Genomic DNA, 57,671 nt, shown 5'->3' on the forward strand with positions numbered 1-57,671 from the left:
ACATTCCTGCGGCACAAGCGAGAATGATTCGTTTCATATCCCAACACTCCTATCGATAGTTGACTTCTGTTTGGGCCTTCAGTTCCCTTGTTTTAATTAATGTCTGGTACCAATACGCTGATGCCTTCAACTGACGATTCCGTTCATTTTCCAGCTGGATTTCGACTAATCCGTAGCGATTTTTAAAGGCATTCATCGGCGATACATTATCCGTAAAAGCCCACAGCATATAGCCCTTGCAATTTGAGCCTTCTGCTTTCGCTTGAAGTGCCCGTTTCAAATGCTGGCTGATAAATGAAATGCGATACTGGTCATCAATGATACCGTCTTCTTTTTTAAACCGTTCTTCCTTTTCTACACCCATGCCGTTTTCGGCCACAAACCACTCAATATTTCCGTATTCTTCTTTAATTCTCATGCCCATATCATAGACAATGTCCGGGTAGATTTCCCACCCTCTGAATGGATTCATTTTTCTTCCTGGAAGCTCAAACATATCGTAATAATAAGACGGATGAAATGGCGTCATCTCATTCCACGCCTTACTCGGTGCTTTGACACGATGCGGATAGTATAAGTTGAGCCCAACGACATCAACCGTATGATTCTTGATGACCTGAAGCTCTTCCTCTGTCGCATCGAAAAGAATCTCATGCTTTTTTAACACATCAAGCAGTTCTTCTGGATACTCTCCTTTGATGGAGGGATCTAAGAACATTCGATTGAAAAACAAATCATATATCCGTGCCGCTTCTTGATCATGTGGGGCAGAGGATCTTGCATACGTCACTTCTGGATTGAGAATCACCCCAATTTTTGCACCTGTCGATTCCTTCAATCCCATCTCCCGAAACAGCTTCACTACTTTTGCTGTTGCCAGCGCTTTATGATAGTTCCACTGCATCCATTTCTTCGTATTTTGCTCAAAGGGATAACGTATAGCATCTAGGTACACGCGTGTTTGGACAACAATCGGTTCATTAAAGCTAAACCAATGCTTGACCCTGTCTCCATATCGCTCAAACACCTTTTCCGCATAGAGAACAAACAGCTCGACGACATGCTTTGATGACCATCCGTCGTACTTTTCAAGCAGCACGGCTGGAAGCTCATAATGCTCTAAGCAAAACATCGGCTCTACACCTGCTGCGATTAACTCATTGATTAAATCATCAATGTAACGGGCATATGCTTCATCCACAATCCCCTTCTCGTAATCGATGAGAAACCTCGACCAATTGATCGATGTCCTATAATGAGTCAGACCGATTTCTTTCATAAGGGCTACATCTTCTGGATAGCGCTCGTAAAAGTTCGTCGCACCAGCCGGGCCATATCCTTCGTGCCAAACGTGATACCCGTTCTTATACCATAAATCGATGTACGAGTCCTGATGCGCTTGCTTTCCCTTCCATCCCTCCGTTTGCCAAGCAGAGGCCGCAGCACCTAGGATAAAATCTCTTGGAATCTCGATTCTGTTCATGTCGCCACCTTCCCTTTCCTCGTTTGAACGTGAAGTCCTTCCCAAATTCCTTGCAAATACATAGCCTTCACAATTGCCCCCATATCGAGACTTCCTGCCCTTTTTTCGTATATTTACGGTCAAGTGAAATGGGATCATTCTCTCCGAACCACCTACATTGCATATTCATTCATGCCTCTCCTTTTATTCTGAATCTGGTGCCGCTTCTGGTTTGCGGTTAGACAAGAGGACAAATGGCAAATAGATGAAGACTGCGACCACAATACAGATGAGCTGTGTGATGACAGCCCCCATGCTGCCAGCGGTGGACAGCCATGCATTCACAATCGGTGGTGTCGTCCACGGCACCATCACGACGGCTTTTCCAGCAAACCCTGTAGCTGTCGCAATGTAACCAATCGTTCCTGTCACAAGTGGTGTGACGATAAATGGAATTGCCATCACAGGGTTTAACATGACAGGTAAGCCAAAAATAACGGGTTCATTGATGTTGAAGAGGCCCGGCCCAGATGAGAGCTTGGCAATACTTCGCATCTCTTCCCTTCTTCCAGCAATAAAAATCGCAATCAAAAGCCCAATGGTCACACCTGAACCACCGATGCTCATATACACATCCCAAAATGGCATCGTGATGATATTCGGAATCTCTTTTCCTTCTTGAAATGCTGTCATATTCACTGCAATTGATCCTAATAAGAGCGGCTCCCGGATCGGTTTGATCATCTGGTTGCCATGGATGCCGATCACCCAGAAGAATTGCGCCACAAACATCAACGTTAAAATCCCCGGTAGACCCTGTACAACACTTTCTAGCGGGCGTTGCACCACGTTATACACTGCTTCATGCAAATAAATACCTGTCAAACGGTGAAATGCAAAGCCGAATGAACTAATGATCGTAATCGTAATGATCGAAGGAAAAAGTGATGAAAAAGATGTTGCCACATTCGATGGAACTGAATCTGGCATCTTGATTTGCAGCCATTTCACCTCGGTCAGCTTACAAAAAATTTCCACAGATACGATCGCAATGATCATCCCTAAAAATAAGCTTTTTGGATCGGAAAATTGCCTTGCCAGTACATCTACAACCTCACGCATCGATCCATCCACTTCAAGAAGAAGTGTCGTTGGAATAACAGATATAAATGAAATCAATGCCATCAGCCCTGGGAACAGGGACTTGTGCCCGTTGATTTTCCCAAGCTCTATCCCGATGAGGAACACAGCCCCAATCGTTAAAAAGTTCAGCGTGGCATAATTGATTGCCTTCATAATTGGCTGAAGCTCCGCTAAAAATCTGAACATCTCAAAATGAGCAAGCCCTGTTTCCGGGCTCATGATCATATTTGCCACCAATACAGCAAAAGCCCCTGTAATGATGATTGGCATCAGTGTGACAAATGCCTGTTTAATCGCCATAATATACTTCTGATTCGTGATGCGATAAGCCACATTCCCCATGACGTCTGCCGCTTTCTCCTTGAAGCTCATGATCTGTCTCCCCCTTTGCAAAAACTCGTGATCATCCTCCTTTTTGATGTTATTTTAAAAGCGCTTTCATTAACATCTAATCTTTTTCCTCACAGATGCGGAAATGGGTGTCCCGTTTTTTCATTCGGATGCTCCAATACTTGAAGCGCCGTCGTCAGTTCCTCAAATGAAGCGGCCTTGATGAGTTGCTCCACCACTTCCTTGCGCTCTGTCAGCCGTACAAGAAATTGATAAAGTGATTGCAATTCTTTTTGATACGTCTTCTGGATACTTAACAAACAAACGACTTGTACCCGATTTTCACCCCACAGCACCGGTTTTTTCAACGTACAGATCGCACAAAACGTGTCATCTGTTGCCGGCTTCATCGGATGAGGAATCGCAACCAAATGACCGAACGATGTCGGTGACACTTGCTCTCTTTCCAGCAATAATTGTTCAAACTCTTCCGGGATGCGATCCTGTTCCTTGAGCACGTTTACGAAAAATTGCAGTACCTCTTCCCTTGATTGAAGGTCTTGCTGAAAAAATGTCAGCGCCGGACTCACATACCGCAAAACCCCTGTATCCTGCGCGCCCTGAACAAACCGTTTCAGCCGCACAATATCATCGTCACTTAGAATGGTATGTACATCAATCACTGGTACCGGCAACGTGTTCTGAAGCGGAATGGTACTAATAATAAAATCAATGCTTCTCAAATCATACGAAGGAATTTCCCTAACACTTGCAGTGCCAGCGATCTCTAGCCCTCCGCTAAAAGCCGCTGTCAGTTTATGAAGAAGGAGCTGACTGCTGGCGACACCCGTCGCACATACAATCAGACATCTCTTTCTCACATGCTGTGATTTTGTCCGCTCGATTGCAGCACCGATATGAAGCGCCAAATACCCAATCTCATCCTCATGAATCTCAATTCCCTCTTTTTCTCTCAGCCACCTACCCATATAGACGCCAGCTTCAAATGCAATGGGATAATGCCTTTTAATGTCCGTTAAATAAGGGTTACGAATGTTCATACCGTACCTAAAACGATGAATAGCGGAACGTAAATGAAGACTTAATCCAACGATTAATTCTTTATCAAATTGAATATCAAGTGACATGTGCTCCTCTACATAAGCAAGCAGTTGGTGGATGAAGCGAAAGTGATCTTCGTCTAGAAGATGACATAGCGTATGACCGGTATCTCCGTATGCCATCATTTTCGCTCCCATCAAGTGAATCGCAATATACGCCCTTTCAGATAATGGAAAATCAATCGCTAGGACATGCCGAATATCCTCTGCCATTTTTTGAGCTACTTGGAAAACAGGCTGCACTTGAATCTCTTTTAATTCCGTTTCTGGCATCATGACCAGTTTTTTCTCTTCAATTCGTTTGCATGCAATGGCGATGTGGGTGACTAAATTACTTAAACCGATTTCTGACAGATGAAGTCCGCTTACTTTTGTACGTGAACGCACGATATCCTGAATCAATTGATACGTTTCTTCAGGTAACAGCGCCGGGTTCGCATGCGCTTGCTGAAACACATGCTCAGCCATACAATATCTTAATTTCATCTCATCCCCTGTCAGCTGCAGTCCATATTTAGGACGATGTGACACAGAAAGTCCATGTAATGAAAACAAATGTCTGACCGCTTTCAAATCATTTTTCACTGTCGATTCACTCACAAATAATTCCTCTGCGAGCGCGTCTAACTTAATATAGTCTTCTGACAGAAGCATCCTTTTCAATAGATGGGCTACACGGTCCTCAGGCTGATTGGGTATGGTTTGCTCCTTTTTTTCGTTTCTTTCTCCCAATGACTTTTTCAAAAATGTACGAAAAGACCCATAATCCTCTACGGTCAATGTATACCCTGCCCCGCGTTTGATATGAAGTACGGCTCCATGTTCATCCAAAACAGATTTAAGCGCTTTCATATCTGTTCGGATCGTTCTTGATGTGACGCCAATCATACGGGCAATTTCTTCACTAGTCAGTTCCTGTTCCGCTTGCATCAGTCGTTTCAGCAGCTCCTCCTGACGTAGAGATAGCATAGGCTCTCCTCCCTTGGCATTTACTTTTGCCTATCATCATAAACGAAAGTAGAACTCTTTGCCCAGTTTTTCTTTCAAATCGGGAACCACGATATGGCTCATTCGTATGAATAGGAAACAAGAGTAGGGATGCATCATGGGTTCTTTTATGTTTGTTGTTATTATGATATTGGCTTCTTTAGGGACAATCATCGCCCATTTATTCACATCAAAGGATCAACGTACGTCTGCGAAGCGTTCTTCACATCACAGTTCAACAACAAGTACCTATACTGATTCTTATACTCATCACGCTTCTGATGCCTCCTGCGGGGGAGATTCCGGGGATAGTGGTGGTGGATGTGACTAAACAAAAAACAGCCGCTCGCTGATGAGATGGCTGTTTTTATTATTTTAAAGAGCCTTCCAGCCCCGTTCAATCAGATGTTTAACATCGAGTGCAAAATCCTCACCCTTTTCCATCACGTCCTGGGCTCTTCCGGCAAAGTTACTGGCAACAGCCAGCTCCATTTTTTTTAATTCAAAGTGCAATATTTTTTGATCAATCTCGGCGATATATTTTTCATACTCATTGTTCACGATGTCATGCATGACATGATAGGCATCTTTTCGGTGGCGATGAAAGTCGGTTCCTCTCTCACCTTTCCATGACGAATCTAGAGCAGGTTTCTTGATTTCCTTTATGTCTGACTGCGCAAGATCTTGTTCTGTTCGAATATTGCTTTTGGCTGTCTTTAACCGAGAGATCATGTCATCAAATTCTGCACGTCTGTTTTCAATTCCCATATGCAGATGGTGTAGCATCTCGGATAAACTCATGTCATCCACCTCTATCGGACCTCATACGAAAGCACAGCATCAGAGCCTTGGAAACGATCGACTCACTTGATTTTTCCAAACCTGACATTTCTATCGTTTTGCTTTCATTAAGTATAGTATAAGGTGAAAAGCCTCAGTCTTAAATAGGGAAAAGGTGTCCTTTTAGTGACGTGTTTGGAAGAAAAACGGAATAACACAAGGTCGTAATTCCCGAATTATATATGATCCCTTAGAACTATATTTCTTATCATCCCATGAAACCCATTAGAAAAATGATTGCCATTATTTTGCCGCAATCGCTTCGTCCTGTTCTTTTAAAGTTTTCACATTAGAGCGCGTGTCCTGAACATTTTTGATTAAGGCTTCTTTAAAACTTGAAACCATTTCGTTCACCTCTGCTTCGCGCGCCGTCCACTTGGTCACAAATTCAAGGCTGTTTTCACCTGCTTTATCTGCTGCTTTTTTCATCGTTAATGCTTCGATTGCTTGGGAGACTTCATCTAGTTGATCCATAACTGTTTGGTAGTTTAACTTAATTTGTCCCATCGTGATATCCTCCAGATTTGTTCAGCATGAAGGTAGCTTATAAGCTGCTCCATGCTTTTGAGATCAAGCGTTTGGCGTCCTCTACTGCGTCTTCTCCTTTTTCAGCAAGACGTGCGGCGTCTCCTGCTAAGGAACTGGCAAAGGATAACGCAGCTTGTTCGGCTTCTAACGTACTGATTTTGAATTCGATGCGGCTCACGTAGCGTGGGTACTTGTCGTTCACAATCGTTTGCAGCGCATCATGTGCTTCATTCCGCTCTGATTTGAAATCCTGGCTTCGCTCACCTTTCCAAGAGGTCCCAAGCTTTGGCTGCTTGATTTGCTTCAGGTCTGTCTCTGCCGCATCTTGTTCACGTTCGACCTTACTTTTCGCCTTTTTCAGTCGAGCGATTTTCTCTTCGATTTCTGCTTTTTTACTTGTAATGCCACCGTTTAGGGCAGACAGCATATTTGATAAGCTCATTATGGGTTCCTCCTCCTGACAAAAAATAAAAACGCTGCTTAGAGATCCTCTAAACGAGCGTAAGGTGAATAGCACTTTTTCCAATATTGTTATTATAAGGTTCAAAGACTCATGTTTGAATAGGGATTTGTGCCCTTTTTATGGGATAAATATGCTTTCATTCTGCTTCTCATTACCCCTTAAGACCTCTTTTATAGGGGGTCTTAAATCCTGATTATTTGTTATATGTCACATATAGTCATGCAGACCTAGGACAAACAAAAGCCGCTCGGTTGAGGAGCGGCTTTTGTAAACGGCTTATGAAGCTGATTCTTCTGATTCTTGTGGATTCTTAACGTACCAGATGAATTTCCCTGTATATCCGTAAATAATAGCAAGAGCAATGGCAACAAAGCTCAACCACATAAATGGTAAATAAGAGAATGTCGATACGCCTAGAATTCCCGCCATGTAAATCCCGTTATCTGACCAAGGAACCATTCCTGACGTCAGCGTACCACCGACCTCTGAGTTTCTGGATAAAACTCGTCTGTCTAACTTTAATTTATCATAGCTCTTTTCCATAATTTTCGGTGTAAGAATTAATGATACATACATCGCACAGCCAAAGATATTGGCGAAGAATGCAACAACAAGTGTTGATAGAGTCACATTTCCTGCATTATGCAATTTCTTCTCGAATGTAGCGACGATGACTTTTAATACGCCCAAGTATTCAAGTACTCCACCGAAACCAAGTCCGAGAATAATCACCACTAGAGATCCTAACATATTGACAATACCGCCACGATTTAACAGCGTATTTAAGAAATCAACATCTGAATTAATAGAGAAACCATTATAAGCTGTACCAAGTGCATCGGCTGGATTCATTCCCTGGAATGCCATTGCCCAGACAGCACCAAGAAGTGCGCCAATAGCAATAACAGGCATTGAAGGTTTTTTCAAGACAAGTAATAGTACAACAATCAACGCCGGAATAATCATCCAAATATTAATGGTGAATGTGTCCTGCAGTGCTTGTTTCAAAAACTCTACTTTGCCTTGATCAATATTTTTTCCGCCATACATAAATCCGGTGATTGTAAACATAATGGCTGTAATAACAAAGGCAGGAATGGATAAGACCATCATCGCTCTAACATGTGCGAGCACGTCCACTTTTGAAAGTGAGGAAGCGAGCACCGTACTATCAGATAAAGGAGATAACTTATCACCAAAATAGGCTCCAGATAAAACGGCTCCAGCCACGATAGGTAATGGAATTCCCAATCCTTCACCAATTGCAATCATGGCAATACCTGCAGTTCCAACTGTCCCCCATGATGTACCTGTAGCAACAGACATAATGGAACAGATGATCAGCGTAGCTAGTAAGAAAATATTAGGATGAATAAATTCCAGTCCGTAATAAATTAATGTTGGTACCACTCCGCCGGCAATCCATGTTCCAACAAGTGCACCTACTGCAATTAAAATCAAAACAGCCTCTAAACCATTCGATATCCCTTTTGTAATGGCGTTTTGAAGGTCTTTGTATGAATGTCCTAATCGAATACCTAAAGCAATGACCATAAACCATGAGATAAACAATGCCAGTTGAATATCCAATTTGAAATAAAGAGTAAAAGATAAAACAATTGCTAAAAATAAGCCAAGTACAAACACGACTTCTAAAATAGACGGCAGACGTGGTGATTTCATTGTGTTTCCTCCCTTTGTGCGTGCGTTAAGCGTTTTCAAAATATTGTGAAAAAAGTGTGTCAATTCGAAAGAAAGTGAATTGCCTGTTTTTCTCTATTTCACAGGCAATTCTACATATTAATAAAATAAAATTTTTGATATTATTATCGCTCTAGGAGCTCTGCACCCGCAATGCCAGGCTTTGTCATCTCGAATGGATTCAAAATAATATCAAGTTCTTCTTCTGTTAACACATCATTTTGCAAGCAAAGATCTCTGATCGATTGTCCTGTTAAAATGGCTTCCCTTGCGATTCTAGCCGCGGCTTCATAGCCTAAGTGAGGGTTCACAGCAGTGATCACGCCTGCACTTTTTTCGACATATTCTTTCAAACGTATTTCATTTGCTTCAATGTCCACTAAGCAATGATCTGTGAATGAACGGAATCCGTTATTCATTATACTAATAGATTGAAGCAAGTTAAAGACCAAAACAGGCTCCATCACATTTAACTCAAGCTGACCTGCTTCAGAGGCAAGACAGATGGTGTGGTCATTCCCAATGACCTGGAATGCGATTTGGTTAATGAGCTCTGCCATGACTGGATTGACTTTCCCAGGCATAATGGATGATCCTGGCTGACGAGCTGGCAATGCAATTTCAGCAAGACCTGCACGCGGACCAGAAGCCATTAGGCGAAGGTCATTGGCAATCTTAGACATGTTCATCATGCATACTTTTAATGCAGCAGACACTTCTGTGTAAGCATCTGTATTTTGCGTTGCATCCACAAGATGCTCTGCGCCTACAAGCGGAAGACCAGAAATATCGGCTAGCTTCTTCACGACGATCTCAATATAACGAGGATCTGCATTTAGGCCTGTCCCAACAGCTGTTGCACCCATATTGACTTCATATAAATGCTGCTTTGATTGGTTGATCCGCTTAATATCACGGCTGAGCACGCGGCTGTAAGCCTCAAATTCCTGTCCTAAACGAATTGGAACAGCATCCTGTAGGTGCGTACGTCCCATTTTGATCACATGATCAAATTCTTTCGCTTTCTTTTTGAATACGTCCTGCATCGTTTGCATTGTCTCAAGCAGAATGTCTAACTGCTTCAATACAGCAATATGGATAGCTGTTGGAAACGAGTCATTCGTTGATTGTGACATGTTTACATGTGTGTTTGGGCTTAAATGGATGTATTCACCCTTTTGATGTCCCATGATTTCTAGCGCTCTGTTTCCAATCACTTCATTGGCATTCATATTCATCGACGTTCCTGCGCCGCCTTGAATTGGGTCTACAATAAAGTACTCATGCAGCTTGCCTTCAATGACTTCATCAGAGGCTTGTACGATGGCATTTCCAATTCCTTCATATAAACGTCCAACTTCCATATTGGCTTGAGCTGCTGCTTTTTTCACGATGGCAAAGGCTCTAATTAGTTCCTCGTGCATGCGATATCCAGTAATCGGGAAGTTTTCTTTTGCACGAAGGGTTTGAACCCCATAATACACGTCTGCCGGAATTTCTTTTTCTCCAAGAAAATCCTTCTCATGGCGATAAGTTGCTTGAACCATCTGATATGACCTGCTTTCTATAGAATAGTTAAATCACTAAATCTTCTGCGATTGGCGTTTCCATAATCTTTTTCACTTCTCTTGGGTCTGTTGTTTTACCTAGTGCCCACATGAGTTTCGGCACGATGGCCTCTGTGTTCATGTTTCGTGAACGTGCCACTAGTTCTTGATTGATTTTACGTCCTACTTCATACACGCTCATGTCTTCTCCTTCTTCAAGACACTGAGTTGTGATGACAACAGAAATGCCTTCTTCGAGCAATTCGTTGATTTTCTCTAAAAGGTTTCTTCCTTCGAAAGGAATTCCGCCACTGCCGTAGCTTTCGATGACGACTCCTTTGTAAACACCTTTGATTGCATCTAAGAACTCAGGCTTTAGACCTGGGTGCAATTTCAAGAGACAAACGTCAGTGTTTAACGATGCATCTAATTTAAGCGGTTTCATTGACGATCTTTTTACTTTGCTATTGTATTCAATTTGATGGTTTTCAATCGATGCAATATATGGATAGTTAATACTTTCAAATGCATCATAGCTTTTCGTTCTTAGTTTGATTGCGCGTGTCCCTTGAATGACTCTGCCATCAAAGACAACATACACGCCGCCTACGCCGTCACATGCAAAGCGAATCGCATCGGTGATGTTTTTCTTCGCATCTGTTTTCTTGAACGTAATCGGGATTTGTGAGCCTGTAATGACAATTGGCTTATCCGGATTTTGCAGCATATAAGATAGTGCTGCTGATGTATAGGCCATTGTATCGGTTCCATGCGTGACGACAAAGCCGTCATATTGATCATAATTTTCATAAATGGCTGTTGCGATATCCACCCAGTATTCAGGCTGCATATTTGTACTATCTATACTCATTAGGGACTTTGTGTCCATTGTGTACTCTGCATTAATTTCGTTTAAATAGCTTAAAAGGTCCTCAGCTTTAACACCTGGAGCCAAACCATTTTCACTCTCTACAGATGCAATCGTCCCACCAGTGGTTAAAAGCAATAATTTCTTCAACAGGTCCACCTCTTTCAGTAAAATTACTTCGTTTGTCACACATATTATAAGCTAGCTTGTGCTATTCTATAATATACGCTTTACGCGTACCTTCATTGCCATTATAGTCACATAACGCGAATTAATCAAGAAATTATTACGCATAACGCGTACATTCTATCACAAAATATGATATACTGTTGTTGTATATAAAGGAGCGTTCATGTAATGATACTCGATCGTTTAACCACTCTTAGAAAAAAGAAAAAATGGTCTCTCCAGCATACGGCAGATCGCCTAGGTATCGCCAAAAGCACCTATGCCGGTTACGAATCTGGGTACCGACGACCTTCGCTTGAAGCAGTGAAGCGCCTGGCTGATTTGTATGATACGTCCATTGATTTTTTACTTGGTAGAACGGACGAGCCAGAGATACAACGTAAAATCTCTGACATCAAAATTGAACTGACGGAAGCAAAAGAAGGAACCATTCTTGTAGACGGCGTTCCCCTAAATGATGAAGAAATCAAACAGCTTGTTGCCTTTATTCGGGCGAAAAACACCCTAAAAGTATAAAAAACATAGAAAAGAGAGGCCCCTATTAATCGGGTGCCTCTCTTTCCTTTTTCAGCTGCTTAAGAATAAGGAGAAGACAGCTGACTTAATTCCTCTAACCGCCGCTTCGCTTCTTCTTTATTAAATGAACTATAATAGCGATAATTCTCATCATCTAAGATGCGGTAATGCTGACTGAGCACATTTTGCTGAAGACGAAATGTGCCTTTTTTGATAGAAGTCCGCCACCAAACCTTTCCGCCGATTGTCCGTTCCACCGATAGATGCAATTCATCATGTGCCACGACTTCCAGAATCTCAAGCGGATCATCCCCTAGTGTCCCTTTTAAAATGTCACTATCTCTGAATAATGCACATACGGCCGCCGTTTGCGTCCAGTTGAGGCGCAGCCTATTTTTTTCAACCTGATGCAAATGCCGTTTCGATAAACCAAGTACCTCAGCCATGCGGTCCTGCGTATAATTCTTTTCTTTTCGAATCCGTGTCATTTGTTCTGTGACGAGGTCGATTACCATCTCTTTATCCATCTCTCATCACCTCTCCGAGTATTCAGTCTTTACTGACATCATACACGATTTCTTCGAAAAAGTGGCGCCTCATCCTTTAGAATATTGGCAAATACTATCTAATTGATCTGCTCTTCGACCTGACCATGCTGCTGTCTCCAATTCTCTTGGGCTGCCTGATTTAAATATGGATAGATCTCTTGTTTGACGGTTTGCTCGAATACTTCTTCATCTAAAATACTGTACGCTGGAATCTTGATCAATTTCCCATCCATTTTCCGAATGAGCACATCCATGAAGAGAAATCCCCTTACACTGTACCGATGCCTGCGCATATCAATGGATTGAATGTCATGAAAAGGGATCGTCCGCTCTCGATACAGTACAGCACCATTTTTTCCGCGCTGAATGCGAAAAATCACATTTCCCCTCTTCGTAAAAGCCGGCAGAATCATCAAAAAAGAGATCAAGCCATAGACAATGCCTAATAGTCCGCCTAAAAATAAAAACAATGTATAATTCGATTCAAATGTAAGAGCTTCTGAAAACAACCAAATACCAATGATACCGAAGCCGCCCGTTGCTAAGAATGCCCATACCCTTAAAAAGGTCCTGCTTCTCACTTCTATTACTTCACTTGGATTCAAGCGTCATTCTCCTTTTCTCCATTAGAATATAGAACGTAATCCGTCTCTATGAGCCGTCTCCACGCGAAATTCACTTTCTTTTATTCCCGACACAAGCCACGACTGTTTCTCACCTGGAATGACAAATAACATGGATTCCACATCAGGCGTATTATTTTTGTCGTAGACGACCTTCATGAGGGAGTCCATCTTTCCTTTTCTCTTCTGTACATCAGAAACAAATGCCTGCACGAGTTCTTCGTTCTCTGCTCGATGAAGGAAGGAGGGCCACTCATTCTTCGCCTCACTTGCTTGCTCTAATAGCTTTTCAAATTCCTCTGCTTGCAGGGTGACGACAGGTGCAGGGTGATCACTCATCTGTATATTGAAAAAGGCAGTCACTTGCTCCTCTGCCTGCTGGTCATCTTTCAGTTTTTGAATCTGATGGACTTGTTGATCATAAAGCGTATGGTGCGCATATACGCCCATCTGTGTCGTGTGAAAGGAGGTACTGACTTCTTCATCTTCATCCCCAAATCGAGATGCCTTGACGGTGTGAGATGCATCATTCATCGCCTGGATGAAATGACGGTATTCCGCTTTATAACGATATTGTCTGTTTCGAAATTCAAGTACACCTTTTGCGAGCAAAGAGCGGCATGCAATTTCAAATAAAAACCCTAGGCGCTCGTCCTCTACATCAGGATAATAGGCTTCCTTTAAGGACATGCCCTGTTCAAAATAGCCTTCACTGTAAAAACTAAAGATGAGTTCCTCAATACTTAGACTTAGCTGATCCAACTTGATCTCTCCTTATCCAAAAGAAAATGCACCCTTAAAGAAATCGCCTGCACCTTTTATGAGCGAATCTGCGGTTTCTTTTGTTTTTTCTATCCCTTTATGTATCACCTGATTTGCCTGATCAATGGTGTCATTAACTGCCTTCACACCTTTACCCGCCAGCTCGAATGCTTGTTTCCCTTTATCCACGACCGCATGAATTGGGTCCTTTAATTTCACTGCAACCTGCTCAGCAAAGCCTGATGTCAGCTTGGCGACTTTTTCTCCTATAAATCCACCGACTGCGGAACCAATGGCTCCTCCAACGACGGTTCCAATTGGTCCTGCAAAGCTTCCAAGAGCTCCTCCGACAACGGCACCTGCGACAGACCCGCCAGCGATAAAGACCGTATTGTTCACTGCATTTCCAACAGCCTTAGCATTTTCACGCTTAAGGACTTCTGGCTGATCACCGAATTCTGCATAGTTCTCGGCAATTTTCAATCCACAGCCGACTGTTTCCGTTGCACCAGTGACTACCGTTGCAATGATGGCATTTCCTTTCGCGAATCTTGATCCATTTTTCAAAACAGACTTGATCGCAGCCGTGTCCTTCCAATTGATACTTCCTTTTGTAAAGTCACGGACACTGTTCGTGAATGCAACTGTATCGTCAGGATAAAATTTTGTGAATTTCTTATGGACCAAATCAGCCATCGACCAGTTTGATCGTTTTAATAATTCTTTATTACTCAGCCAAATCCTTGCTAGCCGGTCAAATCTCGTTCCTTCTACCCGGCTGGTCAGATCAAGCAGCAGCTTTGAATGCTGCGCTGCATAACGGCCATTGTCTTTAATGAAAGTCGTCATCCCAAGCCCGTAGTATTTCGCCTGCATCATCACAATACCAGCTAAGCTCGTGAGTGTACCATATTGATCATAGATACTGTACAATTTCCGTAAAATATCGTCTGCTTCGACCATTTTATCTTTTGCATGACGAATCGTAATATCATCACTGCTCAATTTACTGATCAATGCTTGTCCTGCTCCCCATGCATCCCCGACGCCTGAAAAACAGCTTCTATACCGAGGATCACAGCCTAAAATGAGACCATCCAGTTCACTATGTAAATCGCGGTGCTTCGTTTCAATGGCAGAAAGTTCGCCTACAACATCATTCGCAAGCCCTGTCAGCTGATCTGGATCAACCACTATGTCAAGTGCCATCACATCATCTCCCTTCTCGGTTTCTTTCTCTCCGTTCTTCTCGTCTCTTTCGCTCAAGCTCTTCCATTCTGGCTATTTCAGCTTTCCGTTCCTCGATTTTGACCGCTGCATCGCGCAGTTCCTGACTTGTTTCAAGCAAGTCCTTTTCGAATTGATCATAGCGTGCGGTTGTTTCCTCAAAGCTTTGATCAAATTTATTCCTTGCTTCTCCCTGCCAGCCTGATCCTACTGCCTTGAGCCGATTCTCCAGCAGCTGCTTTGACTGCCGAATCTCATCAGCTGCTTCCTGAAACTTTTGAGCGAGTGCCAGCGTTTGACTAGAATCCAACTTTCGCACCCCTTTCTCCCAATTTAACGTACAAATGGATGATTTTATATGTCCTCATTATAAATAAAAAGACACCCAAAAAAATCACCCTAAAGAACCATTCAACACATCACCAAATGAAAGTAGGTCTTTTTCCTCTCTAATTTCCAGAGAAAGCCTTTCTTGTTATGAAGCGCATTCAAGACATGATAAAATGAACGTATTCTACAAAAGGAGTGACGTATACATGAAAGAGGAAATGATTCAGCGTTTCACAAGTTATGTGAAGGTAGATACGCAGTCGGATGCAGATAAGGAAAGTTGCCCATCGACTGAAGGACAGTTGAACTTAGCGAGACAACTAGTTGAAGAAATGAAATCCATCGGGATTCAAGAAGTGACAATGGATGAAAACGGCTATGTCATGGGAACGATCCCATCTAACACAGACAAAGACGTGCCGACCATTGGCTTCCTGGCTCACATCGACACAGCTACTGACTTCACCGGCAAGAATGTGAAACCGCAGCTTCATGAAAACTATCAAGGCGGCGACATCACCTTAAATGAAGAACTACATATCGTTTTATCACCATCACAGTTTCCAAATTTACAAAAGTATCAAGGACATACGCTGATCACAACAGATGGCACAACCTTGCTTGGTGCAGATAACAAAGCTGGTATCGCAGAAATTATGACCGCCATGCATTACTTAATTGAAAATCCAGAAATCAAGCATGGAAAAATTCGCGTCGCCTTTACACCCGATGAAGAGATTGGCAGAGGGCCGCACAAATTTGATGTTGATGCCTTTGGCGCTTCCTATGCGTATACAATTGACGGAGGACCGCTCGGGGAGCTGCAATATGAAAGCTTCAACGCAGCAGGTGCGAAAGTATCCATTAAAGGAAACAACGTCCACCCTGGGACAGCGAAAGACAAAATGGTCAGCGCTGCGAAGATTGGGATGCTCTTCCATAACAAGCTTCCTTCTGATGAATCTCCGGAATACACAGAAGGCTACGAGGGATTTTTCCATCTCACGAAGTTTGTAGGAGAAGTCGAAGAAGCAGAGCTGCAATATATTATTCGTGATTTTGATAAAGACAAATTTAACGAACGCAAAGCACTATTTGAAAAAATAGCAAATGACTTAAAAGCCATTTACGGAGAAAACAGCATCAATCTAAAAATTCAAGATCAATATTATAATATGAGAGAAAAAATTGAGCCGGTGAAACATATTGTGGATATTGCCCATGAAGCAATGGAAAACCGCTCAGTGACACCTGTGATCGAACCGATCCGCGGCGGTACAGATGGCTCCCAGCTTTCATATAAAGGTCTTCCAACGCCAAACATCTTTACTGGCGGGGAAAACTTCCACGGTAAATATGAATTTATTTCTGTCGAGAACATGGTGAAAGCAACAGAAGTCATCGTTGAAATCGCCCGTCTATTTGAAGAAAAAGCATAAATATGTTTACAACCGTTCCTGTTCGGGAACGGTTTTTTAATAAAAGTTTACAATTTTCTGAAACTTTTATGACATTTATTCGTACTAATAGAGACAACCCCAGAAAAATTCTTCTTGACGAGTGCAATAACTGGAAATATAATAGTTAAAAACAACCAGTATTTTAGACCTAAATTAGCAGATCACCTAAACCTTAAGAACTAAACCGATTCTGCTGCATATTTTCAGTTATAAACATCACTCACCCTGTCTACACTTAAAGAATAGGATGAATTGGAGGAATGTCATATGATGATTTTATTGATTATCGCTTCACTTTGCTGCTACTTACTATTCTCTTTCAAAAAAGATAACCGCACACCAAAACGAAAAAGCGCAGAGCTTTCGGAGTTTGAAATCTTTCGTATGCGCCGCCACTACAACGGAAAACGCCGTCACCCACTAAACGATGCACCTAAACAAGTATAAATCTGAAAAAGAGCCTCATATGGGGCTCTTTTGTGTGAGTACATAAAAAAACGACCAGATTCATTGGTCGTTTCAGATTGTTGACAAAGGGCTAAAATGATCTTGATTTTAGCCCTTTGTCTTCTTTTCAGCGTGATAGAAAACCTTTGAAGTCTAGGAAGGGCAAGCACTGGAGCGGAGCGAATTGAACATTCGTGAGCACCAGCGCGCAGACCTGACAACGAATGCGAGGGTTTGTCTACACGCTGAAACGACCAGATTCATTGGTCGTTTTTCCTTTTATTTATACACCTTCGCAGGAACTTGAATCACAGGAATTCCTACATAGTAAGGTGAAATTTCATATGGCTGGAAGACAACAGCAATTCCCTTTTTCGTGAAGTAATACTGCGTGTTGTAGTTGATTTCAATGTCTCTTTTTTTCAGGTTCGCATAGAATTTACTTTTATGTTTCTTTGTATAGTTATAGACATAATCTCTCACTTTCGTACGCTTTTTCTTTGTTTTCACAACGTCTGTCAAGAACAGCTGCTTTGTCTTTTTCTTTGTTAAAACATAGTTCATGCTGGAAACCATCGTATCTCCATGCATTCCACCATCATTCATGTAATCATAGTTTAAGATACTGAGCTTCTTCCCATTGTTAAATTTCGTTTTAAACGATCTCTCGTAAGTGATCTTCCCAAAGCCTTCCTTTTTCGCTTCGTCCTTTAAGAACAAGTACGTAGAATAAGAGAATGCGATATCTTCTTTTAAATCACGATTGATGGTTTTCATATGCGCCTTGCTTAGGTTTTTCACCTGTGCATATTTGAATGTTTTTTTCTTTTTATAATAGTGTGTGCTTACTTTTGCTTTTTTTGCTTGTTTGGCATCCGCAGATCCAACTGGCGCAAACAACGAAACAATCAGTGAAAAAATGATCAGACTGATCGTTAGGCCTTTTTTCATTGTCATAGTAAAAACCCCCATTTTTGTCTATTACCAATTGAGTATACCATGACAAAAGAACCAAAAAAAGCAGTATTTACATTTTATTCTTTCTTTTCCCACTTCGGGTTTGTTTACCGTTTTCATAAGTTCCTGTATGCTTAATGTAGAATGCTAGATGAAGTGTGGTGTTTATCATAGAAGAGAATATTTTTAGTCACATTCGGACGACGTTTCATAGTTTGTCTCCGACCCAAAAAAAGATTGCCAATTACATTTTAGAAAATCCTCAGAAAGTTGTGCTTCATTCCATTAGTGCACTCGCTGCTGAATGCAATACTAGTGAAACGACGATCTTTCGGTTTCTACGAAAAATTGGCTATGAATCGTACCAAGTGTTTCGTGTCCATGTCGCACAGGATATTGCGACCAATACGCCTCAATCCATATACGGCGAGATCGAGGCATCCGATAGTGTAGCTGACATTAAACATAAGGTCATAGAGTTAACAACAAACTCTATTCAAGATATGAAGCATATATTAGAAGACCAAGCCGTCACACAATTCATTGAACAAATGAAGCAGGCACATAAAACCGTCTTCTTTGGAGCCGGTGCATCCAGCTTTATTGCTGGAGATGCTTATCATAAGTTCCTCCAGCTTGGTTTTGAAGTGAGTCTATGCAGTGATCCGCATATGATGAACATGATTGCTACTCACGCCACGGAACACGATTTTATCGTTGCGATCTCCCATTCAGGAGAGAGTAGAGAAATTCTTGATGCCGTGCAATTTGCTAAAGAAAAGGGAGCAAAGGTTGCCTCTATCACCAGCTATCCGAAATCAGAGCTCGCAAAGCGATCTGACTTTCATCTGCTCAGTTCTTCCAGGGAGACAACCTATCGCTCTGACTCTATGATCTCCCGTATTAACCAGCTTGTAATCATTGATGTACTATACGTTGCCGCTGTTTTAGAACTAGGATCAGATGCCATTGAGAACGTGAAACAATCTCGATTAGCCGTAGCTAAAAATAAAACATGAACGCAAAAGGCCGGAGCTGATTCCGGTCTTTTTTTGTGACTTTTCTCATATTTTCCGTTGACACGTTCCTATCACGTCATGTACATTAAATGAACAATAGTTTATTTCCTACTATTAAAACAAAAAGATAGTATATATACTAACAAAAGAAAAAGAAAGCGCTTTTTATAAGGGTTTTCTATATAGGAGGCGTTCAATGTGACAAAGAAAATTGGATTCATTGGATTAGGTATTATGGGAAAGCCTATGGCACTCAATCTATTAAAAGCCGGTCATACTGTGACTGTTTTCGATCTAAATGAGGAAGCGATTCGAGCGTTACAAGAAGCCGGAGCAAAAGGTGCTGTTTCAGCAGCTGATGCCGCTTCTGAAAGCGATATCATCATCACAATGCTTCCTAAAGGAGAGCATGTAGAGGCAGTTGTTTCAGGTGATCATGGCATTTTAACTACAGCTAAACCTGGCACTGTTATCGTAGATATGAGCTCAATTTCCCCTGTTACTTCTAGAGCTTTAGCTGCTCTTACAAAACAGCATCAGGTGGAATTTATCGACGCACCTGTCAGCGGCGGAGAACCGAAGGCAATAGACGGAACACTTGCCATCATGGCTGGCGGCGAAGAAGTCATCTTTGAGCAAGTGAAGGATGTCCTGCTTGCGATGGGCACAGAGGTTGTATTAGTTGGGACAAATGGAAGCGGAACAACAGCGAAGCTCGCCAATCAAATCATCGTCAACTTAAATATTGCAGCTATGTCCGAGGCGCTCGTTCTTGCAGCTAAATCAGGCATTGCCATTGACAAAATGTATGAAGCCATTCGCGGCGGGCTGGCAGGAAGTGCTGTTCTCGATGCAAAGGTCCCTCTCATCTTAGAACGAAACTTTGAACCAGGCGGACGTATCGACATCAACTTAAAAGATTTAACCAATGTGATGGAAACTGCTCATGATATCGGCGTTCCTCTCCCGCTCTCTAGCCAACTGCTCGAAATCTTCCACGCTCTCAAAGCGGACGGAAAATCTGGGCTTGACCATGGCGGCATCGTTCAATATTACGAAAAAATGGCTCATGTCGAAGTGAAGAAAGGATGAGATGGTCATGAAGAAAAGCACTGACATACTGAATGCCCTTCCGAAAGCGGATTCAAAGATCATTCAATCAGCATACGAACAAGCACTGAACAGCTTTCATCATAAAGTCATTGTATTAGATGATGATCCAACAGGGATTCAAACCGTACATGGCGTCTCTGTTTTCACCGATTGGTCAGAAGAAAGCATTGAAGCCGGTTTTCTTGAAGACAGCCGAATGTTCTTTATTTTGACCAATTCTCGCAGTATGACAGAGAAGGAAACGGCTGCTGTGCATGAAACAATCGCTTCAATAATTGTGAAGATAGCGGAACGGGTTGATCAGGATTTCATTATTGTCAGCCGAGGAGATTCCACTCTTCGTGGACACTTCCCGTTGGAAACTGAAGTACTCAAAACCACGATTGAACAGCAAAGATCCCGCCAATTCAATGGAGAAATCCTTCTTCCTTTTTTCCAAGAAGGTGGACGCTTGACGATCAACAATATTCATTACGTCCAAGATGGACACGAATTAATTCCTGCTGGTGACACAGAATTTGCACGAGATCGCACATTCGGCTTTCAGTCATCTCATCTCGGAGAATGGATTGAAGAAAAGTCAAACGGATCGTTCACGAAAGAGAACACCACCTACATTTCGTTAGATGATCTACGGGCTTTACGGATTGATCAAATAAAAAAACAGCTCATGAGTGTGACCGATTTTAAAAAGGTGGTTGTAAACGCTGTGGACTATGACGATGTCAAAGTCTTTGTCACCGCTCTCATTGAGGCCATTCAAGCAGGAAAGCAACTCATGTTCAGAAGTGCGGCGGCACTTACAAAAGTTCTTGGCGGTATAGGGGATCGTGCCTTATTAACAAGACATGACTTGATACAAGAACAAAGCCCGCACGGTGGTCTCATTATGATTGGTTCTCATGTGAAGAAGACAACAGATCAATTAAAAGCGCTTCAACAAAATAAAGAGGTAGCTTTTATTGAGTTTAATACACATCTCGTGCTGGAGCCTGAACTATTTCATCAAGAAATTGACCGCGTGATTCAGCAAACTGAGGCATTATTAGCATCTGGTCAATCTGTGGCGGTTTATACAAGAAGAGAACGGCTTGATCTTGGGGATGATCGTCAGGAGGAAGAATTAAAGCTCTCTGTAAAGATTAGTGATGCTGTGACAAGCATTGTCCAGCGTCTCACAATTCGCCCTAAGTATCTCATTGCCAAAGGTGGCATTACCTCCAGTGATATTGGAACTAGAGGACTTCACGTGAAACGCGCAACTGTGGCAGGGCAGATCAGACCAGGCATTCCCGTTTGGCAAACAGGCGAAGATAGTAAATTCCCTTTCATGTCTTATGTGATTTTCCCGGGAAATGTTGGTTCAAGGGATACGTTAAAAGAAGCTGTAGACATACTTGAAGGATAAAGCATAGGGGGCGTTTTCGCGCTCCCTTATGCACCACAAAGGAGGAAAGATCATGTCGTTAGTGTTTATCGGACTTGGCGTTTTATTATTGCTTTTACTCATGGTTGTCTTTAAGTTAAACGCTTTCATATCTTTGATTATTGTTTCTTTAATTGTTGCTGTTTTAGAAGGAATGTCTCCGCTTGAAGCGATTGCTTCCGTCGAAAAAGGACTCGGCAGTACGCTCGGGCACCTCGCACTTGTTCTCGGTTTTGGGGCGATGCTTGGTAAATTGATGGCTGATTCTGGCGGAGCTCAGCGTATTGCGATGACACTCATTGACCGATTCGGTATTGGAAAAATTCAATGGGCAACGATGCTGACGGGATTTGTGATCGGAATTGCTCTATTTTATGAAACCGGATTCATTATCTTAATTCCACTAGTCTTTACGATCGCACAAGCTGCAAGACTACCTGTGCTTTATGTGGGTATGCCGCTCGTCGCTGCACTCATCACCACACATGGCTTCCTCCCTCCTCACCCAGGGCCGACTGCCATTGCAAATGTATTTCAAGCAAACATGGGACAAACCTTATTAGTTGGGATTATTTTAGCGATTCCTGCTGTTTTAATAGGCGGACTTCTCTTTACGAAACTATTTAAAAAAGATCAGTTGCACGCACATATTCCAAAGAACTTATTTAATCCAAAGGAATTTACAGAAGAAGAAATGCCAAGCTTCGGCATTAGCATTTTCACCGCTGTTTTGCCTGTATTGCTCATGACATTCAGAGCAGTTTTAGAAATTTTCTTCCCGTCCTCCCCATTACTGCCAACCGCTGAGTTTTTAGGTGAACCGGCGATTGCACTGTTAATCTCCGTGCTCCTTGCTATCTACACGTTTGGACTTGGCAGAGGCAAGAGCATGCAGGATGTGATGAAATCGATCACAGATTCTATCGGTTCTATTGCCATGATTTTATTAATTATTGCAGGTGGCGGCGCCTTTAAACAGGTGCTCATTGATAGCGGGGTTGATCAATACATTGCAGGAATCATGCAAGGAAGCACGCTTTCTCCACTGCTTCTCACATGGCTGATTGCTGCGGTCCTTCGTGTATCTTTAGGATCAGCCACCGTCGCCGGTCTCACAGCGGCTGGCATTTCTGCTCCTTTGATTGGATTGACAGGTGTGAGCCCAGAATTAATGGTGATCGCAACAGGTGCCGGCAGTATTACGTTCTCTCACGTGAATGATGCGGGTTTCTGGATTTACAAAGAATACTTTAACCTGTCCATGGCCCAAACCTTTAAAACGTGGACATTGATGGTGACCGTTCTTTCACTTGTCGGACTAGCGGGTGTTCTCGTCGCTGATTTGTTCATGTAGAAAATTAACTGTAAAAACCATTGACTTTCTCTCGGAAAAGTTGAATAATTATGTTTATTAAGAAAATTGAATCAAAGGTAACCTTATTAAGAGTGGTGGAGGGACTGGCCCTGTGAAACCCGGCAACCGCTGTTCCTCGGAACAGAATGGTGCTAATTCCTTAAGCAAGCAGATGCTTGTTTGAAGATAAGGCAGAGTTCTCTCAGTATATGATGCTCTTCCTTATCCAAGGAAGAGCTTTTTTATTTGATTTTTAACCTTTAGAAAGAAGGGATTCAGCATGACACAAGTACAAACCATTGGAAAGAAAACAACGAAACCGCCATTTCGCGCAGATCAAGTAGGCAGTTTACTTCGTTCAGAACGTATCAAGGAAGCACGCAAGCAAAAAGCAGACGGCACACTGACAGCAGAGCAGCTCCGACAAATTGAAAATGAAGAAATCACTCGTATTGTTGAGAAGCAAAAGGAAATTGGATTAGAGGTTGTCACAGATGGCGAATTCAGACGTGCTTGGTGGCATTTTGACTTTCTTGAGGGGCTCGATGGGGTCGAAGGATTTGAAGCGGATCAAGGTATTCAATTCCACAATACGACGACAAAAGCACGGGGCATCAAAGTAACGGGCAAAATTGATTTTACAGATCATCCAATGCTGGAGGATTATCGATTCCTTCACAGCATCGCTGGGGATCATACGGCTAAAATGACGATTCCAAGTCCGAATATGCTCTTTTTCCGTGGAAAGCTTGAAGAAGGAGTATACGACAGCCTAGAGGCATTCCACCATGATGTGGCACAGGCGTATAAGAAGGCCATCCGTGCTTTTTATGATGCAGGCTGCCGCTACTTGCAGCTGGATGATACAGCATGGGCCGTGTTCTTTTCTGAAAAAGGGCATGAACAAATCAAAGCCTTTGGCCGAGAAGAAGATGAACTGCGTGAGTCATTTGCGAAAACAATCAATGAAGCAGTTGCCGATCGTCCAGAGGATTTGGTGATCACTATGCACATTTGCCGTGGTAACTTTAAATCGACGTGGGCAGCTGAAGGCGGTTATGAAGCAGCGGCAGAAACGATTTTTGACGGCTTAGATCTGGATGGTCTCTTTTTAGAATTCGACGACGATCGTTCTGGCGGTTTTGAACCCCTTCGCTATGTGAAGAACCCAAACCTCCAAATCGTACTAGGGCTTGTCACTTCAAAATATGGTGAGCTTGAGCCTGCTGAACAGATTAAAAAACGAATCAAGGAAGCAGCTCAATACGTTGACATTAACCAGATTTGCTTGAGTCCGCAATGCGGGTTCGCCTCAACGGAGGAAGGCAATTTGTTAACAGAAGAGCAGCAATGGGAAAAGCTTCGTCATGTGATTGAGATTGCAGATCAAGTGTGGACTTCATAGTCCCCTTGACGAAAAAAAGACAAACCGCAGTATGAACGGTTTGTCTTTTTTCTTTTATGCATCTAAATGATTACCATTTGTCGCAATCACTTGTTTATACCAATCGAAGCTTTTCTTTTTCTTTCTATCTAATGTACCTTTTCCTTCGTTATCACGGTCGACATAAATGAAGCCGTAGCGTTTTTTCATTTCAGCTGTTGATGCGCTGACAAGGTCAATTGGGCCCCAGCTTGTATAACCCATCAAGTCTACTCCGTCTGCAATGGCTTCTCTCGCCTCTAGCAAATGGCTTCTGAGGTAATCAATTCGGTAATCGTCTTGAATGGAACCGTCTTCTTCTACTTGATCGACAGCTCCCAATCCATTTTCTACGATAAACAATGGTTTTTGGTAGCGGTCATATAGTTGGTTTAGTGTTGTACGAAGTCCTTTTGGATCAATTTGCCAGCCCCAATCACTTGCTTCTAGATAAGGGTTTTTCACGCCTTCAAATAGGTTACCACCAGTCACTTGTCCAAGAATCTCTGGATCTGTACTTGTCACAAAGCTCATGTAATAGCTGAAGCCAATATAGTCCACTGTATGGTTTCTTAGGATGTCTTCATCACCATCTTGGATCTCAATATGAATTCCATTTTCGCGGAAGTATCGTTTCATGTAACCTGGGTAGTAGCCTCTTGCCTGTACATCTGAGAAGAACAATGTTTTACGATCTTGATCAATCGCTGCAAACATATCTTCTGGTCTTGAGCTGTACGGATAAGTTGTCATCGCTGCGATCATACAGCCGATTTTCGCATCAGGAATGATTTCGTGTCCTGCTTTGACAGCTAAAGCACTTGCAACAAATTGGTGATGCGCTGCTTGATATTGAATGCTTTTCTCGTCTTCGCCCTCTTCAAATACAAGTCCGCCACCAGTGAAAGGCGCATGTAACACGACGTTGATTTCATTAAAGGTCATCCAATATTTCACTTTGTCTTTATAGCGAGTAAACAACGTTTTCGCGTATGTTTCATAAAGATCGACAAGCTTACGGTTTCTCCAACCACCGTAGTTTTTCACAAGTGCAAGCGGCATTTCATAATGAGAAATCGTGACAACTGGTTCAATTCCATACTTATGCAGTTCATCAAATACTCTGTCATAAAAAGCAAGACCTGCTTCATTTGGTTCAGCATCGTCGCCATTTGGGAAAATACGTGGCCAAGAAATGGATAGTCTGAAGCATTTGAATCCCATTTCTGCAAAGAGTGCAATATCTTCTTTATAACGATGGTAGAAGTCAATCGCATCATGATATAAGTTCAAGTCTTTCATTGATTCATCGAATGGATGCATAATACCGTGCGGTGATACATCAGCTGTCGATAAGCCTTTTCCATCTTTATTATAAGCACCTTCAATTTGGTTGCCTGCAACAGCGCCGCCCCATAAGAAACCTTTAGGAAATGTTTTTTCTAACTTGTTCATGTTGAATGCCCTCCTCGTTTTCTTCTACACTGACTGTGAGCAGTGTCTCTTGTACTGAAATCGTGCCTTCTGTTTTCGCATCAACTTGTGCAAAATCGTTTGTGTTGGTCACAATAATTGGTGTGGTGACATCATAGCCTTCTTGCTGAATGCCCTCGATATCAAATTCAACGAGCACATCTCCTGCTTGAACAAGATCACCTGACTCTACATGACTTGTGAAATGCTTTCCGCCAAGCTTCACCGTATCAATTCCAACATGTATGAGAAGCTCTGTGCCTTGGTCACTCTTTAAGCCAATGGCATGCTTCGTTTGAAAAATGGTTTCAACCTTGCCATTGAATGGTGCTACTACACGTCCAACTGTTGGGACAATGGCTGTACCTTTACCCATGATTTCATTTGAGAATGTTGCATCATTTACTTGATTTAGCGGCTTTAGTTGACCTTCAAGCGGGCTTTGTACCACTTCATTTTGAAGTGCTGCTGTGTCTTTCTTTTCTTCTGGTTTGTCTGCTTTTGTATCATCTTTCACTGGTACATCTTTGAACCCTAGAACAAGTGTCATGATGGTTGCTACAACAAAACCGATGACTAATCCAATGATGGAGTAGACAAATGTTGGGCCAATGAATGTTGGGAGACCCGGGAGACCTGCTGATCCAGATATCACATATGATTTTACTTTAAAGATCGACATGAACACGCCGCCTGCTGCTGCACCAATAAGGGCTGCAAGGAACGGTTTTTTCAATCGCATGTTCACACCATACATAGCAGGTTCAGTAATACCCATTAATGCAGTGATACTTGTAGACATCGCCAATGATTTGAATGTTTTGTTTTTTGATCTTAAGAAGACACCGAATGCTGCGCCTGCTTGTGCCATATTCGCTACAAACATCATTGGAAGAATGAAGTCAAAACCGTTTAACGTAATGTTGTTGATCATGATTGGAAGTAGTGCATAGTGCATACCCGTAATGATCAATGGTGACATGAAGCCGCCGATCAAGAATCCAGCCAAAATACCTGCATGTTTGAACAATAAATCAATTCCACCTGAAAGGCCATTTCCGATAATCCCACCAAGCGGTCCTACTGCGATAAGCATAATTGGTACAACGACGAGAAGTGTGACCGTTGGAACAAGGATGATCTTTAATGATTTCGGGCTGTATTTTTCTGCGAATTTTTCAACATATGAGCCGAGCCAGATGGTAAGTAGAATTGGAATCACCGATGAAGAGTACACAACGGCAACCACTGGCAAGCCTAGAAATTCTGTATTTCCTGCGCCTAGTAAAGCCGTTAACTGCGGGTGCAGTGCGGCGGCTGCAATGGCAGCGGCGATATACTGATTTGTGCCAATTTTTTTGGCGACGCTTACAGCAAGCAGAATCGGTAAGAAGTAAAAGGCTCCGTCGCCGATAGCTGTTAAAATGGCATATGTGCTGCTTTTATCCGATATCCACTGGAATGTAAGCATGAGTGCCAATATCCCTTTGATCATACCGGCTCCAGCGATGGCTGGAAGAATCGGTGTGAAGACACCAGAGATAAAATCGAAAAGCTTAGATATCACATTTTGTTTTGTTGCTTCTTCTGTACCGCCTGACTTTACATCTGTTGACAGGCCTGAGTCAGCAATCATCGCTTGATAGACATTCGAAACATCATTGCCGATAATGACATGATATTGACCCCCGCTTTGATTCACACCCATGACACCATCTGTTGATTGCAGCTTCTCTTTATCCGCTTTGCTTTCATCGTATAAGTTGAAGCGAAGTCTTGTCATACAATGCGTGACTTGCTTAACATTCTTTTCACCGCCGACAAGCTCTAAAACTTCTTTTGCTGTTTGTTTGTGGTTCATTGTGTTACCCTCCAATCGTTAATTACATCTTGATATAGAAAAAACCTAAACATCCATTAATGTCCGAAAAATAGCGATTCAGACATTAATCGATATTTAGGTTTTGCCTGCTTAACCAGTAACAATCCTTCATAGCGATTGATCGTTATTTAATTTTTATAAGTCTTTGGATATAAAAAAACCTAAATCATGCCTTATCAAAGATAGGGACAATGATTTAGGTTTTGCCTGCTTGACCAGTAACAATCCTAAAAGATTGTGGGTTATTTCGTTTATAGTTATAAATTATCATGTTAATTTTATGATGTCAACGCTTTCTTTTTAAATTTATTTTCTTTTTATCACTCTGTCGATATGCAAAGTTAAATATAGCATCTCATCTTCTATGAGACTTCGGTTGTGTTCTTTTTGAACATAATCGTTAATTTTCTCAGCACATTGGAAAGCTGCAGTGTTTTTCTCTTTTACGACCTCATACAGGAATTCATTTTGATTTTCCATTTGTGTTTCGTTAAACAGACGCTGTCCAAAAAACTTCAAATGCGTGACAAAACGGAAATAGTTTAATGATTCCTCGTCTAAATCAATTTGAAAGTGATACTTGACGATATTTAAAATATCTTGAATGAGTTTGGTAATTTGAATCACGTTCGGCATTTCTTCATTGAGCTCTGCATTGACAATGTGCATCGCAATAAAACCGGCTTCATCCTCAGGAAGATGAATGTTGAGCTTGTCCTGAATAATCCGAATCGCTTCTAAACCACACATAAACTCATCTTTATACAACCGCTTAATTTCCCAGAGCAAGGCATTTTTGATGTCCATTCCTTTTTGATGACGTTCAATAGCAAAGGTGATATGATCTGTCAGTGTCACATAGATGCTGTCATTCAAATTTTTATTAAGGGTTGTTCTCGCATGATCAATAATCGCCTCACACACTTGCATATACTCGATTGGAATATCATAAAGCAGGGTTTTGAATTTTTCTGATATATCTTTATTTTGAATGGAAAATACTTTCTCAATACGTTCTTCGTCAATCGGGTCTCCACTTTTCTTTTGAAAAGCGATCCCTCTGCCCATAATGACCAGCTCATGCTGCTCGTCATCATACGCACTGACCACATTATTATTGATTACTTTCGAAATGATCAATTGATACCCCCCAGTACATTCCGCTTTTTCGAGCATCTCATTGTTGATTGATATGTCATGTTATTATTATTTTCAAAAAAGAGGACTTTAAGATGATTTTACATTTTTTTTTGATACGGTCAACTAGAAAGAATGACATATTACCTCTCAAAAATGACGAAATAGGGGCAAAAAAGTCTAAAAACATACACAAAAACACTCTATAAAGAGTGTTTTTTACAAAATTAGGAGCAATCCCAATTATAGACGACATTCTCGAAATTTTTTCGTTTGAGGTCTTCTGGTTTGATAAAAAAGTTGGCGATTCCGCAATCTCCCCACAACATGTCCACTTCATCATCTGAGTCGATTTGTAATAACAGAACGGTATGTTCCTGGTCTTCGTAGGTACGCGGGTCCTCTTGTGTAAAGCCTGGATATCCACCCAATTTGTGACCAAAGCCACTCTCTGTCTCATAAAATTCATCTAACAAGGCATCTGCTTCATCTCCATCAATACCTTCTATATCTTCGAATAGGTCCCAGCTTCGCTTACCTGTGATTTTCTCAAAGCGGAAATCTTCTACACTAATCGTTTCACTTGATCGTTCACCTGTAATGGCGCCTTCCTTCGTTACAGGAAAATAAAAATCATCAGGAATTTTCACAAAAGAAAAATCAGTCAACAACTCTTCTTCTGCCAAGAAAGGTTCCTCAATAAATTTGATCCGAAAATCTTTTTGCTCTGTTTTTTGGTCAATATTCATCCCATAAAGATCATCATGCACAGAAATAAAAATTTGCAGAAGTCCTGTTTCTGGATAATCCTTCAGCTTCGGCAGCTGGCCAAAATTAATTTGTGCCAAAAGCTTCATAGGGTGTCCTTCACCATCAACTGGATATTCATCGTTTTTAGGGAAGTAAGGATCACCTGCAATTTTGCTGTCGTATGGTCCTGTTTTTCCTTGTTTCATCTTTAGTTGAATCGTTGGCTGTTCCGTTTGATCTAACATTTTACGGTAAGGTGCTATGATTTCTTGCAGCTTCGCTGATTGTGTCACGATGGTCTTCCTCCTTATGAATAGGTCTACTGACCAGGGTAGTATCTCTTTTTCTATCATACAGAAGTGTACACTGCCTGTCAGCGATCAATCGGTCAATATCCTAACAAGTTCCTTACCTTAAAACGAAAAAAACCTCCGATTGATCTGGAGGTTGTGGTCGATCTATTTTTTATTTCACTTGATAATTCACTAAGTCTTCTGCGAGTGATTTCATCGTTTCATTTGTTTCATGGAGACCTTCAATAATTTTTGTGAACGTGCCTACAAGCTCTGCTTGATGCTCAGAAGAAGCGACAATTTGTGCTATTTCTTCTTCCATTCCTTTAATCGACCCCTGTACATCTTTTAGCGCTGTTTCAATATCAGTCGTCGCTTGTTTGGCGTGAGTTGACAGCTTTCTCACTTCCGTTGCGACCACTCCGAAGCCTGCTCCTGCTTCACCTACTCTTGCAGCCTCAATTGATGCGTTGAGTCCAAGTAAGTTCGTTTGATCAGAGATACCTTTGATAAGATTGGACACTTGATTGATTTTAGAGGAGTTTTCTACAGTGGTTTTCGTGTTTTGTAGAATTTGTTCACTTGTCGCTTGTAGTTCCTCTGAATGTGCAGCAACTTGCTGTACCATTGCGACTAGTTTTTCGGAAGCTTCGTTGCTCTCCGTCATAATGTCATCTAATCGTTGTTGATTGGTCTGATCATAGGCCACGCAGAAAGCAGCGACTACCTGACCCGTCTCATCTTTAATTGGAACGGCTACAATATCCATTGGAATTCCGTATACTTCTTTCGGAATTTGGATAAACGATGGCTCTCTCCCATTTTTCAACATAGAAAAGTTTTCGAACCCTGGAGCTACGATATCCCCAGCTTTAAACCCTAGGTCAATGTTTCCATGTTGCTGATAATAAAGAACCTTCTCTTTCCCTAAAACAGAAAAGGTTAGTTGCTCTCTCATAGCTAGTCCAATGATTGGTAAAGCGTCTATTATGTTATCAATTCTCTGTGACATTCGCTCACGTTCATCCTCTCTTTTTCTCAGTACATCCTCTTTATCGGTTCGTTATAAGGTCTATTACAGCCTGTAATGTGCACTAATATCAATCAAATGACCTAAGACATATAAAAAGCCCACATTCTATCAAGAGAATGTGGGTGTTTTTAAAAAAAGGACATGCATATCAAAATACTGATACCGATGAGCAAAAGATACATATAGTCGATCCACGAAGTGCTGATGACATGATAATACGTCCGCTCTCTCTCACCCGTGAAGCCTCTTGCTTCCATCGCAATGGCCAACCGTTCTGATTTTCGTACGCCCTGTGTAAAAAGAGGAAGTGCATAACGCATAAAGGCTTTCCAGCTGTTTTTTTGCTTATAGCCTCTAATTTTATGCGCCGCCTTCATTTGCTTTAATTCACTTTGAAATAACGGAATAAACCGGAAGCCAGCAAGCATCCCATATGCCCATTTTGGCGACATTTTGCACTGATGAATGAGACTCATCATAAATGCTGTCAAATCTGTTGTGGACGTAAACAGGAGACCGAATGTCACAAAGCCAAGCATTCTGAGAGCGATGGTGAGTCCATTTCTTAAACTCTCCTCTGTCATATGAAACCATGCCCATTTCCAAACAGTATGATCCCCCTTGCCAAAGGCTGCCATCATCCAGAACACGAGAATAAAAAAGAGCAGATAAGGGACAAGTCTTGTGAAAAGATACTTCAAATTCCATCCGCCTAAGATAAGTCCAATACCAAGTGCAAACAGCCAGATGATGAAGGTTGTTTTAGGATCAGATATCGCCATGAGACAACACATCGCAAGTAGATGAGTGAGTAATTTGATGACTGGATTCACAGTGGAAAGAAAGGAATGATTACTTTGCAATCGTCAGCACGTCCTTTCTTTCAGCCACATAGCGATAATGCAACGGGGTTCTCAGCTGATAAGCATTGACAAGTTCCCGATTTGAAAACAAATCATAAGGCGTGCCATCATACACATGCTTTTCTTGATGAAAAAGAAGCACTTGATCGGCACACTCATCGACAAGGTCCATATCATGTGTGACCATTAAAATAGTGGTGCCTTGGCGTTGACGATCTTTCAAGCGCCTGATTAATTCCTTCGCTGTTCTTTCATCCTGCCCGAAAGTCGGCTCGTCTAACAATAGGACATCCTGATCAAAAAGGAGCATTGTAGCCACACTCAATCTTCTTTTTTGACCTAGGCTTAAAGTGAAAGGATGAGCTTTTGCATGCTTTTCTAAACCGAACTCTTTCAATAGCTGAACTGTTTTTTCTTGCACAACGGATTCTTGCCAATTACGCTGCCTTCCACCAAATGCAATTTCATCGAACACTGTATCTTGTATGAATTGAAGCTCCGGATTTTGAAACACAAAGCCTGCCTTTTCATATAGTTCTCGGTCTGACCACTTTTTAAGGAGTGTCTCTTTTAAAAAAATGTGGCCTTTTTTCGTTGGCTCTAAACGAACCAAATGTTTAAGACATGTGCTTTTTCCGCTTCCATTTTCCCCAATGATCGCCACCCATTCCCCTGCTTTGATATCAAGCTGAAGATCACTCATAATCCTCTTTTTCCCGTAGCTTAATTGAAGATCTTCTGAACGAATGATGGTCTCCCGCTTAGTCGACGGCACTTTTTCATTCTGCTTCTTTCTTGCTTCAAAGGTTTGCATAAGCTTGTGACTCATTGGATGAAATGGATCTTGAAGGATCGTAGACCATTTCTCGGGAAATAATTTCGGCCTCCAAATTCCTGCCTCTTTCATTTCTTTTTCATATGTCGTCAATACATCTTTTGGAGACCCATCTGCTAAGATGCTGCCTTGATCGTCTAATAAAATCACCCGGTCCATCCATTCAATGACCCCATCTAGCACATGCTCTACAAAAATCATGGTTTGTCGCTGATCAGCTGCAAGCTGCTGTAGAAGCTGAAATATCTCCATTCTTCCTGCTGGATCAAGCTGTGCGGTCGGTTCATCAAAGAACAGCACATCTGGCTCTAACGCTAGTAAACAAGCAAGCGCCAATCGCTGCTTCATGCCGCCAGATAATGTGTGGATGTCTGTATTGGGATCGACATCAAGTTGGACTTTTTGCATGAGCTGCTGAATGATGCCAGCCATCTCGTCACGAGGGACAGAACGGTTCTCTAAGCTAAAGGCAATTTCTTCATTGACGCGATGCATACAAAACTGGGAATCAGGGTCCTGAAACATGACGCCTGTATGTCTTTGCAATATCACTTCGCCCTGCATGTCCGCTTCTAAATGTTCTGGAATGATGCCAGCCAGAACGGAGATGAGCGTGGATTTACCGCTGCCGCTTGGTCCTAAAATAAGCACCTTTTCACCTTTTTGAATGGAAAGAGAGATTTGATGCAACACGGGCTGAGGCTGTTCATAAAAACGGACAGTGAGATTATTGCACGCGAGAAATGAATCCATGCTGTTCACCTTTGTTTCGTTTTTCTTTCATGATGGCATATTGATTCAATACACCGGTTTTAGATAATGCGTCCACCACTACTTTTGCTAAACATCCGCCCAGTATCATTCCGCTGATGATTTGAGTCATCAGTGTGATGAGTAAAACTTGAGGCGTGTAATAACCAAAGCCATTCGCAACGAGGCTGTAAGTCATTGCTCCAACAGCTGCAAAGGCACCTGACAGCATCAGTGTCCACATGCGATATCGTTTATAACCAAAAAGAGCAAAAGCAATTTCTGCCCCAAGCCCTTGGCATACACCAATCAGCAGGGCTGCAAGACCGAAGTGGCTGCCTGTTAGTAATTCCACTGCGGCAGCGGCTGTTTCTGCAATCAGGGCAGCTCCCGGCTTTTGGATGATATACGCGACGATTGGACTGGCAATCACCCAAATGCCAAACATGATGTTGCCTCCTGCTGGGCCAACAAGTGCTGTAATGGGTAAGTAAAGTGTGGACCACCCTAAATAGATGACACCACATGCTACGGATAAAATGACAGCAAGGACAACTTCCTTCATCTTCCATGTCATGATGAATGCACCTCCAATGGAACTGGCCAATCTTCCACCGTAAACGCCATATCCCAAAACTTGTACTCAAGCTGACAGCTTAGGATAAAGTGCTGTTTCATTTTTTCCTTTTCCTTCTCACTTGCTGCTTCCGCCAGCTGATCGAGCCGCTTGCAAAGCTCTACTGTAATAGAGTCGGTTAACCCTCCATAAAATGTGATCCACTCATAAAAAGGATGTGATGGGTCAGGCTGCACATCTGTGAGCATTCGTTTCCCAATTTCCCAATATGTCCAAGGGCATGGAAGCAGGACAGCGATGATTTCTCCAAGCGTGCCTTCCTTGGCAACTTGCAGCATATAATGAATATAGTGATGAGCACTCGGAGCAAGCGGGGCACCTTGGAGCTCATCATATGATACACCTGCCACTCGGCAAAGATTTTGATGAGGGTGTGTCTCACTATCTAGTACAAACGCAATCTGCTGATGGAAAAAGGCAATATCTCCTTTGTCTGTACATCTGCTAAGAGCCGCTGCATAAATTTTAATAAAAGCATGTAAATATTCTGCATCTTGTTTGACGTAATGAATGATCTGTTCCTTTTCCAGCTTTCCTGCTGCCAGCCCTCTGACAAACGGATGCTGATAAATGGCTTCAAATAATGGTTCTGTTTCTTCTCTTAATTGCGCTGAAAACGTCATAAAAAAAGCCTCCTCTTCTTCAGTTGAATAAATGAAAAAGCCACCCCAAATGGAGCGGCCTTCTTATCGATTCAATCATGAATAAGACGAGGTCCAGCTCCACTTCCCTCCGCTAGTACAAACTAGATCAGGTTCAAAGGGTCCAAGATTTTCTCTTGTCTCAGTCATACATGACTCCCCTAGTGGACTTTTGTCATTTAATTATCTTTACTCTACACATGTAGAGATTTGCTGTCAACCGCCTTTCTTAATTCAACGTTCTGATCGTAGGCAGCTTTTCGATCCCTGCAGCATAGTAAAAATTAAGGACACTGAAGAAATCAATTGGTTTTCCCGTTTTCAAATCAACAGCTAAAATATGATCGCCGTAATTTGTCATATCATCAATATCTAAACGCCTTGGCGTTGTCTTTCCAAGTGTATCAACAAAGCTACTATGGTAGTATTGCCCGCTAGCAAACGATGATTCATGATACATAAATAACGTCTCCACATCTAAGTAGACGAGAATGGCCTCAGATGAACTCGCATAAGGAGAAGAGTACGATACTGGTGCCGAAATACTTTTCACTTTCACACTTTCAACAGAATGGGTTCTCTGATCATATTTTCCGTCATAGGAGAAATAAAATACACGCTCCCATTTATAATCGGCGGTCTTAGATTGTTTGTTATACACTTTTGTACCATTAGCGAAAACATCCCCATTCGCATACTCAGCTACAAAGTATTGCAAGGTTGAGGAGAGGGAAACAGCCCCAGTGAAATTGGGTGGGTTTTTTGCATTCACTTGTAACGTGTAAGAGTCTCCGAAATTTCCACCGCTTGTGATACCGAATGCGTAGTCACCTGCTGGTAAATTGGTCAAACCAAGGAGACTGCCTGCTGGCTGAATCAAGTCCGTCGGATAAGCTTGTCCAGTTTCATAATCAACAACAAATAATTGTACGAAATAATCGGGATTTGAAGAGGTAATTCGGCTGATGAGTGCCTGAGGTGAAGTCGTACTTAACAACCATAAATCGACTGGGTCATCCTCTGATAAGACAACCGATTGGTTGATGGCTAGTCCATCAATGGAGCGAACGGAAGATGTACGCATCTTACCATCTTTAGCGGCTTTTCGTTTGATACTGATTCCATTTTTCTTATCTACTTTAAAAGATTTTTTTAGCTGCTTCTTTTGGATAGCGGTTCCTTCATCCTGTTTCAAAAACGAGTCTTGCACTTGCTGAATGGCTTTTTCCGTCAGTGGTGACAATTTCCCATCTGATTTCGGTGCTTCTTCTGCTTTTAATACTGGTGAAAATAAACCTGTTGTGACGAGTAGAATGGATAATAAAGCTACAGTGATTTTTCCATATAATGCTCTCACAGGAACATCCCCTTTTTCCTCAATTGGGTTTTTTACCCTGTGAATATTTTACCATTATTTCATTCATTGTTATGGTCTTTTTTAGGAAATCTTTATGACAAAAAACCAGCCGTATTTGCTACGACTGGTTTTTTGATCACTTTATGAAATGGTTTTAACAAACAGGCGTGCTGTTTCTGCACTAGAACCTGGGTTTTGTCCAGTAATGATTTGTCCGTCAACTACAGCGTATGGTGCAAAGGCATCTCCTTTTTCAAACGCTGCCCCTTGCTCACGAAGTTTTGTTTCCAATAAAAATGGAACTTTTGATGTCAGCTGAACAGCTTCCTCTTCTTCGTTTGTGAAGCCTGTGATTTTTTTACCTTCGATAAATGATTTGCCATCTTGATCCTTCACATCAATGAATGCTGAAACGCCGTGACAAACAGCTCCGACTGCACCATTTTTGTTTGAAATAGCTAAGATTGCATCGGCTACCAGTTGATTAGACGCAAAATCGATCATTGGGCCGTGTCCTCCCGCAAAGAAAATGCCATCATAATCAGCTGGGTTCACATCTGTAAGCGCCTTTGTGTCTTGAAGTAATTCATATACATCTTCATATTGCGCTGGAACACCTTCTGGAATTGAATTTTTATCAATAGGGACAGTTCCACCTTGAATAGAGACAATTTGAACGTCTAGTTCATTTTCTTTAAAAATATGAAATGGCTCTGCCAACTCTTCTAGCCATAAGCCTGTTGGATGTCCGTTCATTTCTGAACTGCTTGTCGATACTAATAACACTTTCTTACTCATCTTGATCATCCTTTCGATTTATCATGTTTTCATTTTACATTTTGCACAATTAAATATCAAACAATTGAACTTCGTTGCAACTCTTTATGGTATACCCGATTTTCTAAAAAATATGGCATGTCATCAAATCTAATCAATATGTCACATTCTATTGGTAGGGAATTTCATGTAAAATTGTCATTGAGTGATATCATATGAGGGTAAGATGGATAGACCTCACGGATGTGAGGGGACTTTTAAAGGAGTGGAAAAGAGATGAAAACCTATTCGATTGTGATGATCATCATCACGCTCTGTATCATATTGGCCGTCTTTTTGATGAACTTAACAGGGGTCATGTATGGGAAAATTATTTTGGCTGTTGCCGTTGCACTATGTCTGACATCTATTATTCGTCTAATGGGTCTTCGAAAAAGATAAAAGCCGCCCTTTACTCGGGCGACTTTATTTACGGTTAAATTGCCAGGATAAGCGCAATTAATGCAAGAAGCGCTGGTACTCCTTGCTTGACGATGATTGATTTATTAGAGGTCACACCGCCAAATACCGCAGCGATGATCACGCAAAGAATGAAAAATAGCTGAATCATATATCCAACAGTATTCGATCCGAGAATGAGCCCCCAAATCAGTCCTGCAGCTAAAAACCCGTTATAAAGCCCTTGATTGGCAAACATCACTTTTACATTTGGATCCTTTTGCAAGTGTTCTGGCAGCTTAAAGGATCTCTTTGCCATCTTTGATTCCATAAAAAACATTTCTAATAACATAATGACAAGGTGTTCTAATGCGACAATTCCTACTAGTATTATTGCTAAAATATTCAATTTAGTTAATTCCTTTCTGATAGACGATCACGAATCTCTATTTTATCCGTGTATAAATCAAAGTCTTGTATTAATTCAAGCGCTTCAGTAAAGCGGCTTTGTGGAATGTCTTTCATTTTTCTCACACCAAACTCCTTTTTAATAAAAGCCATGATGGTATTGATATGAAGCTTACCGTGACCATCATACTCGAAATGGCTGCAAAAAGTCTGCATCGTCCCTCTTATCACCTTTAATTGCTTAGCAGTGACACAACTCATTGGTAACGCTCATCCTTTCCTTAGTTTTAACAGCTAAAAAGAACCATGTATGAAAGAAAAACCTTCCAATCTCTATTATATAATGATTTCATTCGGATATCAAAATAAAAAAGAACAGACATTCGACCAAAAAGCCGTCCTTTTCATCAAAAACAGTTTATTACCATATCAAAAAGCCGGATTCAATGGTAGAATCCGGCTTTCTGTTTAGTTACTTTTAGAAATTAATACCTTTCCAACAGAACGATCCTTACTTTGTCCAACAACTTTAAAGGATAGACCGTATGTTGGGACATCACGCCCTGCATCTGGATTATTTGGATTCACATAATTCTTTTTATCACTAAATGTACGAGTCGGGCGAATATAGCGATCTACCAACGTTAAGCCAGTTGTCGTTGTATAATCAATATCGAGCTTCGTACTTGGATTCAAAGAAAATGCTGCATCATGTACTTGGAAACCTGTGGCTGCAATGGAGCCGTCACTCCACTTCAATACTTGCTGATCCGCATCTACTACCCCAAGGAAACCGTTCCCTGGGTGTTTTCCTACCCAGTTATCACTGTAGGATTGATCGACATACCACACGACCAAACCGTTATTATAGCTCATGAGGCTTGCCCCGCGTTTGATATGCTTTAACCCTTTATCGACGTCAGCATATGAGCGCCACTCTAGTAAATAGTATTGAGCTGCATATTGTTTTCCATTCGATTTCGAGAATCCGTTAAAGGTGAAAGTAGATGTGCCCTCGGCATCATCTGACCACACTTTCGTCCCACCTGCAGTGATGTTTAAATCATCTACAAATAACCCTGGCAGTGAATAGCCTGCATCGGTTGTATAGCGGAATTGCAGGTCAATTTTCTTCCCTGCATAAGCAGAAAGATCAAAGGCTGCATCCACCCATCCACCTGATTTTCCGTCAATTCCATTGCCTTCGTTCGCTCCAGCTTCATTTCGATCATTCGTGATGTTACCAGCAATGGTCTTCCACTGATCAGTTCCTGTTTCACGAACTTCTACATACGCATAATCATAATCTTCTTCGATATCGTACCATGCTTTAAATGTCAGCTCTGCTTTGCTCCCTTTCGACAAATCGATACCTGCTGTCGTCATGGTCGCATTTAAATTGTCACCCGTTCCGCTGAAGTACGAATTTTGTCCTTGAGCAGGTTTTGTGACAACAATCTCTTTATCTGGTAAATCTACCCGAACCGCATCATGGTTCGTTCCTTTTGTTGCTGCTTCATCAATCAGCACTGTTTTGCTTTTCTTTAATGTTTTACCATCGATGGTTTGTCCAGTAAGCCAGTTACCGCCATGCAAGTTTTGAAGCATTTCTTTCGCATATGGACTAAAGCCTGTTGGTTCCGTTCCAGGGACTTTACCTGCCCAGCTTCCGCTTGACATGATCGACCAGTAGGAAACGGGCTCGCCTCCGCCTGTGTACTGTGTATCGTACTCATCGGGAAGACCAAGATCATGTCCGAATTCATGTGTGAACACGCCTGCCGCGCCATCTTCAGGCTCAATGGTGTAATCTAACGCGCCTAATTTCCCACCTTGTCCAACTTCAGATTCAGTGTTTGGAATTTCAAATACATCACCAAGTGACCAGCGGTGCGACCAAATCGCATTAGAGCCAAGTTGTCCGCCGCCAGCTTCTTCACCTACGCCAGCATGAACGACCATCAGATGGTCAATGATGCCGTCTGGTTCGTTATAAACGCCGTCGCCATCCATATCATAGCGGTCCCATTGATCATATTCACCGAGATCAATGTTCGGGTCCTTTGCTGCTGCTTCGAGTGCTTCTTTCACCAATTCACGCGGTCTGCCGTCACTGCCTGATTCATCAGGTACGTTCCCGCCATAATAGGCTGCTTCATACTTCGCTGTATACCAGCCAGCAACCGTTCCACTGATCGTGTAACTGCCGCCAGACTGTTTCTCATAATATTGCTTCATGGATACTTTTCGTTTCCCATCTGGACCGATGTAGCCATTTTTTCCGAAAAGCATGTCTTGATAGTGCTGCTGATCGTACTTGTCATAGTACATATCAGTCTCTTCTTTTTTAATACTATTATGCTTATAATCTTTAAAATCTACTAATAAAACCAATACCTTATCATTGCGAACTTCGCCTTTATACTTTTCCTTTTTGACCGGTTTTACATGATTGCTTTCTTTTCCATTATGCTTCTTTAACTTTTTCTTTTTGGCTAATTTGTTATGTACCTTTTGTTTGTATTCTTTCAGAAATTCAGGCTCTTCTGTTAAGGTGCTTGCACTTTGTTTCATAGCGGATTCTTCTTTTTTCTTTAGATAGTTCTTTAGTGCTTTTTGGGTTTCTGCTTCATTGGCATTCTTTTTGATCTTTCCTTGTTTTTTCAAGGCTTTGATGAGACGGTCTTCATTCACGACACTTGCGTCAAATGGAACACCTGAATAATGACCGCCATCTGAGGATGTTGATTTCTCTGTGGTGTGGGCAGATAGAGGGGTGCTGAAAGCTGTCAATGTGCCTAAACTGAGGACAGCCGTTAGTGCAATGCTCGTCCATTTCCCTTTTTTCATTTTGGTTCCTCCCTAATTTGGTAATAAATAATATCTAATTCTAGCATATTCCAATATACTTAAGTCGAAAAACATTTTATTTTCAGAAATTTTGTGGAAAATGCACAATACGGGAATGAAATGGGTGGAACAAGGTGTCGAAAATAAAAGAACCCTAGACGATAACCGCCTAGGGTGTTTGTTGTTTTACTATGAAAGTTGCTGGCCTTGAAAGGCAACAACGTCAAGTGGAGCGGCTAAGAATTCTTTTGCCTTCGCTACGAAAGCTTGGAAATGTGCACTCGCATTATGGCTCTGAACCGCAGCGTCATCTTTCCACACTTCTACCATTAAGAAGGTATGTTCCTTATCTGTATCCTTGAACAGCTTGTAGGATACATTGCCTTCTTCGGCTTGTGAAGCTTTCATTAATGCATTAATTTCTTCTAGAAATACGTTTTCTTTTTCTGGATGAATGGTCATCCCTGCATGAATAATAATCATCTAATCGTCTCCTTTTTAAAAGATATTATTTCCACTCTGTAATGCGTTCAATCGGTAAGCGGTAAGAAGCATAACCTTCGTCAGCAGCTTTCCCAATTGATAACAGCATCACTGGTACATAACGTTCTTTATCCCAGCCAAATGTTTCAGCGATGACTTCTTTATCAAAACCGCCAATTGGATTTGTATCATAGCCGTGTGCACGTGCTGCAAGCATAAGCTGCATAGACACAATTCCACCGTCAATTAAGATTGTTTCGCGGTTGACTTGCTCTGGAAGTACCTCAAAGTGTGCAGTTAGTGCAGCAATTTGTCTTTCTTTCACTTCTTGCGGCATGTAGCCATGCTCTACTGCTTTTGAATAAATTTCATCTAAGTATTCATTGCTTTTCATATCTGCAAATACTGCAATGACAGCTGCTGATGTTGACACTTGAGTTTGGTTGAATTTTGCAAGTGGTGCAAGCTTTTCTTTTCCTTCTGGGCTGTCAATGACCATAAAGCGCCAAGGCTGTGCATTCACTGATGATGGTGCAGTTGTTGCTTCTTCTAAAATCTCTGCCATTTCTTCTTTGCTGATTTTCACAGCTGGGTCATAGTTACGAATAGAACGGCGTCCTTTCAAAATTTCCATAAAATCGTTAGTTTTTAATGTTGTAGCCATGTTGAAACACTCCTTTAGGTTGTTTGAATCTTTTCGATGTTTTGTTGTATTCGGCTGAGCACATCAGTGAGAAGCTTTCGTTCTTCGTCACTTACGTTTTCAAGCATTTCTGAGATAAATCGTTCTTTTTCTTTTTTAGAAGCTTCGATTCTTGTTCTGCCTTCTTCTGTCAGACGAACAAGTGTGACTCGATTATCTTCTGGCTTTCTTCTGCGCGTGACCATTCCTTTTGCTTCTAACTGTTTTAAGTGACGCGTCACAGCCGCACTATCAATATTTACTTTTTTCTGCAAATCTGACTGGCTGATTTCGTCTGCTTGGAATAACAGTGATAGCAACTCTAGTCTTGATTGGCTGATGCCCGTGCATGCTTCGAACTTCACGCCCATCATACGGTTCACACACTGCAAACGGTATAATACCTCTGCTTCTTCAGAGCAAAATGCAGTCAATGCCATCCCCTCTTTTCTATTCAGATCAATTAGTTGATATATCAATCATTGACTCGTCAACTAATATACACCCATTATTTAATGAATGCAAGAGGTTTGTTTCATAAAGTGAAATTTTTTATCTCAATAGAAAAAGAAATGAACAAAAAAAGGACAAAAGCGGCGAAGCACTTTTGTCCTTTTTTCTTTATTCTGTGATCACAGTGTGAATGAGAGTTGGTGCATCAGCATGATCTGCGATGCGGATGTTGTCATAAATTTTCTCCACGACATTCGCAACATCTTCACGATTTGCATGAAGTGTCACGAGTGAATCTCCTTTTTCAACACGATCGCCGACTTTTTTGTTCAGCATGATGCCGACAGATAGGTCGATCTCGTCCTCTTTTGTCGCACGTCCTGCTCCAAGAATCATCGCTGCAACACCGATCTCGTCTGCGACGATTTCAGCAACCACACCTGATTCCTTTGCAGGAACGTCGATTTGGTAAGGGGCTTGCGGCAGTTTTTCCGGCTGATCTACAATCGAGCCGTCCCCACCTTGATTTTCTAAGAATTCCTTGAATTTCTCAAGTGCTTTGCCGTTTTTCATGACTTCAATTAGCTTTTCTCTTGCTTCATCAAGCGTTTCTGCTTTTTTCGCAAGAACGACCATTTGACTTCCTAAAGTGAGCACAAGCTCGTTTAAGTCTTCAGGGCCTTCGCCTTTAAGCGTATCAATCGCTTCTTTCACTTCAAGGGAATTTCCAATCGCTAATCCTAGCGGCTGAGACATATCAGAGATGACAGCCATCGTTTGTCTGCCAACGTTGTTTCCGATGCGGACCATGGCTTTTGCAAGCTTCTCAGAGTCTTCAGGTGTTTTCATGAAAGCACCTGCACCTGTTTTCACATCTAATACGATCGCATCTGCGCCAGCAGCAATTTTCTTACTCATAATAGAGCTTGCAATGAGCGGGATGGAGTTAACGGTTCCTGTCACATCACGAAGGGCATAAAGCTTTTTATCCGCTGGTGTCAGGTTGCCTGATTGACCAATGACCGCTACTTTATGACGGTTCACAAGCTCGATGAATTCGTCTTTTGTAATTTCTACGTGGAAGCCTTTTACCGCTTCAAGCTTGTCCACTGTACCGCCTGTATGTCCAAGGCCGCGGCCAGACATTTTCGCAACAGGTACATCAAGTGCAGCCACAAGAGGAGCAAGTACAAGCGTTGTTGTATCGCCTACACCGCCTGTTGAGTGCTTGTCTACTTTAATACCCTCAATGGCAGAGAGGTCAATCGTGTCTCCTGAGTTCGCCATAGCGAGCGTTAAGTCTGCACGTTCTTGATCCGTCATATCTTGGAAGAAAATCGCCATAGCCAAGGCACTTGCTTGGTAGTCAGGAATTGTTCCGTCCGTATATTCTTTGACAAAGAAAGAAATTTCCTCTGAAGATAATTCTTTTCCGTCACGTTTTTTTGCAATGATATCTACCATTCTCATTGTTTTCACCATTCCTTTTCTTAAATTAGTAAATCAAACCGACAACGCCTGCTGTTAAGAAGCTGACAAGTGTTGCACCAAATAGAAGCTTTAATCCAAAGCGTGCGACAACGTTCCCTTGTTTTTCGTTTAAGCCTTTGACTGCTCCAGCAATGATACCGATAGAAGAGAAGTTCGCAAATGATACAAGGAATACAGAAATGATCGCTTCTGTACGAGCAGTGAAATGGAAAGCATCACCGGACAGGATTTGCATTGCCACAAATTCGTTGGAAACCATTTTCGTTGCCATAATGCTTCCTGCTTGTACTGCTTCGCTCCAAGGTACACCAACAATAAAAGCAAATGGGGCAAATACATAACCAAGTACATCTTGGAAAGAAACACCGATGACAGCTGTAAAGATTCCATTAATCATCGCAATTAATGCAACGAATCCAATCAACATCGCAGCGACAACAATCGCTACTTTGAAACCATCCATAATATATTCGCCAAGCATTTCAAAGAAGGATTGCTTTTCTTCTTCTACAATTTCAATCATGTCTTCGTCCTTAGCCACTTCATAAGGATTGATGATAGACGCAATAATAAATCCACCAAATAGGTTCAGCACGAGTGCTGTTACAACATACTCTGGTTTAATCATTTGCATGTATGCACCGACAATGGACATTGATACTGTCGACATCGCAGATGCACACAATGTATAAAGACGTTGCTTAGGTAGTAATCCGAGCTGTTTCTTAATGGAAATAAAGACTTCTGATTGACCTAAAATCGCAGACGCTACTGCGTTGTAGGATTCTAGTTTCCCCATTCCATTTACTTTACTAAGCAAATACCCGATTCCGCGTACGATAAGCGGGAGGATACGCCAATGCTGCAGGATACCGATCAATGCCGAAATAAAGACGATCGGCAGTAAGACATTGATGAAGAAAGTTGACGCCTTATCATTCATTAATCCGCCAAATACGAAGTTGATTCCTTCACCGGCATAGCCTAGAAGCATTTGGAATCCCCTTGCAAAGCCCCCGACTAGAAAGTTTCCAACACCTGTATTGAGCAGAATATAACCTAAAATAAATTGCAGTACAATCATGACAATTACTGGACGGAATTTTACTCGTTTTTTGCCGTTACTAGCCAGCCATGCAATGGCGAGAATCACCAGCAAACCGATGATACCAATCACGTATTTCATGTTTTTCCTCCTCGAATGAATTCGTTTACATTAATGCGCTTGTATGGAACAAACCCTATTTCGCAAACAAAGTGCGGAAGAAATTCCCAGAAGTGAGATCCTTCCGCATATGACTTTTTCATCATTTATGAGTCACGAATGTTATCCTACCATAGGATCGTATGAATTAATAGTCTTTCGAAGGAGCTGATTGATCCCCTTTGATAATAGAAACGCCTGCACTCGCACCAATTCGGGTAGCGCCTGCAACTAGCATTGCCTCAACATCTTCTTTTGTTCTCACGCCGCCTGATGCTTTCACACCGATATCAGGTCCTACTGTTTTACGCATTAATGCGATGTCCTCAGCAGTTGCACCGCCTGTACTAAATCCAGTCGATGTTTTCACAAAATCAGCGCCAGCTTTCACTGAAAGCTCACAAGCTTTGACTTTCTCTTCATCTGTGAGTAAGCACGCTTCAATAATGACTTTCACAAGTGCCTTCCCTTTTGCTGCGTCTACAACTGCACGAATATCTTGCTCAACTGCATCATATTCGCCGTCTTTCAATGCCGCGATATTGATGACCATGTCCACTTCGGTTGCACCGTTCTCAATTGCATCCTTTGTTTCGAATGCTTTTACTGCTGTTGTGTTTGCACCTAGCGGGAAACCTATGACTGTACAAATATCAACGCCTGTTCCTGCTAGTTCTTTCGCCGCAAGAGACACCCATGTTGGATTCACACAAACAGATGCGAACTGATGAGTCTTTGCTTCTTCAAGTAACTGCATGATTGCAGCTTTCGATGTATCTGGTTTTAGTGCTGTATGATCAATAAGATTTGCTATCGTCATGCTTACACTTCCTTTTAATTATGATACTTTCATCATATATGACCGATGAACATTTGTAAACATAGTTATGAAATTTTGTTCATCTATTTTGTGACATTTAAAAGAGCCTTTGCTGTATGCTGATCAATCATCAATACGTTCGCATATTTTCCTCTTAGTGCCCCGTGGATAGAAGCAACCTTGCGATGTCCGCCAGCAACAAGAATAGAGCGTTCTTTTGTCCTTAAATCATCAAGCTCCACGCCAATCGTACGGTTGTTAATCGCTTCACTGCAAATGCGTCCTTCTTGATCATAAAAGCGCGAACAGATGTCCCCAACGCTGGATGCTTTGAGCAGTGCTTTTTCTTCTTCGCGGAAGTAACCAAGTCTAAACAAAAGGGCTTCATCTCTTACCGTTCCAACAGTGAACACAGCAATATTCGCCTGTTTGCCCATTTCAATGATGCGCTGAATATGTCTGTCCTGTTCAACCATCTCCTTGACGGCAGCACTATCAAATACAACAGGAAGCGGTAAATAGCGCGGTGCTGTTTGAAAGGCCTCGGCAAACAGCTGGATGGTTTCCGCAGAATATGTATTCACATGGGAGTGGCTAATCCCACCCTTCAGCTGGACAACCTCTACACCTTTGACCTGTTTAGGTTGCATCTTTTGAGCAATTTGATACATGGTGGTTCCCCAGCTCACACCAACGATATCACCGTCTTTTACTGTGTTTTGCAAGTACTCAGCACCAAATTGGCTCAAGTATTCGGTGATCGTTGGATAATCATCTTTGGGCGAAAACACCACATGAGCTTCGAGCAGGTCATATTTTTCCTTGAGTAATGAAGACAGCTCATTCAAGTCTTCAAACGGGTCCATTACCGTTATCTGGACGTACCCCTTCTCCTTCGCATATTGAAGCAGCCGAGATACAGTTGGTCTCGACAGGTCGAGCTGTTTGGCAATTTCCTGCTGGCTGTAATCCGATAAATAATACAGCCTTGCCGCTTCAATACTCAGTTGTTGTTTCTCCCGATCCATTCGTACGCCTCCTTTTTCTTCTATCATAACAAATTGTTCAACTTATCATGCACAAATGTTCATTTGAAGAAAATCGTATAGGCGGCTTGGAAGGTCTCATTCTTCTCTAAAGTTTGAATACCGAACTTTTCCTTGTACTGCCCATTCGTCCCTTCAACATCGGCAATACCGTACCAAGGCTCAATACAAACAAAAGGAGCCATTGTGCTCGTTTCTTGATGATAAGGTGACCAAATACCAACGAACGGAAAACCAGTGAGATCAACCTCAACCCCGTGACCTGCCTGAGACACCAATGACACTCGATTGATATGACTAAAGATCATCGCATCATGCTGAAAAAGCTCTGGTCGAAGCTGAATTGGTTTAAGCTGAATGCTTTTTTCTTTCTCCCTGACAAGTGAATTTTTTAGTTCATATTGGACAGGAAGATGCTCAGTAGAAGGCGTCAATGTCAGGGAATAATCTGCTGTGCGCTCTCCTTCAATTAGCGGAACTTGAAATGCGGGGTGACCTCCGATGGAGAAATACATCGTGTCATCTCCGACATTATCAATTTCCCAGGAAATCATCAGACCATTTTCCGACAGCTCGTATCGAATACGGGCGGTAAATTCAGAGGGATACTGCTCGATGTGGCGGCCTTTTGATTCATATTGAAAGGTCACTGTATGTTTCGTTTCTTCATGTAAATCAAAATCAACATCACGCAAGAATCCATGCTGCGTGAGCTCATAGGTTTGATCATCTATCTTGTATTGGTCATTCTTTAATCGTCCAACAATCGGGAATAAGACAGGCGACACCCTGCCCCAGTATGCAGGATCGCCAGACCACATATATTGACGTCCACTTTCCTTATGAAGCACCTCTCTGACCTCGGCACCCCTCTCATTGATCTGAATCAATAACTGATCATTTTCAATTGTTCTCATTTCACACATCCCCTTTCCATCTTCTTTTATTATGACAGGGATTTTGGTTTTGAGTATAAAAATAAGGCAGCCTTCCTGACCATCAATTCTTTCTTTATATAAAAATTTTAAAAAAAGACAGAAATTCGCCAACAAAATGTGATGCTGATTCGTCTAATCTTATATAAAATAAAAGAATCGTTGCTCTTTTGGAGTGACAACAAAAAAGAAGCGTTTTGACATAAATGGGGGATTCATTTTCATGAGCAGCAAGGAGAATCGTTTACGTTATATATTAGGACTAGATGGGCTAAGAGCCGTTGCTGTATTGGCAGTCATTGCTTATCACTTACATATTGGACCTGCAAGCGGCGGGTTTCTTGGCGTTGATTTGTTTTTTGTGATTTCTGGTTACTTGATTACAACGATCTTGTTACATAAGCAGGATTTGGGTTATCAAGAGCTTTTACCATTTTGGATGGGCCGAATCAGAAGGCTCCTTCCAGCTGCTTACGTGATGATTTTCTTAACCGTCAGCTGGTGTGCAATTGCGGGTTCGAATGCACTATTGTCCATTCGTGGCGATGCCTTATCGTCCTTTTTTTATGTCAGTAACTGGTGGTACATTTTCCATCAGCTGTCTTATTTTGATAGCTTCAACGCTGTATCTCCACTGAAAAATTTGTGGTCTTTGGCGATAGAAGAGCAATTTTATATCATTTGGCCGGTACTATTGATTGCTGGGCTAAAATGGGTGAAAAATAGATCCCATCTGCCAATGATCACCTTTGGCCTTGCACTTGTCTCCGCCTTATGGATGGCAATCCTTTATTCACCCGATACGGACCCAAGCAGGGTTTATTATGGAACAGATACTCGTGCATTTGCGCTTCTGATTGGGTGCAGCCTAGCATTTGTATGGCCCATGCAAAGACTGTCCAGCAAAAAGCTCCTTCCTGTTGGCAGACGTATTTTACATATCGCTGGTTTTGGTTCGTTTGCGGTTTTTCTTCTATGTGTTTATGCAGTGGACGAATTTGACGGCTTTCTCTATCAAGGCGGCATGCTTTTATTCTGTCTTAATGCAGCGATTTTAATTGCGTGCATCTGCCACCCTGCAAGCCTATTGGGAAAATGGTTCTCCTATCAGCCGCTCGTCTGGATTGGAAAGCGTTCTTATGGTATTTACCTGTGGCATTATCCCATCATCGTGCTGACCACCCCTGTCATTGAAATTGGACAGCCTTCTATGGGACGTGTCGCATTGCAGATCATTGCCATTTTACTTATCGCAGAGGCCTCTTACCGCTTCATCGAACAGCCGATTCGCCGGCTTGGCTTCACACAATATTTTGCCTCTTGGTCTATTTGGAAAAAGGGATTCAAACAATGGTCTACGTCTCATAAAGTGTTCCTTGGAATCACTGCAGCTCTTTTAATCTTATTTACCATTGGCATGTCCAGTTCGTCCCATACGTCTCCACATGCCAAGGAAGTGACACAAATTAAGACGGCACCGAAAAAAGCAGGAGACTCTACGGAATCGAAAACGAAAAAAAAGAAGGAAAAACATGAGAAGAAAGCAGCAGATCAGAAGCAGTTTCACCAAATTCTTGCTATTGGTGATTCCGTCATGCTGGACATAGCGCCGAATCTTGAAAAGACATATGCACAAATCACCATCGATGCAAAGGTTGGCAGACAAATGAACGAAGCCGTCAGCATCGCTCCTCAGTATGCTTCATTTAATCAATCTGATGCCGCTGTTATCATTGAGCTTGGCACGAATGGCTATTTTACTGAGGGCACATTGACAGCATTCATTCAGCAATTTTCAAAGGCGCACATTTTCCTTGTGAACACGAGAGTCCCAAGGTCTTGGGAAAGCGATGTGAATGCAGTCATTCAGCGAGTGGCCGATCAACATGCCAATGTGACCCTGGTCGATTGGCATTCAGCCGCTACTGGACAGCCTTCTTATTTTCAGCCTGATGGTGTTCACCTTTCAACAAAAGGCTCTGATACATTGACACAGCTCATTACAGCTAGCATCAAGAAAAAAGGAGATGTGTCATCGTCATAAAAAAGACTAGCATCCTGCTAGTCTCAGCGTGTAGACAAACCCTCGCATTCGTTGTTAGGTCTGCGCGCTGGTGCTCACGAATGTTCAATTCGCTCCGCGCCAGTGCTCGCCCTTCCTAGACTTCAAAGGTTTTCTATCACGCTGAAAAGAAGACAAAGGGCTAAAATAAACATCATTTTAGCACTTTGTCAACAATCTAAGACTAGCATCCTGCTAGTCTTCTTTTATGCCGTTAAAAGACTGGCTTTCAGCGCTAACACACGCTTTTCCTTCGTTTTTTGATCCACCAACGCAAAATCACCATTCTCATACGCTAATGAAAATAATTGTTCGATATGAAACACACCTGTCTGAAACCGCCTGCCCAATAAATGCAGTGCCGCAGCAGAGGCGACTTGAGCTGTTGCTTGAGACTCATCATGCCCTTTGATTCCAAGTGCTACGTGATGAATCTTGTTCCTCTCCATTCCTGTCGCCTCCACTTTCACTGCATATTGATCTGTTCCCATTTGAGCAGATTGAATCATAGAAATGGCTCGTTCCTTGATTTTCGGCACAGTGAGAAGGGACGTCATTCCAAGGCTCCTTGTGAAGGCAAATGCCCGCGTTGCCGCGCGAGAATCAAAACAAAGCCTTGTTGTCACAGAAGGCACGCTGAGCGTCAAAGGCAATGTCTGCTGATCAGAGAAGGGGAACTGATAGGCTTGCCGCTTTCCAAGTTTCACACCAAAATCTATACGCTTGCCTCCAGTAAAGCTTTTGACTCTTTTACGCTGATGATGCTCAGTAACCACATAGTCAGTATGGACATTGTCAAGCGTCCATTCAATGGCGGCTTTTCCATGCTGATCACCCAATCCAAGCATAATCCCTATATCTATTTGATTCACTGATGAGAGCATAGATGCTGCTTTCGCTGCCAATAAATTCGTAAGGCCAGGCGCAAGCCCGACGCTGAGTAAAGCCGTTGCACTGGTGTGCTGGTGATCCAGTTTTGCCATCTGTTCCATGTACGCCCCTTTCGCAGAAATATCTATATAATCAATGCCTGACCGCAGAACTGTTTCAGCAAATGACGGGTCTTCTTGATCAAGGCACATGATCACCAGTTTTGTTTGATCCACCCAGTCCGAAAATAACGGCTCACTGACATCTAGTTGATAGGGAAGAACTTTCCCTTTTGTCTGGCGTGAAAATTTCTCAGCTTTCTCATAGCTTCTGCCTGCCGCTACAATTTGTCCGGGATACACTTCGCTTAGCTCAAGACATATTTGCTGTCCAACATGTCCATAGCCGCCTATCACCATCACCTGTGATCTCATTTCTTATCCGCCTCTCTACGACCTCGCTTGCAAACAAGCCCCTTAATCATTCCTGCCTGAAAATAAGGTCTGATGTCTTCAAATCCTGCTTTGATTAAATGCTCTTTTATCTCTTCCTCGGGAACAGGGTGTGTCGCGCTTCCCAGCCTGTCTTTAAAGGACGTAAACACTTCTTTTTCTAGACCTTGCCGGTGCATGAAAAGAGAAAGCATGTGAAGCTCCTGTTGAAATGCTTGGGACTTCATCTCTCCCTGTATAAATGCCAACATAAACGGCGCATCTGGTTGAAGCCTGCTGGCAATCTCTTCTAAAAAGAGCTGGCGCTTTTCTATAAAATGAATCACAAGCAAGCTCACCGCTGCATCGTAAACAGGTTCAGCTGAAACCTTATCTAATGAGGCCTCATGCCATGTGACACGCGATTCCATCTCAAGCTGTGCAACTCGCTGTTTCGCCATGTCCAGCATAGAAGGTGACGGATCGACCCCTGTGATGAGCCAGTCTTCTTTTCTTTGAAGCATATTGATGATCTCTTCACCCCCGCCCGCTCCAACAGTCAGGATGCGGGAAGCCGCTCCCTTTAATTCAGTTTCTAATACGTCTATTGTCAATTCATGCAATAGCTGATAGCCGGGTACTTTATAGGCAATCGTCGCTGCATATGACTCAGCAACGGGATCGTGCCAATGCTGGTTTCCTTTCATGTCCTTCTCCTCCAGTTCCTTTCCGCTTTTACATCGTTTCCTGTACACTAACGGTATGACCTCTTTATTGTAAAAAGAGACACCAGAAAACACGATCCCTAAAAGTGGGGATTTTTGAGGAGGAGATCATGTGACCAATCCAGCCACTCATTTTCAGCAGCTGAGACAACACATTCGGGACGAGCTTGCTACCGTCCTTGATTTTGATGCCGCCTGTATCACGACCATCGATCCAGCCACTCTCCTCTCGACAGGTTCCTTCACAGATGAACCGATTGAAGACATTCATGACCAGCTGTTTCAAAATGAGTTCTTAAAAAAGGACGTACATCAGCATGAGTCTCTAGCCAAAGGCCCCGTTCATGCTGCGAGCCTAGTCCAAAGCGGAGAATATCTCAACAGTGAGCGCTACCAAGACATTTTGTTACCTAAAGGATGGTCTGATGAATTGCGGGCAGCTCTTGTGATTCAAGGAGAATGCTGGGGCATTGCCAGCCTCTATCGTCTAAAGAACAAGGAACCTTTTCAAGAACAAGATATTCGAGCGGTCATCGAACAAACGCCTAGACTCGCAGCCAAGCTGAGAGATGAACTTTTCAGGAAAAGAGATACCGAAGAGGACGCGGCGGCGGAGCAGCAGGGCTTCCTCATTCTCTCGCACGATTACAACCTTCTTTATGGAAATGAGACGGGTCTTCATTGGCTTCAGACGTTTCAAGTCTTTGAACAAATCCATGACAGGGCGGTTATGCCGCGCCCGTTTAGAGCATTAGGGGCAAAGCTTTTATACGGCGGAATCGACCAAACAGCGGCAAGCATGACGAGATTGCCTACGGGGCTGTTCCTCTCGCTTCAAGCATTTCGATTAGCGCAGGCAGCCGGTCAGGAAGAGGCTGTCATGATTCACATCAAGAGAGCCCAAACCAATGATATTCTTCCTTATGCGGCAAAAACGTACAAGCTGACAGAAAGAGAGATGAACGTCCTCGACTGCTTATTAAAAGGACAGTCTACAAAGGAAATTGCCAGCACTTTATTTATTTCAACCCATACCGTCCATGATCATGTGAAGGCGATGCTGCAAAAGACAAATTTGAGCAGCAGACGGATGCTTGTTTACTTTTTCTCTCACATATAAAAAAGCGGCTACCTCACTGGTAGACCGCTTTTTCGTTTATTTCCCTAAAACTAACTCATGCAGGACATGTGCAACGCCGGCTTCATTATTGGACTTTGTCACAACATCCGCTACTGCTTTGACATCATCAATGGCATTTCCCATGGCAACACCACAGCCCGCAAATTCCAGCATCGATACGTCGTTCCCATTGTCACCAATGGCCATGACCTCTTCACGAGCAATCCCCAGCTCTTTCGCTAGAAGCTTCACGGCATTCCCTTTGCTGACTTTAGGATGCAGGATTTCAAGGAAGAAATCTGTACTTTTCACCATCATGTACTTGTCTTTTACTTCAGATGGAATGGCTTGTATCGTCTTTTCCAACCGTTCTGGCTGATCAATATACATCATTTTCGGAAGTCTCATTGAAGGATCTGCCTCTTCAACAGGTAAATATTTAAGCGGCAGCTTTGTTAAATAAGATTCAAGTACTGTGTACTCACTAATATCACGATTCGGTGTGTACAAATGAGCGGAATCGAAATAATGCATCGGTGTATCGAGCTCACGGCTCAGCTTATATAAAGAAGTTAAATCCTCATAGGATAACGTCAGTTCTGACACCACTTCATTTGTGTGACTGTTTTGGACGAGCGCCCCATTATAGGCAATCACATAATCTCCCTCTTGATTGAGCTGAAGATCATCTAAATAGCGATTCACTCCGCCAATAGGCCGTCCTGTACATAACACAATTTTAACGCCCTCTGCTTTCGCCTGTTGAATGGCTTCAAACACCTCATCCGGCACCATATGTTGATCATTTAATAACGTACCATCCATATCAATTGCAACTAATTTATACATTCACCGGTCCCCTTTTCTCAGCAAAAAACGTGCTGCACTATTTTGAGCCATCATCTATATGATGACAGGTTATATCATTACTATTTACCTATTTTAGCCTATCGTTTTTTCATCACGCTGTCTACTTGTTCTCACTGTAACAAAATTGTCATATGCCTTCTCTATTATATCGTATTCTATTTATCCTGCTTTAAATAGAGTTTCTACCCTTTTCCAACGGGAAAATGAAGACAAATGTTCACCACTGAATATTTTGAAACTAGCAAATCTAATTGTATGATGGATAGCAAAGAAAGGAGGTGCAGGGAATGCTTACGTTTACTAGAGGTAAATTGTCAAAAATGTCTGGTGTGCATATTGAAACCATTCGTTTTTATGAAAATGAGGGTGTGCTCCCCGAACCAAAGAGAGCACATAACGGCTATCGTTTATATGATAAAAAATATGTACTCATGCTATCCTTTATCACAGAAGCAAGAAAGCTAGATTTCTCACTCAAAGAAATTCGTGAAATTATTAAATCGCTATTTGAAAAACAATCAAAGACAGAAGCTGAACAGCTGCTCGAACAAAAAGTTGAGGATATTCAACACTCCATTCAAGAGTTAAAGAAGAGGAAAGCTGCCATTCAATTATTAACAAAACAAACATTAGCGAACATCAGCTAATTGTAAGGGTTGCCAAAGATGTGCCAGTGTTTGCCACTGGCGCCCCTCTACGCCCAGGTCTCAAGTGCGCGTGCGATCCAAACATCAGTTATACTAGAGACAGCTTTACTTGATATCAAACGAGTGGAAGGGGTTTTGAATAGAATGAACATTGCAACCATTGGAACAGGTGTGATTGTGGAAAGCTTCTTGCAAGCGATTGAACAGCTTGATGGCGCTTCTTGTCATGCCGTCTATTCAAGAAAGGAAGCAACGGCAAAGAAGCTCGCAGACCAATTTGGTGTAAAAACGACTTATACGGATTTAATGGCTATGCTAGAAGATCCAAACATTGACGCTGTTTATATTGCATCACCGAATCGATTACATAGCGAGCATGCCACGGCCGCATTAAGAAACGGAAAACATGTGATTTGCGAAAAGCCTTTCACCTCTAATGTCAAAGAGCTGGAAGCCTTAATCGCACTCGCAAAGGAAAAGCAGCTTCTCCTATTTGAAGCCATTACGACCGTTCATATGCCAAACTATCATTTAATCAAAAAACACCTTCATCAATTAGGTAAAATCAAACTGGTTCAATGCAACTATAGTCAATATTCAAGCAAATACAATCAGCTGCTAGCCGGCGAAACGCCAAATGTCTTTAACCCTGAATTCTCAGGAGGAGCGTTGATGGATATTAATATTTATAATGTCCATTTCATCATGAATCTCTTCGGATCACCGGAGCAGATCCGCTACCAGGCAAACCGTCATCCCAATGGCATCGATACATCTGGTGTTTTGACTTTCACCTACAATGATTTCATTGCGACAAGTGTCGGCAGTAAGGATACAAGCAGCATGAATTTTGCATTGATTCAAGGAGAAAAGGGCTTCATTCATGTGAAAAATGGGGCGAATGGCTGTGAGGAAGTGCTGCTTCATGTGAATGACCAGGTGATCTCACTTAATGCACAAACAAATTCAAACCGCCTGTTTTATGAAGCAGAGGCTTTTCAGCACATCATTGAAACAAATAATCATGAACAGTGCTATGCATGGCTTGATGAGAGTCTTTCTGTGATGAAAGTCCTTGATGCTGCAAGAAATGATGCAGGTATTGTTTTCCCAGCAGATCAATTTTAATGATAAAAACCGCCTTCTACACGAGAGGGCGGTTTCTGACAATTAAATACTCTTTGAATACGCCACAAGACGCTGAGACATGTGATTCACTTCATCGACTGCGGCATTTACTTGCTCTGTTAAAGCAGCCTGTGTTTGCGTAAGAGCTGTCATATTCGAGATATTTTCAAGAATTTCATCAATTTGCGTTTTCATTTCCGTCAAACTAGATTCGATATTCTCCGTTGCATTGGCACTATGAAGCGCCAGCTTACGCACTTCATCTGCAACGACCGAGAATCCTCGTCCCTGCTCACCAGCTCTCGCTGCCTCAATCGCAGCATTTAGACCAAGCAGGTTCGTTTGGTTCGCTACTTCTTTAATCAAGTCAGAAATATTTTTCGTCTCATCTGCACTATTTTTTGCTAAGTGTGCGGCAGACGTTGACTGCTCTTGAGCGACAGCCAGCTCCTGCGCTTGATTTGTCACAGAGCTAATGCCTGATACCATTTCGCTGATTGAACTTGAAAGCTGTTCTACTTGTGAAGCCATTTCATCGGCTGTTTTCTCTTTGTTTTTTTCTAACGTGATGTCACGAATGGTTCCAGCCACACGAAGAGGTACACCTTTTTCATCACGAATGGTTTCACCACCGGCATGATACCAGCGATACTCGCCATTTTTACTCTGCAATCTGTAATCAATATCAAATGGTGTGCGTCCAGAGTGATCATTTAAATGATCTGCAAAGGCTTGGAGAGCTTTTTCTTGATCCTCAGGATGCAGGCGGTCGCTCCAGCTGCTTAATACGTTCGGGAAATCCTTTTCGTCCGTAAAACCAAGCGTTTTTCTGAACTGCGGGGACCACCAGAACTCATTGTATGGATTGACTGGATCGCCGGCCTCTACGACCATGTCCCAAGGAGCCTCCACAAGCGCACGGTTGATCAAGTCATATCTCGTCACGAATGCTTGCAGTTCTTCTTCTTTCAATTTCTGATCATGAATATCAAAAAGAGCTCCCGCCACACGAAGAGGGACACCATTTCGATCACGAATGGTCGTGCCAGTTGCTTTGAACCAGCGATAATCTCCGTTTTTCAACTTCAAGCGATATTCGATATCATATGGTGTACGTCCCGAATGATCCAATAAATGCGAAGAGAATGCATTTAAGGTATATTCTTGTTCATCCGGGTGGATTCGAGATGCCCAGCTGTCTAAAACATTTGGAAAATCGTGCTCATTTTGAAAGCCGATCATTTTGCGGAAATCATCCGTCCATGTGAATTCATTTTTTGGATTGACCGGATCTCCAGCGATAACGACCATATCCCATAAACCAACTTGAATGGCTTTTGTCACTAAATTCATCCGCATTTGAATATCTTCATTTACTTCCTGCATCTTTTGCAAAGCTTCATTTATTTGGGCTACTGCTTCAATCGTTTGACTTGAAGAGAATGCAGCAGTATCTATTCTTGCTGAAAGGTCTCCCTTCTCAATTCGTTCTACTAATCGACTGCTCTCATTTAAAAGGGTTCCCGACGATGAATCATTTGCTTTTCTCATAAACATCTTTCATAACTCCTTTCATTTCTTCATGCTTTTTTGAAATATTTTACAGTTATAAACAATTCTTTATTAGGACTTTAGTAACACAGTTGATATATCGACAAAAACTGAAAATTGTTTATGTCAGAATGAAGGCAAATGTTCATTTTTTCACGAAGTTTCAGATTTTGGGGATGGGTCATAGAAAGGACTTATGGAAGAAAACGGCTCATTTGATAGAATCAACCGACTTTTTTGTCTGAAAAATCTCTTTTTTTATATTGACACTGACGTCCCGAAAAAAGAAAATGGAACATAAGCATTTTTAAAAAAGGAGAACGTCATGAGCGCGAATCAGGAACAACAAGAATTAAAAAAGCTTTTATCACCGCGTCACATTCGCATGATTGCATTGGGCGGGGTCATTGGTACAGGAATCTTTAAAGGAAGTGCCGATACAATCGGTTTAGCAGGTCCTGGGGTCATCTTTTCCTATGTATTTGCCGGATTATTATTGCTCATCGTGATGGCAGCCTTAGCTGAAATGGCGATTGTCTATCCAGGAAATAACCTTCGCGACCTGATACAGATTGCGCTTGGTCAACGTTTTTCATTTGTCGTCGGCTGGGTTTACTGTTTCATGTGGCTCACTGTGTGTGTCAT

General features: G+C 42.1%; 57 protein-coding genes and 2 riboswitches (2 of these 59 cut by a window edge). Of the genes, 15 read left to right on the top strand and 42 right to left on the bottom strand.

What is annotated here, in order from left to right:
• From MHH54_RS17905 to MHH54_RS17920, 4 genes are all read right to left on the bottom strand, one after another.
• Positions 1–37: the 5' portion of a PTS sugar transporter subunit IIB gene (locus MHH54_RS17905; RefSeq protein WP_050944552.1), read on the bottom strand. 287 nt of this gene lie to the left of the window's left edge; the window shows 37 of its 324 coding nt (coding positions 1–37); its start codon is at positions 35–37; its stop codon lies off the left edge, out of view.
• A 12-nt stretch (positions 38–49) separates the two neighbouring features.
• The gene (locus MHH54_RS17910) at positions 50–1,483 is read right to left on the bottom strand and encodes a glycoside hydrolase family 1 protein (RefSeq protein WP_226804450.1); all 1,434 of its coding nucleotides are present in this window, start codon (positions 1,481–1,483) and stop codon (positions 50–52) included.
• A gap of 183 nt (positions 1,484–1,666) precedes the next feature.
• The gene (locus MHH54_RS17915) at positions 1,667–2,977 is read right to left on the bottom strand and encodes a PTS transporter subunit EIIC (RefSeq protein WP_106042961.1); all 1,311 of its coding nucleotides are present in this window, start codon (positions 2,975–2,977) and stop codon (positions 1,667–1,669) included.
• An 89-nt stretch (positions 2,978–3,066) separates the two neighbouring features.
• Positions 3,067–5,025: a BglG family transcription antiterminator gene (locus MHH54_RS17920; protein ID WP_003215345.1), complete on the bottom strand. Its 1,959-nt coding sequence runs from the start codon at positions 5,023–5,025 to the stop codon at positions 3,067–3,069.
• A 136-nt stretch (positions 5,026–5,161) separates the two neighbouring features.
• On the opposite strand from MHH54_RS17920, the gene MHH54_RS17925 reads away from it, so the two are divergent.
• Positions 5,162–5,374, top strand: a complete 213-nt coding sequence (locus MHH54_RS17925) for a hypothetical protein (protein ID WP_342500503.1) — start codon at positions 5,162–5,164, stop codon at positions 5,372–5,374.
• Positions 5,375–5,418: 44 nt separating this feature from the next.
• Here the strand turns inward: MHH54_RS17925 and MHH54_RS17930 are convergent, their stop codons facing one another.
• From MHH54_RS17930 to MHH54_RS17955, 6 genes are all read right to left on the bottom strand, one after another.
• On the bottom strand, positions 5,419–5,844 hold the full coding sequence (locus tag MHH54_RS17930; protein ID WP_003214784.1) for a DUF5082 family protein: 426 nt from the start codon (positions 5,842–5,844) through the stop codon (positions 5,419–5,421).
• A 282-nt stretch (positions 5,845–6,126) separates the two neighbouring features.
• On the bottom strand, positions 6,127–6,390 hold the full coding sequence (locus tag MHH54_RS17935) for a YwqI/YxiC family protein (RefSeq protein WP_003215023.1): 264 nt from the start codon (positions 6,388–6,390) through the stop codon (positions 6,127–6,129).
• 37 nt (positions 6,391–6,427) lie between these two features.
• Positions 6,428–6,853, bottom strand: a complete 426-nt coding sequence (locus MHH54_RS17940) for a DUF5082 family protein (RefSeq protein ID WP_003215112.1) — start codon at positions 6,851–6,853, stop codon at positions 6,428–6,430.
• A 297-nt stretch (positions 6,854–7,150) separates the two neighbouring features.
• Complete coding sequence (nhaC, locus tag MHH54_RS17945; RefSeq protein ID WP_044140314.1) at positions 7,151–8,557, bottom strand: Na+/H+ antiporter NhaC; 1,407 nt, start codon at positions 8,555–8,557, stop codon at positions 7,151–7,153.
• A gap of 143 nt (positions 8,558–8,700) precedes the next feature.
• Complete coding sequence (gene aspA, locus MHH54_RS17950; protein ID WP_003214753.1) at positions 8,701–10,122, bottom strand: aspartate ammonia-lyase; 1,422 nt, start codon at positions 10,120–10,122, stop codon at positions 8,701–8,703.
• Between the two features lie 28 nt (positions 10,123–10,150).
• Positions 10,151–11,140 (bottom strand): asparaginase, encoded by a 990-nt coding sequence (locus MHH54_RS17955; protein ID WP_003215391.1) that lies wholly within the window; start codon positions 11,138–11,140, stop codon positions 10,151–10,153.
• Between the two features lie 207 nt (positions 11,141–11,347).
• Here MHH54_RS17955 and MHH54_RS17960 point away from each other — a divergent pair, with 207 nt between their 5' ends.
• On the top strand, positions 11,348–11,695 hold the full coding sequence (locus tag MHH54_RS17960; RefSeq protein ID WP_003214932.1) for a helix-turn-helix transcriptional regulator: 348 nt from the start codon (positions 11,348–11,350) through the stop codon (positions 11,693–11,695).
• Between the two features lie 59 nt (positions 11,696–11,754).
• Here the strand turns inward: MHH54_RS17960 and MHH54_RS17965 are convergent, their stop codons facing one another.
• The 5 genes from MHH54_RS17965 to MHH54_RS17985 form a co-directional block, all read right to left on the bottom strand.
• Positions 11,755–12,222 carry a helix-turn-helix transcriptional regulator gene (locus MHH54_RS17965; RefSeq protein ID WP_003214797.1) on the bottom strand — a complete coding sequence of 156 codons (468 nt, stop codon included), beginning with the start codon at positions 12,220–12,222 and terminating at the stop codon, positions 11,755–11,757.
• Positions 12,223–12,320: 98 nt separating this feature from the next.
• On the bottom strand, positions 12,321–12,848 hold the full coding sequence (locus MHH54_RS17970; RefSeq protein WP_106029442.1) for a YfjD family protein: 528 nt from the start codon (positions 12,846–12,848) through the stop codon (positions 12,321–12,323).
• Positions 12,849–12,869: 21 nt separating this feature from the next.
• Complete coding sequence (locus MHH54_RS17975) at positions 12,870–13,628, bottom strand: hypothetical protein (protein WP_003215103.1); 759 nt, start codon at positions 13,626–13,628, stop codon at positions 12,870–12,872.
• 12 nt (positions 13,629–13,640) lie between these two features.
• Positions 13,641–14,837 (bottom strand): glycine zipper domain-containing protein, encoded by a 1,197-nt coding sequence (locus MHH54_RS17980; protein WP_342500504.1) that lies wholly within the window; start codon positions 14,835–14,837, stop codon positions 13,641–13,643.
• Positions 14,838–14,841: 4 nt separating this feature from the next.
• Positions 14,842–15,165 (bottom strand): WXG100 family type VII secretion target, encoded by a 324-nt coding sequence (locus MHH54_RS17985; RefSeq protein WP_034321782.1) that lies wholly within the window; start codon positions 15,163–15,165, stop codon positions 14,842–14,844.
• A gap of 226 nt (positions 15,166–15,391) precedes the next feature.
• Here MHH54_RS17985 and pepT point away from each other — a divergent pair, with 226 nt between their 5' ends.
• Positions 15,392–16,624 carry a peptidase T gene (gene pepT / locus MHH54_RS17990; protein WP_050944563.1) on the top strand — a complete coding sequence of 411 codons (1,233 nt, stop codon included), beginning with the start codon at positions 15,392–15,394 and terminating at the stop codon, positions 16,622–16,624.
• A 288-nt stretch (positions 16,625–16,912) separates the two neighbouring features.
• Positions 16,913–17,092: a hypothetical protein gene (locus MHH54_RS17995; RefSeq protein ID WP_003215411.1), complete on the top strand. Its 180-nt coding sequence runs from the start codon at positions 16,913–16,915 to the stop codon at positions 17,090–17,092.
• Between the two features lie 279 nt (positions 17,093–17,371).
• Here MHH54_RS17995 and MHH54_RS18000 read toward each other — a convergent pair whose 3' ends face one another.
• A complete protein-coding gene (locus tag MHH54_RS18000; RefSeq protein WP_050944564.1) occupies positions 17,372–18,049 on the bottom strand; it encodes a DUF3298 and DUF4163 domain-containing protein in 678 nt (225 codons plus the stop codon).
• Positions 18,050–18,210: 161 nt separating this feature from the next.
• On the opposite strand from MHH54_RS18000, the gene MHH54_RS18005 reads away from it, so the two are divergent.
• The 5 genes from MHH54_RS18005 to MHH54_RS18025 all read left to right on the top strand — a co-directional run bounded on the left by MHH54_RS18005 (position 18,211) and on the right by MHH54_RS18025 (position 24,366).
• Positions 18,211–19,068 carry a MurR/RpiR family transcriptional regulator gene (locus tag MHH54_RS18005; protein ID WP_181462008.1) on the top strand — a complete coding sequence of 286 codons (858 nt, stop codon included), beginning with the start codon at positions 18,211–18,213 and terminating at the stop codon, positions 19,066–19,068.
• Between the two features lie 198 nt (positions 19,069–19,266).
• Positions 19,267–20,160 carry a 2-hydroxy-3-oxopropionate reductase gene (gene garR / locus MHH54_RS18010; protein WP_342500505.1) on the top strand — a complete coding sequence of 298 codons (894 nt, stop codon included), beginning with the start codon at positions 19,267–19,269 and terminating at the stop codon, positions 20,158–20,160.
• Positions 20,161–20,167: 7 nt separating this feature from the next.
• Positions 20,168–21,589 (top strand): four-carbon acid sugar kinase family protein, encoded by a 1,422-nt coding sequence (locus MHH54_RS18015; RefSeq protein ID WP_342500506.1) that lies wholly within the window; start codon positions 20,168–20,170, stop codon positions 21,587–21,589.
• Between the two features lie 52 nt (positions 21,590–21,641).
• Positions 21,642–22,961 (top strand): gluconate:H+ symporter, encoded by a 1,320-nt coding sequence (locus MHH54_RS18020; RefSeq protein WP_003214671.1) that lies wholly within the window; start codon positions 21,642–21,644, stop codon positions 22,959–22,961.
• Between the two features lie 80 nt (positions 22,962–23,041).
• Positions 23,042–23,154, top strand: a riboswitch (SAM riboswitch).
• Between the two features lie 87 nt (positions 23,155–23,241).
• Positions 23,242–24,366, top strand: coding sequence for a 5-methyltetrahydropteroyltriglutamate--homocysteine S-methyltransferase (locus MHH54_RS18025; protein WP_003215409.1), 1,125 nt, complete (start codon positions 23,242–23,244; stop codon positions 24,364–24,366).
• A 54-nt stretch (positions 24,367–24,420) separates the two neighbouring features.
• Here MHH54_RS18025 and MHH54_RS18030 read toward each other — a convergent pair whose 3' ends face one another.
• The 11 genes from MHH54_RS18030 to MHH54_RS18080 all read right to left on the bottom strand — a co-directional run bounded on the left by MHH54_RS18030 (position 24,421) and on the right by MHH54_RS18080 (position 36,833).
• Entirely contained in the window at positions 24,421–25,839 is a 1,419-nt protein-coding gene (locus MHH54_RS18030) for a glycoside hydrolase family 1 protein (RefSeq protein ID WP_003215024.1), read from the bottom strand.
• Positions 25,811–27,718 carry a beta-glucoside-specific PTS transporter subunit IIABC gene (locus MHH54_RS18035; RefSeq protein WP_342500507.1) on the bottom strand — a complete coding sequence of 636 codons (1,908 nt, stop codon included), beginning with the start codon at positions 27,716–27,718 and terminating at the stop codon, positions 25,811–25,813. The genes MHH54_RS18030 and MHH54_RS18035 overlap by 29 nt, the downstream gene beginning before the upstream one ends.
• A gap of 327 nt (positions 27,719–28,045) precedes the next feature.
• Positions 28,046–28,879, bottom strand: coding sequence for a PRD domain-containing protein (locus tag MHH54_RS18040; RefSeq protein ID WP_003214646.1), 834 nt, complete (start codon positions 28,877–28,879; stop codon positions 28,046–28,048).
• 224 nt (positions 28,880–29,103) lie between these two features.
• Positions 29,104–29,919 carry a YwqG family protein gene (locus MHH54_RS18045; RefSeq protein WP_003215325.1) on the bottom strand — a complete coding sequence of 272 codons (816 nt, stop codon included), beginning with the start codon at positions 29,917–29,919 and terminating at the stop codon, positions 29,104–29,106.
• 172 nt (positions 29,920–30,091) lie between these two features.
• Complete coding sequence (locus MHH54_RS18050; RefSeq protein ID WP_342500508.1) at positions 30,092–30,931, bottom strand: methyl-accepting chemotaxis protein; 840 nt, start codon at positions 30,929–30,931, stop codon at positions 30,092–30,094.
• 149 nt (positions 30,932–31,080) lie between these two features.
• Complete coding sequence (locus MHH54_RS18055) at positions 31,081–31,815, bottom strand: energy-coupling factor transporter transmembrane component T (RefSeq protein WP_342500509.1); 735 nt, start codon at positions 31,813–31,815, stop codon at positions 31,081–31,083.
• Complete coding sequence (locus MHH54_RS18060) at positions 31,805–33,403, bottom strand: ABC transporter ATP-binding protein (protein WP_003214546.1); 1,599 nt, start codon at positions 33,401–33,403, stop codon at positions 31,805–31,807. Before MHH54_RS18060 ends, MHH54_RS18055 begins: the two co-directional genes overlap by 11 nt.
• On the bottom strand, positions 33,378–33,977 hold the full coding sequence (locus MHH54_RS18065) for an ECF transporter S component (RefSeq protein ID WP_003215404.1): 600 nt from the start codon (positions 33,975–33,977) through the stop codon (positions 33,378–33,380). The genes MHH54_RS18060 and MHH54_RS18065 overlap by 26 nt, the downstream gene beginning before the upstream one ends.
• Positions 33,974–34,660 carry a thiaminase II gene (gene tenA, locus MHH54_RS18070; RefSeq protein WP_003215030.1) on the bottom strand — a complete coding sequence of 229 codons (687 nt, stop codon included), beginning with the start codon at positions 34,658–34,660 and terminating at the stop codon, positions 33,974–33,976. The genes MHH54_RS18065 and tenA overlap by 4 nt, the downstream gene beginning before the upstream one ends.
• 87 nt (positions 34,661–34,747) lie before the next feature.
• Positions 34,748–34,851: riboswitch (TPP riboswitch) on the bottom strand.
• Positions 34,852–34,907: 56 nt separating this feature from the next.
• Positions 34,908–36,035 (bottom strand): hypothetical protein, encoded by a 1,128-nt coding sequence (locus MHH54_RS18075; protein WP_106029435.1) that lies wholly within the window; start codon positions 36,033–36,035, stop codon positions 34,908–34,910.
• Between the two features lie 141 nt (positions 36,036–36,176).
• Positions 36,177–36,833, bottom strand: coding sequence for a type 1 glutamine amidotransferase domain-containing protein (locus MHH54_RS18080; protein WP_003215149.1), 657 nt, complete (start codon positions 36,831–36,833; stop codon positions 36,177–36,179).
• A 255-nt stretch (positions 36,834–37,088) separates the two neighbouring features.
• Between MHH54_RS18080 and MHH54_RS18085 the strand changes: the two genes are divergently transcribed.
• On the top strand, positions 37,089–37,253 hold the full coding sequence (locus MHH54_RS18085; RefSeq protein ID WP_003214630.1) for a hypothetical protein: 165 nt from the start codon (positions 37,089–37,091) through the stop codon (positions 37,251–37,253).
• 34 nt (positions 37,254–37,287) lie between these two features.
• On the opposite strand, the gene MHH54_RS18090 is transcribed toward MHH54_RS18085, so the two are convergent.
• The 11 genes from MHH54_RS18090 to MHH54_RS18140 all read right to left on the bottom strand — a co-directional run bounded on the left by MHH54_RS18090 (position 37,288) and on the right by MHH54_RS18140 (position 47,604).
• Positions 37,288–37,659, bottom strand: coding sequence for a DUF1304 domain-containing protein (locus MHH54_RS18090; RefSeq protein WP_003215243.1), 372 nt, complete (start codon positions 37,657–37,659; stop codon positions 37,288–37,290).
• Positions 37,660–37,664: 5 nt separating this feature from the next.
• Entirely contained in the window at positions 37,665–37,919 is a 255-nt protein-coding gene (locus MHH54_RS18095; RefSeq protein ID WP_034620285.1) for an ORF6C domain-containing protein, read from the bottom strand.
• A gap of 207 nt (positions 37,920–38,126) precedes the next feature.
• Positions 38,127–40,508 (bottom strand): immune inhibitor A domain-containing protein, encoded by a 2,382-nt coding sequence (locus MHH54_RS18100; RefSeq protein WP_342500510.1) that lies wholly within the window; start codon positions 40,506–40,508, stop codon positions 38,127–38,129.
• A 189-nt stretch (positions 40,509–40,697) separates the two neighbouring features.
• On the bottom strand, positions 40,698–40,991 hold the full coding sequence (locus MHH54_RS18105) for a putative quinol monooxygenase (protein WP_003214755.1): 294 nt from the start codon (positions 40,989–40,991) through the stop codon (positions 40,698–40,700).
• A gap of 25 nt (positions 40,992–41,016) precedes the next feature.
• Positions 41,017–41,655 carry a nitroreductase family protein gene (locus MHH54_RS18110; protein ID WP_003214802.1) on the bottom strand — a complete coding sequence of 213 codons (639 nt, stop codon included), beginning with the start codon at positions 41,653–41,655 and terminating at the stop codon, positions 41,017–41,019.
• A 14-nt stretch (positions 41,656–41,669) separates the two neighbouring features.
• The gene (locus tag MHH54_RS18115) at positions 41,670–42,113 is read right to left on the bottom strand and encodes a MarR family transcriptional regulator (RefSeq protein WP_003215380.1); all 444 of its coding nucleotides are present in this window, start codon (positions 42,111–42,113) and stop codon (positions 41,670–41,672) included.
• A 181-nt stretch (positions 42,114–42,294) separates the two neighbouring features.
• Positions 42,295–43,596, bottom strand: coding sequence for a pyrimidine-nucleoside phosphorylase (locus tag MHH54_RS18120; RefSeq protein ID WP_106035751.1), 1,302 nt, complete (start codon positions 43,594–43,596; stop codon positions 42,295–42,297).
• Positions 43,597–43,621: 25 nt separating this feature from the next.
• A complete protein-coding gene (locus MHH54_RS18125; protein ID WP_050944580.1) occupies positions 43,622–44,803 on the bottom strand; it encodes a NupC/NupG family nucleoside CNT transporter in 1,182 nt (393 codons plus the stop codon).
• 166 nt (positions 44,804–44,969) lie between these two features.
• Entirely contained in the window at positions 44,970–45,641 is a 672-nt protein-coding gene (gene deoC, locus MHH54_RS18130; protein WP_106029431.1) for a deoxyribose-phosphate aldolase, read from the bottom strand.
• A gap of 83 nt (positions 45,642–45,724) precedes the next feature.
• Positions 45,725–46,669: a sugar-binding transcriptional regulator gene (locus tag MHH54_RS18135; protein WP_003214694.1), complete on the bottom strand. Its 945-nt coding sequence runs from the start codon at positions 46,667–46,669 to the stop codon at positions 45,725–45,727.
• Positions 46,670–46,728: 59 nt separating this feature from the next.
• A complete protein-coding gene (locus tag MHH54_RS18140; protein WP_106029430.1) occupies positions 46,729–47,604 on the bottom strand; it encodes an aldose 1-epimerase family protein in 876 nt (291 codons plus the stop codon).
• A 241-nt stretch (positions 47,605–47,845) separates the two neighbouring features.
• On the opposite strand from MHH54_RS18140, the gene MHH54_RS18145 reads away from it, so the two are divergent.
• Positions 47,846–49,666 carry an acyltransferase family protein gene (locus MHH54_RS18145; RefSeq protein WP_342500511.1) on the top strand — a complete coding sequence of 607 codons (1,821 nt, stop codon included), beginning with the start codon at positions 47,846–47,848 and terminating at the stop codon, positions 49,664–49,666.
• 224 nt (positions 49,667–49,890) lie between these two features.
• Here MHH54_RS18145 and MHH54_RS18150 read toward each other — a convergent pair whose 3' ends face one another.
• Positions 49,891–50,988: a saccharopine dehydrogenase NADP-binding domain-containing protein gene (locus MHH54_RS18150; RefSeq protein WP_342500512.1), complete on the bottom strand. Its 1,098-nt coding sequence runs from the start codon at positions 50,986–50,988 to the stop codon at positions 49,891–49,893.
• Positions 50,985–51,692, bottom strand: coding sequence for a class I SAM-dependent methyltransferase (locus tag MHH54_RS18155; RefSeq protein WP_342500513.1), 708 nt, complete (start codon positions 51,690–51,692; stop codon positions 50,985–50,987). Before MHH54_RS18155 ends, MHH54_RS18150 begins: the two co-directional genes overlap by 4 nt.
• Positions 51,693–51,822: 130 nt before the next feature.
• Here MHH54_RS18155 and MHH54_RS18160 point away from each other — a divergent pair, with 130 nt between their 5' ends.
• Positions 51,823–52,830 (top strand): helix-turn-helix transcriptional regulator, encoded by a 1,008-nt coding sequence (locus MHH54_RS18160; RefSeq protein WP_003214914.1) that lies wholly within the window; start codon positions 51,823–51,825, stop codon positions 52,828–52,830.
• A gap of 36 nt (positions 52,831–52,866) precedes the next feature.
• Here MHH54_RS18160 and yidA read toward each other — a convergent pair whose 3' ends face one another.
• A complete protein-coding gene (gene yidA, locus MHH54_RS18165; protein ID WP_342500514.1) occupies positions 52,867–53,679 on the bottom strand; it encodes a sugar-phosphatase in 813 nt (270 codons plus the stop codon).
• Positions 53,680–53,987: 308 nt separating this feature from the next.
• On the opposite strand from yidA, the gene MHH54_RS18170 reads away from it, so the two are divergent.
• Positions 53,988–54,347: a MerR family transcriptional regulator gene (locus MHH54_RS18170; protein WP_003215283.1), complete on the top strand. Its 360-nt coding sequence runs from the start codon at positions 53,988–53,990 to the stop codon at positions 54,345–54,347.
• 144 nt (positions 54,348–54,491) lie between these two features.
• Entirely contained in the window at positions 54,492–55,475 is a 984-nt protein-coding gene (locus tag MHH54_RS18175; protein ID WP_106029425.1) for a Gfo/Idh/MocA family oxidoreductase, read from the top strand.
• 42 nt (positions 55,476–55,517) lie between these two features.
• Here the strand turns inward: MHH54_RS18175 and MHH54_RS18180 are convergent, their stop codons facing one another.
• Positions 55,518–57,032, bottom strand: a complete 1,515-nt coding sequence (locus tag MHH54_RS18180; RefSeq protein WP_003214957.1) for a PAS domain-containing protein — start codon at positions 57,030–57,032, stop codon at positions 55,518–55,520.
• Positions 57,033–57,351: 319 nt separating this feature from the next.
• Here MHH54_RS18180 and MHH54_RS18185 point away from each other — a divergent pair, with 319 nt between their 5' ends.
• Positions 57,352–57,671, top strand: the beginning of a protein-coding gene (locus MHH54_RS18185; protein ID WP_342500515.1) for an amino acid permease. 1,018 nt of this gene lie beyond the right edge of the window; 320 of the gene's 1,338 nt are visible here — the first part of the coding sequence; it begins with the start codon at positions 57,352–57,354; the stop codon falls past the right edge of the window.

It is taken from the genome of Bacillus sp. FSL K6-4563 (assembly GCF_038630405.1).
GTDB lineage: Bacteria > Bacillota > Bacilli > Bacillales > Bacillaceae > Bacillus > Bacillus pumilus.

Coding starts and splice junctions, on each gene's coding strand:
- MHH54_RS17920 (WP_003215345.1), bottom strand. CDS start 5,025: ATGCTATCTCTACGTCAGGAGGAGCTGCTGAAACGACTGATGCAAGCG.
- MHH54_RS17915 (WP_106042961.1), bottom strand. CDS start 2,977: ATGAGCTTCAAGGAGAAAGCGGCAGACGTCATGGGGAATGTGGCTTAT.
- MHH54_RS17925 (WP_342500503.1), top strand. CDS start 5,162: ATGGGTTCTTTTATGTTTGTTGTTATTATGATATTGGCTTCTTTAGGG.
- MHH54_RS17910 (WP_226804450.1), bottom strand. CDS start 1,483: ATGAACAGAATCGAGATTCCAAGAGATTTTATCCTAGGTGCTGCGGCC.
- MHH54_RS18085 (WP_003214630.1), top strand. CDS start 37,089: ATGAAAACCTATTCGATTGTGATGATCATCATCACGCTCTGTATCATA.
- MHH54_RS18155 (WP_342500513.1), bottom strand. CDS start 51,692: ATGAAAGGAAACCAGCATTGGCACGATCCCGTTGCTGAGTCATATGCA.
- deoC (WP_106029431.1), bottom strand. CDS start 45,641: ATGACGATAGCAAATCTTATTGATCATACAGCACTAAAACCAGATACA.
- MHH54_RS18080 (WP_003215149.1), bottom strand. CDS start 36,833: ATGAGTAAGAAAGTGTTATTAGTATCGACAAGCAGTTCAGAAATGAAC.
- MHH54_RS18020 (WP_003214671.1), top strand. CDS start 21,642: ATGTCGTTAGTGTTTATCGGACTTGGCGTTTTATTATTGCTTTTACTC.
- MHH54_RS18175 (WP_106029425.1), top strand. CDS start 54,492: ATGAACATTGCAACCATTGGAACAGGTGTGATTGTGGAAAGCTTCTTG.
- MHH54_RS17940 (WP_003215112.1), bottom strand. CDS start 6,853: ATGAGCTTATCAAATATGCTGTCTGCCCTAAACGGTGGCATTACAAGT.
- MHH54_RS17935 (WP_003215023.1), bottom strand. CDS start 6,390: ATGGGACAAATTAAGTTAAACTACCAAACAGTTATGGATCAACTAGAT.
- MHH54_RS18025 (WP_003215409.1), top strand. CDS start 23,242: ATGACACAAGTACAAACCATTGGAAAGAAAACAACGAAACCGCCATTT.
- tenA (WP_003215030.1), bottom strand. CDS start 34,660: ATGACGTTTTCAGCGCAATTAAGAGAAGAAACAGAACCATTATTTGAA.
- MHH54_RS18170 (WP_003215283.1), top strand. CDS start 53,988: ATGCTTACGTTTACTAGAGGTAAATTGTCAAAAATGTCTGGTGTGCAT.
- MHH54_RS18110 (WP_003214802.1), bottom strand. CDS start 41,655: ATGGCTACAACATTAAAAACTAACGATTTTATGGAAATTTTGAAAGGA.
- MHH54_RS18180 (WP_003214957.1), bottom strand. CDS start 57,032: ATGTTTATGAGAAAAGCAAATGATTCATCGTCGGGAACCCTTTTAAAT.
- MHH54_RS18100 (WP_342500510.1), bottom strand. CDS start 40,508: ATGAAAAAAGGGAAATGGACGAGCATTGCACTAACGGCTGTCCTCAGT.
- MHH54_RS17960 (WP_003214932.1), top strand. CDS start 11,348: ATGATACTCGATCGTTTAACCACTCTTAGAAAAAAGAAAAAATGGTCT.
- pepT (WP_050944563.1), top strand. CDS start 15,392: ATGAAAGAGGAAATGATTCAGCGTTTCACAAGTTATGTGAAGGTAGAT.
- MHH54_RS18000 (WP_050944564.1), bottom strand. CDS start 18,049: ATGACAATGAAAAAAGGCCTAACGATCAGTCTGATCATTTTTTCACTG.
- nhaC (WP_044140314.1), bottom strand. CDS start 8,557: ATGAAATCACCACGTCTGCCGTCTATTTTAGAAGTCGTGTTTGTACTT.
- MHH54_RS18115 (WP_003215380.1), bottom strand. CDS start 42,113: ATGGCATTGACTGCATTTTGCTCTGAAGAAGCAGAGGTATTATACCGT.
- MHH54_RS18150 (WP_342500512.1), bottom strand. CDS start 50,988: ATGAGATCACAGGTGATGGTGATAGGCGGCTATGGACATGTTGGACAG.
- MHH54_RS18050 (WP_342500508.1), bottom strand. CDS start 30,931: ATGTCACAGAGAATTGATAACATAATAGACGCTTTACCAATCATTGGA.
- MHH54_RS17995 (WP_003215411.1), top strand. CDS start 16,913: ATGATGATTTTATTGATTATCGCTTCACTTTGCTGCTACTTACTATTC.
- MHH54_RS18105 (WP_003214755.1), bottom strand. CDS start 40,991: ATGATTATTATTCATGCAGGGATGACCATTCATCCAGAAAAAGAAAAC.
- MHH54_RS18120 (WP_106035751.1), bottom strand. CDS start 43,596: ATGAGAATGGTAGATATCATTGCAAAAAAACGTGACGGAAAAGAATTA.
- MHH54_RS18145 (WP_342500511.1), top strand. CDS start 47,846: ATGAGCAGCAAGGAGAATCGTTTACGTTATATATTAGGACTAGATGGG.
- MHH54_RS18125 (WP_050944580.1), bottom strand. CDS start 44,803: ATGAAATACGTGATTGGTATCATCGGTTTGCTGGTGATTCTCGCCATT.
- MHH54_RS17965 (WP_003214797.1), bottom strand. CDS start 12,222: ATGGATAAAGAGATGGTAATCGACCTCGTCACAGAACAAATGACACGG.
- MHH54_RS18140 (WP_106029430.1), bottom strand. CDS start 47,604: ATGAGAACAATTGAAAATGATCAGTTATTGATTCAGATCAATGAGAGG.
- MHH54_RS18035 (WP_342500507.1), bottom strand. CDS start 27,718: ATGAACCACAAACAAACAGCAAAAGAAGTTTTAGAGCTTGTCGGCGGT.
- MHH54_RS18015 (WP_342500506.1), top strand. CDS start 20,168: ATGAAGAAAAGCACTGACATACTGAATGCCCTTCCGAAAGCGGATTCA.
- MHH54_RS17980 (WP_342500504.1), bottom strand. CDS start 14,837: ATGGCACTTGACATAGTGGTTGATCCAGATCAGCTGACAGGGCTTGCG.
- MHH54_RS18030 (WP_003215024.1), bottom strand. CDS start 25,839: ATGAACAAGTTAGAAAAAACATTTCCTAAAGGTTTCTTATGGGGCGGC.
- MHH54_RS17930 (WP_003214784.1), bottom strand. CDS start 5,844: ATGAGTTTATCCGAGATGCTACACCATCTGCATATGGGAATTGAAAAC.
- MHH54_RS18060 (WP_003214546.1), bottom strand. CDS start 33,403: ATGGATTCATTTCTCGCGTGCAATAATCTCACTGTCCGTTTTTATGAA.
- aspA (WP_003214753.1), bottom strand. CDS start 10,122: ATGGTTCAAGCAACTTATCGCCATGAGAAGGATTTTCTTGGAGAAAAA.
- yidA (WP_342500514.1), bottom strand. CDS start 53,679: ATGTATAAATTAGTTGCAATTGATATGGATGGTACGTTATTAAATGAT.
- MHH54_RS18065 (WP_003215404.1), bottom strand. CDS start 33,977: ATGACATGGAAGATGAAGGAAGTTGTCCTTGCTGTCATTTTATCCGTA.
- MHH54_RS18095 (WP_034620285.1), bottom strand. CDS start 37,919: ATGAGTTGTGTCACTGCTAAGCAATTAAAGGTGATAAGAGGGACGATG.
- MHH54_RS18135 (WP_003214694.1), bottom strand. CDS start 46,669: ATGGATCGGGAGAAACAACAACTGAGTATTGAAGCGGCAAGGCTGTAT.